Below are 54,911 nucleotides of genomic sequence, written 5' to 3' on the forward strand. Positions count from 1 at the left end.
CAGGAGGGTCCGGCGAAGGGAGTTGCCGAGGGTGTAGCCGAAGCCCGGCTCCAGCGGCTCGATCACGAACCGGGAGCGGAATTCGTCGACGACCTCTTCGGTCAACGAGGGACGCTGAGCAATCAGCATGTTGCGATCCTTCAGTCATGGGCGCCCGCTATTTGACGCCCTGCTGCTACTGCAAGGGTACGGGCGGCACGCCTCCGAAGAGACGTACCGCCCGCAACCTCAAGACAACCGAGCCTCAGACGCGGCGGCGCTTGGGCGGACGGCAGCCGTTGTGCGGGGTGGGGGTGACGTCCTGGATGGAGCCGACCTCGAGGCCAGTGGCCTGGAGGGAGCGGATCGCGGTCTCGCGACCGGAGCCCGGGCCCTTCACGAAGACGTCAACCTTGCGCATGCCGTGCTCCTGCGCGCGACGGGCGGCCGACTCGGCAGCCATCTGCGCGGCGAAGGGGGTGGACTTGCGCGAGCCCTTGAAGCCGACGTGGCCGGCGGAGGCCCAGGAGATCACGTTGCCCGAGGGGTCCGTGATCGAGACGATGGTGTTGTTGAACGTGCTCTTGATGTGAGCGTGCCCGTGAGCGACGTTCTTCTTTTCCTTGCGGCGCACCTTCTTGGCAGCGCCCTGACGACCCTTGGGGGGCATCTATTACTCCTACGGGAGGTGGTCGGTCCTACAGCGAAGACCGCTGATAAGCGTCCGCTGAGGACTACTTCTTGCCCGGCTTCTTCTTGCCGGCGATGGCGCGACGCGGGCCCTTGCGGGTACGAGCGTTCGTGCTGGTGCGCTGACCGTGGACGGGCAGGCCACGACGGTGGCGCAGACCCTGGTAGCAGCCGATCTCGACCTTGCGGCGGATGTCGGCCTGAATCTCGCGACGGAGGTCACCCTCGGTCTTGATGTTCGCGTCCACGTACTCGCGGATCTTGACCAGCTCTTCTTCGGAGAGGTCACGAACGCGGGTGTTCGGGTTCACGCCGGTCTCGGCCAGCGTCTGCTGGGAAAGGGTCCGGCCGATGCCGAACACGTAGGTCAGGGCGACCTCCACACGCTTTTCGCGAGGGATGTCAACACCGGAAACGCGTGCCATTCAATGGCTCCAGTTGTCGTTCGGAGGTCTTCCGCAGAACCGGATCCCGCCCGCCGTCCTCTCCTCTTGACGAAGATTCGGTACGAACCGGGTCCCCGGCCTCCGACCGGGGGTGTCAGGCCTGAAGAGACTCAGTCCTGGATTCTGCGTATGAACATGTACTGCTTGCGTCGCGCGAAGTATCTGCGGATGCAGAAGGTGCGGTCGTGCGTCAGCCCTGGCGCTGCTTGTGGCGCGGGTTTTCGCAGATGACCATGACCCGACCGTGACGGCGGATCACCCTGCACTTGTCGCAGATCTTCTTGACGCTCGGCTTGACCTTCATTGGTGAGGTTCTCCGGGTCAGTGCCACCCCCCGCGTCCCGGAACCGGGAACACGGAGTAAGGGCAAGATCTACTTGTACCGGTAGACGATGCGGCCACGCGTCAGGTCGTACGGAGACAACTCCACCACGACCCGGTCGTCAGGGAGGATGCGGATGTAGTGCATACGCATCTTGCCGCTGATGTGTGCCAGGACCTGGTGGCCGTTCTGGAGCTCGACCTTGAACATGGCGTTCGGAAGAGACTCGACGACAGTGCCCTCGATCTCGATGGCACCTTGCTTCTTGGCCACGCTTCGCCCTTCGAATCGACTACCTTGATCGACTTCGCACGAGCGCATGCAGACATGCGGGTGCACGAGAGCCGACGAGTCAGTCTACGTCAGGCCTCTCGGAAAGACGAATCGAGAAAGAATGCCCCACTACGGAGATCGTTAAGCAACGGGGGTCGTCCACACGTCACCACGGACCTCCCGGACCGGCACCACGAAGACGTACGGCGATCACATCGCCACCCGCCGTATCCGACCGGTACCCCCGCCCGACCACCGCGATCCCCCACACTCCACCGACCCCCGACCTGGCCCGCCCACATCAGGCCCACGGTTCCACCACCACCGGGCCACCGGGTCCGCCACCACCGGGCCACCGGGACCGGCGCCGCCAGACCACGGGTCGGGCGCCATCGACCACGCGGGTCCAGCGCCGCCAGACCAACGGGTCCGGCGCCGTCAGGCCACGCGGCTCCGGCGCCATCACACCAACGGGGCGGGCGCCGCCAGGCCACGCGGGTCCAGGGCCATCAAACCAACGGGGCGGGCGCCGCCAGGCCACGCGGGTCCAGGGCCATCGGACCAACAGGTCCGGCGCCGTCAGGCCAGCGGGTCCGGTGCCGCCGTGATGCCGTGTTCCGCCAGCTTGGCCTTGCCGCCGTCCGGGGCGGTGAGGACCAGCGGGCCCTCCTCCGTCAACGCCACCGAGTGCTCCCAGTGCGAGGACCACGTGCCGTCCGTCGTGATGACGGTCCAGTCGTCCTCCAGCACCTCGGTCCGCGGCGTGCCCAGGGACACCATCGGCTCGATGGCCAGGCAGAAGCCGGGGACCAGCTTCGGACCCTTGCCGCGCCGCTTCTCGACGTAGTTCAGCAGGTGCGGGTCCATGTGCATCTCGGTGCCGATGCCGTGACCGCCGTAGTCCTCGATGATTCCGTACTTGCCGCCGCCGGGCTTCGGCTGGCGGCGGATGTACGTCTCGATCGCACGCGAGACGTCGATGAGCCGGTTGCCCTGCTTCATCGCGGCGATGCCCGCCCACATCGACTCCTCGGTCACCCGGGAGAGCTCCAGCAGCTCCGGGGCGTGACCGGAACCCACGAACGCGGTGAACGCGGCGTCGCCATGCCAGCCGTCGATGATCGCTCCGGCGTCGATGGAGATGACGTCGCCGTCCTTGAGGACGACCTCGTCGGACGGGATGCCGTGGACCACGACCTCGTTCACCGAAGTGCAGATCGTCGCGGGGAAGCCGCCGTAGCCGAGGAAGTTCGGCTTCGCGTCGTGCTCGGCGAGCACCTTGCGCGCGGCCTGGTCCAGATCCATGGTCGTGGCCCCGGGCACCGCTGCCTCACGCGTCGCCGCGTGGATGGCGGCGACGACCAGCCCCGCCTCACGCATCTTGGCGATCTGCTCGGGGGTCTTGATCTGCACCATCAGCTCTGCCTTCTTACGGGTGCCGGTCCGGTTTTGTACACCACAACAGTACGGCCCCCGGCGATGTGGCAACACGTGGTCCCGCCGGTCACGGCCGCAGCCCGGTCAGCGCCGGGTGAATACCGGGAACCAGCGGCTCTCGTCCTGCGCCTTCGCCGACCGGAAGCCGGAAAGCGGAGTGACCTTGCCGTCCAGGCCGACCAGGAGCAGCTGGTTGCGGAACTCCCCCGTACCGGGCTTACAGCGCTCGGGATCGCACCGCCAGGCGATGAGGTGACTGTTGTCGGCCCACGCGAGAAGCTGCTGGCCGGGGACCACCGCGGCCCGCTTGCCGGTCTTCGCGTTCCGTACCTCGGAGACGATCTTGTCGCCCTCCCCCACGAAGGCGCCGGTCACCAGGTTTCCGTCGGGGGACCAGACCGCTCCCGGGTTGGACTGACGCGCTTCCTGATCCGGGGCAGGCATCGTCTTGCCGGTCACGTCGTAGTAGCTCACGCCCGCCTTGTCGTCGCCGGGTCCCCACACCAGCTTCCCGTCACGGCTCCACTGGAAGTCCTGACGCCCACCGGCGGGGATCCCCTGCTCGCCTTTCTTGGCCGGCAGCCCGACGAAGTCCGCCTTGCCGGAGGCGACATCGATCACATAGAAGCCGGTGCGGCTCTGCTTCGGCCCCGGCACGGTCTTGCCGTTCCACCGGTAGGACGCGTCCTTGAACAGACCGTCCGGGTTGAGGCCGTACGCCGTCGCCAACAGGCGTTTGCCGTCCGGTGAGAACTGCACACCGCCGACGCTCCTGTCGACCTTGATCCAGCGCTGCACCTTGCCCGTGGCCAGGTTCAGCAGTCCTATCCGGTCGACGGGCAGATCGCGCTCGAGCACCGCTGCGGTCCGCGTCCCGGGGGCGACGTCCAGCCAGGCCCAGTCGGTCTTCTCGTACCGCTCGGTGGTCGTGTTGAGCAACCGCCACTCGTAGGTGCCGATCGCGTTCCCGTTCGGCTGCTTCACGAGTTTCATCGTGTAGTACGCCGAGACGGCGGCCCTCCCCGCCGCGATCAGCTCTCGAGGCGGCGACTGGTCCGGGTGCGCCGCCACGCCCGTGACATCGGGCGCGCTCGCGGGCCGCCCATGCGCTTCACCGCCGCGCAGGGCGAGCGACACCGCGATCCCCGCGGCGGCGACCGCCGCGACGACGGCGACCACCACGAGACGTCGAGTCTTGCGACGGCGCAGCAGCGGTTGTGGCCGTTCGGCGGAGTCCGCGGCCGGTCGCGCCTCTGGAGAGGACGTTTTGAGCGCCGCGCGGGCATGCGGGTCGGGAGCCATGCTCGTACCTCCACGGGAGAGACGACTGGGACAGGAATCTGGCCGGCTGGTGTGAAAGACAACGAAGGAGTTCACCGCGTACGGGGCCTCTGCGCCACGGACAACGACCCCTGCGCCACGGACAACGAAGGGGCTGCTCCCGCAACACCGGAGCAGCCCCTCTGCAGTTGATCTCAGCCCACGAGCAGGTCAAGCGTCATGGGTCGAGAGCGAACTCATCCGCGGTTTACTCGTTGAACCAGCTCGGCGACCAGACGGCAGCGCCGCCACCGTGCCACCAGACCTCCATCTTGTAGACGGAGAGCTGGCCGATGTTCTCGCCCTTCTTGTCGCAGCCGGAGTCACCGCCGTCGTCAAGAGTCCACAGCTGCGACTCGATGCCGGCGGAGTTCCGGACCCACAGAGCACCGGTCACCCCGTAGCCGTCGGCCTTGGTGTCACAGACCGAGAACACGTCGCCGTCGTCGTGGAAGTGCATGTATCCACGGCTCGACGGAAGGTTGATCTGCTTGTCGCTGTCGGCCTGCGCCGAAGCGCTCACCCCGACGACCAGGGCAGCGGACGCGCCGACGACTGCGGCGGCTCGAGCGAGCTTTGACTTGATCATGATCCCTCTTTCCCCAATGAGGTTGCACAACACCGGTGTTGCCGATGTGATTGCAGTGATCCGAACACTAGTTCACCCGCGCGGGGCATGTCCACATCAAATCATTACTTGACGATCATGACAAAGGCTGCTCCGGACCAGCCGGAGCAGCCTTGTCGTCGTCCTCGCAACCCTGGTCAGGGCCGCGGCAGAGCCCCCATGGCGCGTCCCGTGACCTCTTCCACCTTGCCGAGGGCCGAGATCGTGACCACCAAGCCCTGGGACTTGTAGTAGTCGATGATCGGCTCGGTCTGGCTGTGGTAGACCTCCAGGCGCTTGCGCACCGTGTCCTCGGAGTCGTCGTCACGCTGGTACAGCTCGCCGCCGCAGACGTCGCAGACGCCTTCGCTCTTCGGCTGCTTGTACGTCACGTGGAAGACGTGCGCCGAGTCGTTGCGGCAGATGCGGCGGCCCGCGATGCGCTTGACCACCTCGTCCTCGGGGACCTCCAGGTCCAGCACCGCGTCCAGCTTCATGCCCTCGGTCTTGAGCATCTCGTCGAGCGCCTCGGCCTGCGAGACGTTACGAGGGAAGCCGTCCAGCAGGAAGCCGTTCACGGCGTCCGGCTGCTCCATGCGGTCCTTGGCCATCCCGATGGTGACCTCGTCGGGCACCAGGTTGCCGGCGTCCATGTACGCCTTGGCCTGCTTGCCCAGCTCCGTGCCCTGGCTGATGTTGGCGCGGAAGAGGTCGCCCGTGGAGATGTGCGGAATCCCCAGGTTCTTGGCGAGGAACGCGGCCTGCGTTCCCTTCCCGGCACCGGGCGGCCCGACGAGGACGATTCGCATCAGCGGAGGAACCCTTCGTAATTGCGCTGCTGAAGCTGGCTCTCGATCTGCTTCACCGTCTCGAGACCGACACCCACGATGATCAGGATGCTGGTACCACCGAACGGGAAGTTCTGGCTTGCCCCGAAGCCAACCAACGCCACCGTCGGTACGAGAGCGATCAGACCCAGATACAGCGAACCCGGCCAGGTGATCCTGTTGAGCACGTAACTGAGGTACTCAGCGGTCGGTCGGCCAGCCCGGATGCCCGGGATGAAGCCACCATACTTCTTCATGTTGTCGGCGACTTCTTCGGGGTTGAAGGAGATCGCCACGTAGAAGAACGCGAAGAACACGATCAGCAAAAAGTACATGGTGATGTAAATCGGGTGGTTGCCCTTGGTCAGATTCTGCTCAACCCAGGTTTTCCAGCCGGAAGTGTCCTTGGAGAACTGGGCGATCAGCGCCGGGATGTAGAGCAGCGACGACGCGAAGATGACGGGAATCACACCCGCCTGATTCACCTTCAACGGGATGTAGGTGGACGTACCGCCGTAGGACCGGCGGCCGATCATGCGCTTCGCGTACTGGACCGGAACGCGGCGCTGGGCCTGCTCGACGAAGACCACCAGGCCGACCATGACGAGGCCCACGAGGATGACCGTGCCGAACTCGATCCAGCCTCCGGCCAGCGTGCCCTGCGTCTTGATCGCCCACAGCGCGGACGGGAACGTCGCGGCGATCGAGATGAACATGAGGATCGACATACCGTTGCCGATGCCCCGGTCGGTGATGAGCTCGCCCAGCCACATGACGACGCCCGTACCGGCGGTCATGGTGACGACCATCACGACGGTCTGGAAGATCGACTGGTCAGGAACGATCTGGTTGGCCACCTGGCAGCCACTGAACAGGGCGCCGCTGCGGGCGGTCGCGACAAGGCCGGTGCCCTGAAGGATCGCCAGCGCCACTGTCAGGTAACGGGTGTACTGCGTGATCTTCGCGGTGCCGGCCGAACCCTCCTTCTTGAGGGCTTCGAGGCGCGGGATCACCACCGTCAGCAGCTGCAGGATGATGCTCGCCGTGATGTACGGCATGATGCCGAGCGCGAAGATCGTGATCTGCAGCAGTGCGCCACCACTGAACATGTTGACCAGCCCGAACAGACCCTGGTTGCCCTTGGCCACGTCGATGCAGGTCTGGACGTTCTTGTAGTCGACACCTGGGATCGGTACGTGGGTACCGACCCGGTAGACCACGATGATGGCGAGCGTGAAGAGCAGCTTCTTGCGCAGGTCGGGCGTCTTGAACGCCCGGGCGAACGCGGTGAGCACGGTGCCTCCTGCGACCCCCGCGCAACTGCGTCAGAGGTGACGGTCTTGAGGTTCGACGAATAGGTAGGTATCGGTCGACTGCCGTCCGATGGAACGCCGGACGAAAGTCGGCAGTGCAAGTCACCTTACCGGCGAGACTGCCCCCCTAGGAACGACCAACCGGGGATACCCCTTTTATAGGGGCACCCCCGGTCGGGATCGCTCATGTCATCGAGACGCCTGAAAAGGTCAGACGAGCTCGGTGACGGTACCGCCGGCGGCGGTGATCTTCTCCTTGGCGGAGCCGGAAACGGCGTCAACCGAAACCTGCAGCGCGACGGAGATCTCGCCCTGGCCGAGGACCTTGACGAGGCTGTTCTTGCGAACGGCACCCTTGGCGACGAGACCCTCGACGGTGACCTCGCCACCCTCCGGGTACAGCGCGCCCAGCTTGTCGAGGTTCACGACCTGGAACTCGGTCTTGAACGGGTTCTTGAAGCCCTTCAGCTTCGGGAGGCGCATGTGGAGGGGCATCTGCCCGCCCTCGAAGCGCTCCGGAACCTGGTAGCGGGCCTTCGTGCCCTTGGTACCACGACCGGCCGTCTTACCCTTCGACGCCTCACCACGACCCACACGGGTCTTGGCGGTCTTGGCGCCCGGGGCGGGACGGAGGTTGTGGATCTTGAGCGGGTTGTTCTCCGCCATGATCAGTCGACCTCCTCAACCGTCACGAGGTGGCGGACGGTGTGCACCATTCCGCGGAACTCGGGGCGGTCCTCCTTGACGACCACGTCGTTCAGGCGCTTGAGCCCGAGCGAACGCAGGGTGTCGCGGTGGTTCTGCTTGCTGCCGATGTACGACTTCGTCTGCGTGATCCTGAGCTGAGCCATGATTACGCACCCGCTCCCGCACGCGCACGAAGCAGAGCCGCGGGGGCGACGTCCTCGAGGGGCAGACCACGGCGGGCCGCGATCTCCTCGGGACGCTGCAGGCCCTTGAGGGCCGCCACGGTCGCGTGCACGATGTTGATCGCGTTGGACGAGCCGAGCGACTTCGACAGGATGTCGTGAACGCCGGCGCACTCGAGCACCGCACGCACCGGGCCACCGGCGATAACGCCGGTACCGGGGGAAGCAGGCTTGAGCAGGACGACGCCCGCAGCCTTCTCGCCCGTGATCGGGTGCGGGATGGTGCCCTGGATACGGGGGACCTTGAAGAAGTGCTTCTTGGCCTCCTCAACACCCTTGGCGATGGCGGCCGGCACCTCCTTGGCCTTGCCGTAGCCCACACCGACGGTGCCGTCACCATCGCCCACCACGACCAGCGCGGTGAAGCTGAAGCGACGACCACCCTTCACAACCTTGGCGACGCGGTTGATCGCGACAACGCGCTCAACGTACGCGGTCTTCTCGGCAGCAGCGCCGCCGTCACGGCCCTTCCGGTCCCGCCGCTCGCCGCCACCGGCACCGCTTCCGCGGCGCTGGGGTCCAGCCATTGGAATTACCTCTCTCTGTTTCCGCTAGCTACGGAACCGACTCAGAACTTGAGTCCGGCTTCGCGGGCGGCGTCCGCCAGAGCGGCAATGCGCCCGGCGTACTGGTTACCACCACGGTCGAATACGACAGCCTCGACACCGGCGGCCTTGGCGCGCTCGGCGACAAGGGCGCCGACCGACTTGGCCTGCGCGGACTTGTCGCCCTCGCCACCACGGACCGTGGTGTCCAGGGTCGACGCCGACGCGAGGGTGTGACCCTTAACGTCGTCGATGACCTGGGCCACGATGTGGCGGTTGGAGCGCGTCACGACCAGGCGCGGCCGCTCAGCCGTACCGGAGATGTGCTTCCGGATGCGGATGTGACGACGCTTGATGGCAGCACGCTTGTAAGCGTCGCCCTTAGCAATCTTGACACCGTATGCCATGGCTTACTTACCCGCCTTTCCGACCTTGCGGCGGATGACTTCGCCTTCGTACTTGACGCCCTTGGCCTTGTACGGGTCGGGCTTGCGCAGCTTGCGGATGTTGGCCGCAACCTCTCCGACCTTCTGCTTGTCGATGCCCTCGACCGAGAACCGCGTCGGGTTCTCGACCTTGAAGGTGATGCCTTCGGGGGCCTCGACGGTGATCGAGTGGCTGTAGCCGAGCGAGAACTCCAGGTTGGAGCCCTTCGCCAGGACGCGGTAACCGACACCGCTGATTTCGAGCTTCTTCACGTAACCCGTGGTCACGCCGGTGATCATGTTCGCCACCAGCGTGCGGGACAGGCCGTGCAGGGCCTTGTTCTGACGCTCGTCGTTCGGGCGGGTGACATTGAGAATGCCGTCCTCACCCTTGGCGACCTCGATCGGCGCCGCGACGGTGTGGGAGAGGGTGCCCTTGGGGCCCTTCACCTGGACCGTACGGCCGTCGATGGTGACGTCCACGCCGGCGGGAACCGTGATGGGGAGCTTGCCAATACGCGACATAGCTGTTTCCTCCGTTCCCTTCCGTTACCAGACGTAGGCGAGAACTTCTCCGCCTACGCCCTTCTTGCCGGCCTGCTTGTCGGTGAGGAGACCGTGCGACGTGGAGATGATCGCCACGCCGAGGCCACCGAGCACCTTGGGCAGGGAGGTGGACTTCGCGTACACACGCAGACCCGGCTTCGAAATCCGCTTGATGCCCGCGATGGAGCGCTCACGGTTCGGGCCGAACTTCAGCTCGAGGACGAGCTTCTTGCCGACCTCGGCGTCCTCGACCTTCCAGCCGGTGATGAAGCCCTCCTGCTGGAGGATCTCTGCGATGTGCGACTTGATCTTGCTGTGCGGCATCGCGACATCGTCGTGGTACGCCGAGTTCGCGTTACGCAGACGAGTAAGCATGTCTGCGATGGGATCAGTCATGGTCATGAATTGGCCTTCGGCCTCTCTCGCCGGGGTTTCCTGTATGCGCCATCCCTCTCCCCACTCAGTGGCGGGACGGGTGCGGTGCGGGGACCTACGGCGTAGTAAGTCGTACGGGCGTCAGGCGCCCAACCCTCCTAGCCTAAGCCATGGAGGGCAGGGCACCTGACCGAACCCTTTACTTACCGAGAGCCCTGGAATCCCTTGTTGGGGGGACTACCAGGAGCTCTTGGTCACGCCCGGCAGCTCGCCACGGTGAGCCATCTCACGAAGGCAGACGCGGCACAGGCCGAACTTGCGGTACACGGAGTGCGGACGACCGCAGCGCTGGCAGCGCGTGTAGCCACGTACGCCGAACTTGGGCTTACGAGCAGCCTTGGCAATCAGAGCCTTCTTCGCCATCTCGCTTACGCCTCCTTGAAGGGGAAGCCGAGGTGACGGAGAAGGGCACGGCCCTCAGCGTCGTTGGTCGCCGTGGTCACCACGGTGATGTCCATGCCCCGGGTACGGTCGATCTTGTCCTGGTCGATCTCGTGGAACATGACCTGCTCCGTGAGACCGAAGGTGTAGTTGCCACGGCCGTCGAACTGCTTGGGGGACAGACCACGGAAGTCGCGGATGCGCGGCAGCGCGAGCGACAGGGTGCGGTCCAGGAACTCCCACATGCGGTCGCCACGGAGCGTGACGTGGGCACCGATCGGCTGACCCTCACGCAGCTTGAACTGCGCGATGGACTTGCGGGCCTTGGTGACGGCCGGCTTCTGACCGGTGATCGTGGTCAGGTCACGGACGGCACCGTCCATGAGCTTCGAGTCACGGGCGGCGTCGCCGACACCCATGTTGACCACAATCTTGACGAGGCCGGGAACCTGCATGACGTTCTCGTAGGAGAACTCCTCAAGCAGCTTGCCCGCGATCTCCTCGCGGTACTTCGTCTTGAGACGCGGAGTCGTGGTGGTAGCCATCAGATGTCCTCACCCGTCCGCTTGGCAACGCGAACCTTGTTGCCCTCATCGTCGAAGCGGTAACCGACACGCGTGACGACCTTGTTGCCGTCCTTCTCCACGACGAGCTGAACGTTGCTCACGTGAATCGGGGCCTCGGTCGTGACGATGCCGCCGGCCTGGGAACCGCTGGCGGTCGGGCCGGCCTTGGTGTGCTTCTTGACCCGGTTGACACCCTCGACCAGGACGCGCTCGTCGCGCGGGTAAGCGGCAATGACCTTGCCCTGCTTGCCCTTGTCCTTGCCGGTGATGACCTGAACCGTGTCACCCTTCTTGATCTTCATGCTTACAGCACCTCCGGCGCGAGCGAGATGATCTTCATGAACTTCTTCTCGCGCAGCTCACGGCCGACGGGGCCGAAGATACGGGTGCCGCGAGGGTCGCCGTCGTTCTTCAGAATGACGGCGGCGTTCTCGTCGAAGCGGATGTACGAGCCGTCCGGACGGCGGCGCTCCTTGACGGTGCGAACGATGACGGCCTTGACGACGTCACCCTTCTTCACGTTGCCGCCGGGGATCGCGTCCTTGACGGTGGCGACGATGACGTCACCGATGCCCGCGTAGCGGCGACCGGAGCCACCGAGCACACGGATGCAAAGGATTTCCTTCGCCCCCGTGTTGTCGGCGACACGCAGTCGCGACTCCTGCTGGATCACGTCTATCTCCTGATTGTCTGCCGGTTCCCGCGGGGATCCCTTTCGGGTCGCCCCGCGAGCCTGGCGGAACCGTCCTGCGGGTAAGCCCCGCAGGAATTACTTGGCCTGTTGAGGGAGAAAACCTCCGCCGGGGGCCGGGCACCTGACGGTGCGGCAGGCCCCCGGCGGGGGGCAACGGGGGGAGCGGGCCCCCCGTTTGATTACTTCGCCTTCTCGAGGATCTCCACGATGCGCCAGCGCTTCGTCGCGGACAGCGGACGCGTCTCCATGAGGAGGACGCGGTCGCCGATACCCGCGGCGTTCTGCTCGTCGTGGGCCTTCAGCTTGCTCGTACGGCGGATGACCTTGCCGTACAGGGCGTGCTTGACGCGGTCCTCGACGGCGACGACGACGGTCTTGTCCATCTTGTCGCTGACGACGAGACCCTCACGGGTCTTGCGGAATCCGCGCGCCTCGGTCGTTTCAGTCACGTTGCTCTCGCTCATCAGGCGCTCTCCACCGTTTCGATGCCCAGCTCGCGCTCACGCATCAGGGTGTAGATCCGCGCGATGTCCTTGCGGACGGCCTTGAGCCGACCGTGGTTCTCGAGCTGACCGGTCGCCGCCTGGAAGCGGAGGTTGAACAGCTCTTCCTTGGCTTCGCGAAGCTTCGCGAGAAGCTCCTCGTCACCCAGTTCGCGCAGCTCGGACGCCTTGGTACCGGCCGACATCACGCTTCACCTGCCTCGCGCTTGACGATCCGGCACTTCATCGGCAGCTTGTGGGCTGCGCGAGTGAGGGCCTCACGGGCGATCTTCTCGTTGGGGTAGGACAGTTCGAACATGACCCGGCCCGGGTGCACGTTCGCGATCCACCACTCCGGCGAACCCTTACCGGAACCCATGCGGGTCTCGGCAGGCTTCTTCGTGAGCGGGCGGTCCGGGTAGATGTTGATCCAGACCTTGCCGCCACGCTTGATGTGGCGGGTCATCGCGATACGCGCGGCCTCGATCTGACGGTTCGTCACGTACGCCGGCGTGAGGGCCTGAATGCCGTACTCGCCGAACGAAACCTGCGTACCGCCCTTGGCCTGACCACGGCGCTTGGGGTGGTGCTGCTTGCGGTGCTTGACCCTACGGGGGATCAGCATGTCGGTCAGGCCTCCGTTCCGGTGCTCTCAGCCGGAGCGGCAGCCGCCGGAGCCTCGGCCTTGGGGGCCTCGGCAGCGGGAGCCTGCTGCGGCTTGCGGCCGCGGCCGCCACGCTCGCCACCACGGCCACCACGGCCGGCCGGGCGGTCGTTGCCGCCACCACGGGCCGGGCGGTTGCCGGCGCGGGCAGCGGCGTTCTCGGCGCGGACCTCGGCGATGTTCTTGACGTCGCCCTTGTAGATCCAGACCTTCACACCGATACGGCCGAAGGTCGTCTTGGCCTCGAAGAAGCCGTAGTCGACGTTCGCGCGGAGCGTGTGCAGGGGCACACGGCCCTCGCGGTAGAACTCCGAGCGGGACATCTCGGCGCCGCCGAGACGGCCACCACACTGGATCTTGATGCCCTTGGCGCCGGCCTTCATCGTGCCCTGCATGCTCTTACGCATGGCGCGACGGAAGGAGACGCGGGAGGACAGCTGCTCGGCAACGGCCTGAGCAACCAGCTGAGCGTCGGTCTCGGGGTTCTTGACCTCGAGGATGTTCAGCTGGACCTGCTTGCCCGTGAGCTTCTCGAGGTCACCGCGGATGCGGTCGGCCTCGGCGCCACGGCGGCCGATGACGATGCCGGGACGCGCGGTGTGGATGTCCACCCGCACGCGGTCACGGGTGCGCTCGATCTCAACCTTCGAGATACCGGCGCGCTCCATGCCGGACGTCATCATCCGACGGATGGCGACGTCTTCCTTGACGTAGTCCTTGTACAGCTTGTCGGCGTACCAACGGGACTTGAAGTCCGTGGTGATGCCGAGCCGGAACCCATGCGGGTTAACCTTCTGGCCCATTACCGGGTTCCTTCCTTGCTGCTGACGACCACGGTGATGTGGCTGGTCCGCTTGCGGATCCGGTAGGCACGACCCTGGGCGCGCGGACGGAACCGCTTCAGGGTCGGACCCTCGTCGACGTACGCCTCGGAGATGAAGAGGCTGTCGGCGTCGGTGTGGTCGTAGTTGTGCGCGGCGTTGGCAATGGCGCTGTCAAGCACCTTGCCGACCGGCACGCTCGCGGCCTGCGGGGCGAAACGCAGGACCGCCTGAGCCTCCGTGGCATCCATGCCACGGATAAGGTCCACCACGCGGCGGGCCTTCATGGGCGTAACGCGGATGTACCGCGCCTGGGCCCTGGCTTCCATGGTTGTCCTTCCAGTGTCTGTCATGGTCATTCCACCCCGCGTTAGCGGCGCTTCGACTTCCGGTCGTCCTTGACGTGACCCCGGAAGGTGCGCGTCGGCGAGAACTCGCCGAGCTTGTGGCCGACCATCGACTCGGTGACAAACACCGGAATGTGGGTCTTGCCGTTGTGCACCGCGATCGTGTGGCCGAGCATGGCCGGGATGATCATCGAGCGACGGGACCAGGTCTTGATGACGTTCTTGGTACCGGCTTCGTTCTGAGCGTCCACCTTCTTTACGAGGTGGCCGTCAACGAAGGGTCCCTTCTTGAGACTGCGCGGCATCTAAACCCGCTCCTAGCGCTTCTTGTTCGTCTTGCGGCGGCGGACGATGTACTTGTTCGAAGCCTTCTTCGGCGAACGAGTACGACCCTCCTTCTGACCCCACGGGGAGACCGGGTGGCGACCACCGGAGGTCTTGCCCTCACCACCACCGTGCGGGTGGTCAACCGGGTTCATCGCCACACCGCGGACGGTCGGGCGAACGCCCAGCCAGCGCTTACGGCCGGCCTTACCCCAGTTGATGTTGCTCTGCTCGGCGTTGCCGACCTCGCCGACCGTGGCGCGGCAGCGCTGGTCGACCAGGCGGATCTCACCGGAAGGCATACGAAGGTGGGCCATCGTGCCCTCCTTCGCGAGCAGCTGCACCGAGGCACCGGCGGAGCGGGCGAACTTGGCGCCGCCACCGGGACGGATCTCGATCGCGTGGATCGTGGTACCGACCGGGATGTTGCGGAGCGCCAGGTTGTTGCCCGGCTTGATGTCGGCCCCGGGACCGTTCTCGACGCGGTCACCCTGCGACAGGTTGCGGGGGGCGAGGATGTAGCGCTTCTCGCCGTCCGCGTAGTGAAGCAGCGCGATGCGCGCGGTGCGGTTGGGGTCGTACTCGATGTGCGCGACCTTCGCCGGCACGCCGTCCTTGTCGTGACGACGGAAGTCGATCACTCGGTAGGCGCGCTTGTGTCCGCCACCCTGGTGGCGAACGGTCACACGACCGGCGTTGTTACGGCCGCCCTTGCTGTGCAGCGGGCGGACCAGCGACTTCTCCGGCGTGGACCGCGTGACCTCGACGAAGTCGGCGACGGAGGAGCCACGGCGGCCCGGCGTCGTCGGCTTGTACTTGCGGATTCCCATTTCTCAGTCCTCGTCCGATATTCGGACCAGGGCGCTCCGTTAGGAGGCCTGGCCGAAGATGTCGATACGGTCGCCCTCAGCGAGGGTCACGATGGCGCGCTTGGTGTCAGCACGCTTACCGAAACCGCTCTTGGTGCGCTTGCGCTTACCCTGACGGTTGATCGTGTTGACGCCGGTGACCTTGACCGAGAAGACCGCCTGGACGGCCTGCTTGATCTGGGTCTTGTTGGCGCCCGGCGCGACGACGAAGGTGTACTTGCCCTCGTCGAGCAGCGCGTAGCTCTTCTCGGAGACGACCGGCTTGAGGAGGACGTCACGGGGGTCCGTGAAGCTCTTGCTCGCCGGCGTCTCGACGGTGTTCTTGCCCTCGGCCTCGTGGCGCTTCGCCTTGGCGACGCGCGCGGCCTTGGCGGCCTTGGCCGCCTTGGAGGCAATGCTCGGGTGACGCGTAGCCATCAGGCTTCGCTCCCTTCGGTGTCAGCGGCCTTGGGGCCAGACACGAAGGACTCGAAAGCGGCCTGGGTGAAGACCACGTCGTCCGAGACGAGAACGTCGTACGTGTTCAGCTGGCCCGGCTCCAGGATGTGGACCTGGGGCAGGTTGCGCGCGGAGAGCAGCGCGGCCTCGTCGGAGCGCTCGATGACCAGGAGCACGTTCTTGCGCTCGCTGACCTTGCCGAGGAAGCTCTTGGCGGCCTTGGTGGAGGGGGTCTCGCCCTCGATCACGCCGGTGATGACGTGGATGCGAGCGTTGCGGGCCCGGTCGGTGAGGGCGTGGCGCAGGGCCGCGGCCTTCATCTTCTTCGGGGTCCGCTGCGAGTAGTCACGCGGCGTGGGGCCGTGGACGACGCCACCGCCGGCGAACTGCGGCGCACGGGTCGAACCCTGGCGCGCGCGGCCGGTGCCCTTCTGGCGGTAAGGCTTCTTACCACCACCGCGGACCTCGCCACGACGCTTGACCTTGTGCGTGCCCTGACGGGCGGCGGCCAGCTGCGCGACGACGACCTGGTGAAGCAGCGGAATGCTGATCTTCTCTACGTCGAAGATCTCGGCCGGGAGCTCAACGGTCCCGGCGGTGTCGCCGGAGGGCGACAGAATGTCAATGGTGCTCATAGTCCTCAGGCCCCCTTGGCCGCGGTGCGGACCAGGACGAGGCCGCCGTTCGGACCAGGAACCGCGCCCTTGATAAGGAGCAGGCCCTTCTCCGCGTCAACGGCGTGAACGGTCAGGTTCTGGGTGGTGACCCGCTCGTTGCCCATGCGACCCGCCATGCGGAGGCCCTTGAACACACGACCCGGGGTGGCGCAGCCACCGATGGAGCCGGGAGAGCGGTGCTTGCGCTGGGTGCCGTGACCGGCGCCGAGGCCCTTGAAGTTGTGACGCTTCATGACACCGGCGAAGCCCTTGCCCTTGCTCTTGCCGGTGACGTCGACCTTCACGCCCGCCTCGAAGACCTCGGCGGAGATCTCCTGGCCGAGGGTGTACTCGGAGGCATCCGCGGTGCGGATCTCGACGAGGTGACGACGGGGGGTGACGTCGGCCTTGGCGAAGTGACCCTTGAGGGGCTTGTTCACCTTGCGCGGGTCGATCTCGCCGAAGGCGATCTGGACCGACTCGTAGCCGTCGCTGTCGTTGGTACGCACCTGGGTGACGACGTTGGGGCCGGCCTTGACGACGGTGACCGGAACAACACGGTTGTTCTCGTCCCACACCTGCGTCATGCCGAGCTTCTCGCCCAGGATGCCCTTGATCTGCTTAGCCATTCTCAGATCACCGATCCCTAGAGCTTGATCTCGATGTCGACACCGGCCGGGAGGTCGAGTCGCATCAGAGAGTCAACGGTCTTGGGCGTCGGGTCGAGAATGTCGATCAGGCGCTTGTGCGTGCGCATCTCGAAGTGCTCGCGCGAGTCCTTGTACTTGTGCGGCGACTTGATGACGCAGTACACGTTCTTCTCAGTGGGCAGCGGCACCGGGCCCGCGACCGACGCACCAGTGCGGGTCACCGTCTCGACGATCTTCTTCGCCGAGCTGTCGATGACCTCGTGGTCGTAGGCCTTGAGCCGGATGCGGATCTTCTGTCCCGCCATGGCTACTCAGTAGTCCTTTGTCTCGTGAAAACGCTCTGGTGCCCGGGGGCAGATGTCCCGCTCTCCGACCCACGCGGTCGGGTGTGTCGCGCTCCTGCTGACAGGGATATCCACAAGGGATTTCCCTACCAAGGGACGCGGCTCAGCCCAAAAGACAACCGCAGGACCGGGGGCAGGCTGCATTCGATATTCCAAATGCGTGACCACCGGGCGCCTGGTCTGCACCCCGCTGACACTTCCCGGAAGATTCCCGTACGTCCGCCCGAGCGCTGCCTGACGACAGATCGGGCGACGAGTACTGTGGGACTCGCTTCCAGTCCTCCCGGCGGGAGGCGCGCAGCATCGGCACTCGACCGAGCAACTCCGACAGTCTGCCATACGGGGTGGGGGGCTGGCCAATCGAGCCGAGGATCGTACCCCTTGAGTGACGCAGGTCAAACCCTTGCGGCCCGCACGCCTCGGCGAGGACCGCTCCGACCGACCTCGGGGTGATCGACTCGGGCACCGACTGACGGTGAGCAGTCGTCCATGCACAGTACGTGACGCCCATGAAGCCAGACGTACCGGTCGGCACCGGTACTGGAGGAAGTACCCCTTGCTCGGGGTCCCGGCAGCCTCACAGTTTGCCGGTGACGACTCCCCGCCAGGTCCACCCCGCGCCGAGGACGGCGTCCTGCAGGGGATTCTTGAGCTCAGAGCTGTCGAAGCTGAACGTCTCGGTCGCTTCGAGGCCGCCGCCTGTCCCCCCACCCAGCGTCCATTGCTTCGAGACCGTCTGCACCTGGCCGCGTTGGGCCCCGGCCGAGATGGCCAGCCTGGGGGTGTCGCCGACCCAGGTGACCTCGTACTGCTGGTCCAGGGAGCGGACCTCGTTCTTCTCCGGGACCAGGCGCATACGGACCTGGAACACCCGACTCACCCGGGTACGGGCGAAGAAGCTCTGCCAGGCCGGCTCCAGCATCCGCCACTCCCCCACCAGGTCGGCGCCCTCCGCGCGGCCGTCCCGGATGACGTACGGGACGTCGGAGCGGTTGAGGCCGAGCAGCGCCGCGCGGACCTCGGCGGCGGATCGCGGGGCGACACCGTCGGCCGGGCGCTTGGTTCCGGTCAGCTTGTCGAAGAGTCCCATGAGATCAACCTATGAGTGGTGGGATTGTCGGCGCAAAGATCTGCCGCTGCGTCGGGGCGCGCTTCGGCGCGGGTGCGCTTCCGCGGGACGCCCTATGAAGCTGCACCCGCGCCCGTGTCCGTGTCCGGCCGAACCGTGCGCACGAAGTCCCGGAAGTCGTCCAGGACGGTGGGGTGTTGGGACGCGGTGGCGGTCAGGACGAGGCGGATCACCGACCGTTTGCGCGGGTCGGCGACGTCCAGCATGGACAGGTAGACCTGCGACTGGACGAGGTCGCGCAGTAGGCCGCCGACGACAGCCGAGACGGCGAGCGTCTGCGTGAGGCCCGGCGCCTCCGCGGAGCCGATCTCGCGGCGTCCGGTGATCTCGACCGACATGGCGGTCTGACGCAGGCGCTCTACGGACTCCTGGGCGATCTCGGGCAGTGCCGCCGCGTCCGGACGGAACTCGCCGTCGATCGTGATGTTCGCGGTGAATCCGGCATCCGGGTGCGGATGCAGCGCCACGAACGCCGCACCTGGTGCGCCGGCTTCGTCCGGAGGTGCGGCGTGCCAGCCCTCCGGCAGTTCGAACTCGATCGGTACGGGCAGGGTCGTTGGCATCCAGGGCCCTCCTCTCTTACGGAAGTGTGCCTACGGCAGTCGGTCTGCGGGAGTGCGTATCAGAACAGGCTGCCGATCGCATGGGCCGTATCGCCAATGGCGTCGGCCGCATCGCCCGCGGTGTCGGCGATCTTCCCAGGATCAACGGTGAATTCGAAGCCCACCTCGCCTCCGAGCCCGACGGCGACGCCCACCGTCGCGCCGACCTTCCACTTGCCGTCCTCGCCTTTGCCGAGGGTGGCGTCGGCCTCGGCCCCGGCACCGGCCCAGCCCTCTAGCGTCCCGCCCGCTCCGATGCCGCCGATGTCCGCGCCCCCGGAGAGACCACCCTTCGCGCCTGCGAACGCCTCCGCTCCCGCGTTCAGCCCCTCAAGTCCGATCCCGGCGTTGACCCCTGCCTCGGCACCCGCCATGGTTTCCGGCCGACCGTACAACCCGACGAAACCGGCGTCGGCGCGGCCCTTGGCCGAGGCCTCGCCACCCGCGAAGACGCTGGCCTCCCCCTGGAGGCCCTCGTTGGTGATGCCGCCGGCCGCGGAGACCTTTGCGCCCGCATAGGCTTCGGCCTCCCCGGCGAGCTTGAACGGGCCGTTGGTGAGCGAGCCCTCCGCGCTCGCGCGGCCGAGGTCGGCATGCGCCTCGGCCTCGCCCAGCTTGCCGGCACCGGTATCGGGCCCGGAGACCTCTGTCCCGACGCCGGGGCCAGAGGCCTCGCTCTCGCCATCGGAGACCCACCCGTCGGTCTTCGTGGTGGTCTTGGGGTCCGGCTTACCGGCTTTCGCGAGGTCGCCCACGGCGTGCGCGTTGAAACCGCCGAACCCGAGACCGTCGGTCGAAACGTCGCTCGTCGCGCGGACCAGCGCTCGTTTCACGCTCTGGTCGGCGTCGTCGACGGCCTTGACCGCCTTCGCGATGTCGTCGGTCCAGCCCTGAGCCTTCACGCGTGCGTCGGACTGCAGTTGGGCGTAGTCGGGGTCGTGGTGAAGGGCGTACTTCTCCTGTTCGGAGAGGTTGTCGTACCCGACGTAAGTCGCCTTGCCGGAGCTGTCGACCTTGAAGTCCTTCGCCTCGGCATCGTGGACTAGGTCCTTGACCGCCTTTTGCAGGCGGGTCAGTTCGGCGTGCGCATCCGCGAGAAGACTGGCGATGGCCAGCGCCTCCGCCTTGGCCGCCCCGTACTCGAAGGTCGTGGCCGAGGCATTCTGCTGCTGCGCGCCGTAGGCGAGTCCCTGCCAGTTCCCGTTGCCCAGCACGCCCTGCACGTGCTTCTCATAGTCGGTCTTCAGTTCACCGAAGCGCTCGCCCATCTTCTTCCACGCCCCGGAAGCGTCCGCCAGCGAAGACAGATCGGCCGTCATCACGTCTTGGTAGTTCAGCGTCATGGCCGCCCCGTCACATGCCGTCGAAACTGCTGGGGGGCCGTACCCCGGCCGCCTGCGCGCCGACGGCGGTGTCCTGGTTGTGGAAGAGGTTCTTCGTGCCGTGCAGCGCGTTCACCTCCTGCTGCAGCCGCGCCATGAGCCGGTTCGCCTGCCCCTGCCAGGCGGTCAGCGCGTCGGAAACAGCCTGGTCCGAGGCCCAGCCGGAGAGCCCCTTCAGCCCGGTGTCCTGCTTGATCAGGGGGCTCGCGGGGGCCACCGGGCCCACGAACGGTGGCCGCACTGGGGCTCCACCGCCGTCCGCCATGCGGGCGGCTGCCTGAGTGTCCGGCATCAGGTGCTCTTCCATGAACTTCGCCGCGCGCGTCTTGTCGCTCGCCGAACTCGCAAGTCTCGGCTCGCCACCGACTCCGGACCCCATGGGCAACCCCCGTTGCATTCGCGCCTCGTCCGTTTCTCGCCCAACAGGCAGACCACGGAAGATCTTCGTGCACCCTATCGACCGTTCCTGAGCGCCGGCGCCTCCACCCTCGTCCTGAACAAGTTCCTGCACATGTCCTGAACATGCTCATGCGGAAGTGAGGACCGTTGAACGGACCGACCGGCGTCGTCCCACCCGGTCGGTGATCTTTCACTCGGATGCATCCGGCTGTCCGTCGACCGGGCCGGGCCTTGCTGGGGCAACCCGTCAGCGGGGGCGTGCGCACGGAGCCTGGCTGCGGAAGCGTCGACCATTCCGGCTCGGCCAGGTAGCCCCTCCAGCATGCCGACGCATCGCCGCCAAGTATGCTTCCTGACTCTTCTCGTCATGATCCCCCCACACCGGAGTCCACCATGACCACAAGCCGGTTGTCCGCGGCGACTTCGATCCTCTCGACCGTAGCCGTCGGCGCGCTGCTCGTCGGCTGCTCGGCCTCGGTCAACGTCGGAACGTCCACGCCAAAAATGTCTGCGGACAAGCTGGCCACCATCGTCGCCGAAAAGCTCGCCGCCACGATGAACCAGCCGAAGCCGAACATCACTTGTCCCGAGGACCTCGCCGGCAAGGTCGGTACCACCACCCGATGCAAACTCACGGCGAAAGACGGCAGCACCTTGGGTGTAACGGTCAAGGTGACGTCCGTCCAGGGGGAGCAGATCAACTTCGACATCAAGGCCGACGAGACGGCTTCCCCGGCCGCGAACTGACCATCGCGCCGTTCTGCACCAGGTCGGAGAAGTCCGTCTGGTGTGCAAATCCGGCGTTGACGGTCTGGACGCCGTCCCACTATCGCTCGGCAGCACAATCTCTCCCCCGTACAGCCAAAACAGCCGAAGCTTCACCAGCAACCCCAGCTATCGGCTGTGACAGTTCACAGACGGCCGCTGGCAGAGAGTGACCGGAATCGGGCCATTCCGAGGGGCGGCTCGGCCAGTCGCCGAGGCCGGTGAGGGAGAGCATGGCTCCACTCAACCCCGCTACAGGAGACGGCACATGAGTGTCCGTACTCATATGAGGGAGCGGGAGTATCCCGGCGTTCTCGCATCACCGGAGCGTGGCGGAGCGTGTTCCGGTGCGGCCGACGCTCTTCCCCAAGAAGCACGGGGAGAAAGGAACCCCACCAAGCCCCACCCCTCCCGCCCGCCGAAACGGTGACCGCCGCGCAAACTCACTCCCGCGAGTGAATATGCCCAACTCGGGTGGATTCGGGGCCGGTTGCCTGCCTTACGCTCAGCGCGACAGAACACGACCGCAGACATGCGGCAGACATGCGGCAGACAATGCGACGGCCCCCGCCGGGACTAGCGATCCCTGCGAGGGCCTGACCATCGAGGAAGTAGGAGCTTCCCGATGGACACCGAAAACCCTAGCGTGCCCACGCGCGCCCAGTCCGTATCGCGGGCAAAACCACCCCCACCAACACACGCGGCAGCCGCACGCCCGTCACGGCGGTGTCATCCACGACAACACCCGCTACACCACCCGCTTCACGGTGATCGGCAACCACCTCGCCCAGCACCCGGAGCTTTCAGGACTCGCGATCGGGCTGGCCGTCTACATCCAGTCGCTCCCCACCGGCGCCCGCGTCGACATCAAGACCCTCGCCGTCCGCTTCCCCGAAGGTCCCACCCGGATCGCCGCTGCCCTGCGCGAACTCGAAACCCACGGCTACCTCCGCCGCACCCGCGAACGCACCCCCGGCGGCCGCATCGTCACCCGCAAGGACTTCATCCACGGCGAGGACGTGACCATCGCCGAGTGGACGATCTCGACCGCGGACCTGCCCCGGTACCCGAACCAGTAAGCCGGACCGCGGCGACGAAGGCACGACGAAGGCATTCCGCTGCTCCGCCTGGAGCACTCCCGCGCGACACCTCACTCCCGCCCGATGATGCTGAACGCATGGCAGAAGAGACCGGCACACTCGCCGAGCGGCCCGAGCAGCCCCTTCCCCCTGTTCGGGACTGGCCCGCCGGTGAGCTGAGCGCCACCGAGTTCGAGCCGGTGCTCGCGGAGCTGATGCGGGAGGGGCCGCTGACGCGGATCCGGCTTCCGTACGGGGAGGGCTGGGCGTGGCTGGCGACGCGCTACGACGACGTGAAGATGATCACGAACGATCCCCGGTTCAGCCGGCGGGAGGCCTCCGTCCGGCAGGTCACGCGACTGGCGCCGCACTTCGCGCCGCGCCCCGGGGCCCTGGCCTGGGCCGATCAGCCCGACCACAACCGGCTCCGGAACGCCGTCTCGGCCGCCTACACCGTGAGCGCCGTGAAGCGCCTGCGCCCCCGTGCCCAGGAGATGGTCGACGCCCTGGTGGACGGGATGGTGGCGGACGGCCCCCCGGCGGACCTGGTCGAGCGGGTCCTCGAACCCTTCCCGATCAACGTCGTCTGCGAGGTCATGGGCGTACCCGTCGACGAGCGGCAGAAGTTGCACGACTGGACGCGGGAGATCATCAGCACGGCGGGCGGCGCCGAGGCCTCCGAGCAGGCCAAGAAGGGGCTCTTCGGGTGGATCGGAGAGGCCGTCCGCGATCGACGCGACAGCGAGAGCGAGAGCGAGTGCGAGAACGACAGCAACGGTGACCACGTGGACGTGCTGTCCCTGCTCGGTGGTGCCGTGCGGCGGGGCGAGCTCGGCCTGGAGGAGGCGATCAGTGTCGCCGGGCCGCTCCAGATCGGCGGCGAGGCCGTCACCAACAACAGTGGCCAGATGTTCTACCTCCTCCTCACCCGGCCCGACCTGCTGGAACGCTTCCGCGACGACCCCGCCTCCCGCCCGGCGGGCATCGAGGAACTCCTGCGCCACATCCCGCACCGCGCCGCCGTCGGTCTGCCCCGCATCGCCACGCAGGACGTCGACATCCACGGCACCCTCGTCAGCGCGGGCGACGCCGTCTACGTCTCCTACCTGGCCGCCAACCGCGACCCGGACGTCTTCCCCGACCCCGACCGGATCGACTTCGACCGGGACGCGGGCGCCCATGTGTCGTTCGGCAACGGGCCGCACTTCTGCACGGGCGCCGTCTTCTCCCGTATGCAGATCGAGCTGCTGATCGACACCCTGCTCGAACGCCTGCCCGGGCTGCGCCTCGCCGTGCCCGCCGATCAGGTCCCCTTCCGGCAGCGCACGATGATCCGCGGTCCGGTGGCCTTGCCGGTCACCTGGTGACACCCCGGTCCACGCGGTGGCTCTCCGGCGGGCCCAGGTACGTCGGCCCGAGCCCACCCGTGTCGATCACCAGCCGTTGCAGCACCACCGTCGGGTCGACCATCCAGAACTTCAGGCGGTGCACCCCGGGAGCGGCAACCTCATGCCTCGTCGACGTCACGTTCACGTTGTCCGAGGTGTTGCGGGCCCACTGGCTGTTCATCAGGCCGTCGTCGGCTCCCGTGGCCGCGTGGATGTCGACCGTCCGCGGCGGCGCGTCGTCGAAGGAGAGCGCGTAGCGCAGGCCGCCCGTCGGGAGGGCCGGGTTGCGCGGGGACAGGTACGCCCACACGGTCACCGTGCCGGCGCTCAACAGGCTCACCTCGTACTCCAGGCGAGGGGAGGCCGTGCCGCCCGGCGTCCGGCGCGGGGCCGTCACGGGGTACGGCGTCATGCCCGCCCCGGTGCGGCCGATCCGGTCGACCCGCCGCCAGGTGCCCACCGCCCGTACGCAGTGCTCCGCGTCCATCGCCACATACCCGCCCGCCTCGACGAATCCCCGCAGCCCACGGGCGGCCGGGTGCTCCGCGATCACCGGCACGACCACGGAGGCTCCCGCGCCGCTCACCGTGATCCGGGCCTGCGTACGGCCGTGCGGCGCCCGCGACCAGTCCGCCCTCACCACCGCCCGCACCTGGTCCCGGACTCTGCCGCGCGGACGGTCCACGGTGATCCACGGCTCCGAGGCCTCGATCCGGTAGTCGAAGGCGTCCCGGCCCCGGTTGAACACCTCGATGTACGGCGCCGGGCCCGTCCCGTACGGGCTCAGCACCACCTCCGCGCCCGGGGAACCGTCGACCGCCACCCCCAGCTCGGCGCCCGGCGGCAGTTCGATACGGCGCACCGCGGGGAACAGGACGTCCGGCAGTGCCACGTTGTTCAGCTCCGGCTGCTGCCAGCTCGCGTTCGGGCCGTAGCGCGCCACATCGCCGTAGTCGATGTGCGGCTGCGTCTGGAAGCCCGCCCATTTGCCGCCCGCGACGCCGTGGTTGAAGCGTTCGGCGAGCGCGAAGTCCCGTTCCAGGCCCGCCTCCGCCGCCGCGGCCAGGCCGTTCGTCGCCGCCCGGCCCTGGTCGGCGTAGCGCAGGTTCGTGAACTCGGCCTCCCTCAGCTCGTACAGGTTGGCCGTCGCCTCGACCTCGTAACCGACGAGCTCGAACCACGCGTCCCGCGCCGAGTCCGGCAGCCGTCGCGCGATCCGCCCGGCCCGTACCGCGAGCGTCCGCCACTCCTGCGTGACCTGCTCGAGTTCGCGGCCGTGGAAGGGAGTTGCCCGGTCGTCGTACGCCACCGCGCCCGATGCCGGGTCGAGGGTGATCCGGCGGTTGAGGAGTTCCGGCTTGCGGCGCGACTGGAGTTGTCCGTACGTCGCCAGTACGTCCGCGATCGCCGTCGCCTGCTCCGCGCCGAAGTTCTGCCGCGCGTACCGCCTCTCCCACTCGCCGAGCGCGGCAGGGTCGTCCCAACGGCCTGGATTCCAGGCGTAGTCGAGGAAGAACTCGGTGGGCAGCTCGTTGCCCTTGAGGTCGCCGACGTTCGTCACCCACAGCCCGTGGTTGCCGTACGCGTGCGCCTGGTGGAGCTGGTCCCAGAGGTTGGGCAGGTTGGTCGTGTCGACCCACTTGTAGTCGCGGCCCGCGCCCACGTAGTCGAAGTGGTAGTAGAGGCCGTAACCGCCGGGCCGCGCGGGCTCGGCCGGGTCGGGGTGCTTGCGGATGTTGCCCCAGTTGTCGTCCGTCAGTACGACGGTGACGTCGTCCGGAGCCCGCAGCCCGCGGTCCCAGTACCGCTGGACCTCCTTGTAGAGCGTCCACACCTGGGGGACCGAAGCCGGGTCTCGGCCCGTCACCTCGGCGATGATCGTCCGCTGCGCGTCGATGATCTCCCGCATCAGCTCGACGCCGTCGCCGTCCGGCAGGCTGGTGTCGCCGTTTCCGCGCATCCCGAGGGTGACGACGCCCTCGAAGTCCTGGTCGGCCATCCGGCGGATGCCGTCGCGCCAGTACGCCTTGAGCGCGTCGGCGTTGCGGCGGAACGACCACTCCCCCGTACCGCCGTACGGGTCATGGCCTGGCGTGACGACGGTTCCGGAGCTGTCGCGCACGGCGGGGACCGCGTGCCGGTTCCACTCCTCGATGCCCCGCATCATGGGCGCCTCGTGAGACGTGCCCATGACAATCCCATACTCCTTGGCGCGGGCGTGGTTGCGCGGATCGTCCTCGGCGAAGGCGCGGCCCCACACCGCCGGCCACAGGTAGTTCGCCTTCAGGCGCAGCAGTACCTCGAAGACCTTCGCGTAGAAGTCGGCGTTGAAGCCGCCGTCATGGCCGGGCGCCTTGCCGGGGCCGAAGTAGGCGGGGGCCCAGGTGCCGAGGGCCGGGTTCTCGTCGTTGATGAAGATCCCGCGGTACTTCACCGCGGGGGTGCCCTGTGTGTGCCGCCCCGGCAGCACGTGGAGCGCGTCGCGGTGGACCGGGCGTACGTCGTCCCACCAGTACCAGGGCGAGACGCCGATGCCGTACGAGACGTCGTACGCGCCGAAGATCGTGCCGCGGGGGTCGCTGCCCGCGAGGACGAAGGCCCGGTCGACGCCGGGCATCGGCCGCTCCACCACGGTCTGCAGGGAGGTCTCCCACCGTCCCCGCACGCCCGTGACATCCAGCTTGCCGGTGGCGATCAGGCCATCGATCAGCGGGCTGCGTCCGATCGTCCCGACCAGCACGACCTCCCGGGCCATCCCGTCACCGGGCAGTACGTCCGTCACCCGTTCGAGGTCGTCACGGAGGTCACCCGCCACCCGTACGACTCCGGGGTGGTCCTCCGGGGAGACCACGACCGGCGCGCCCACCAGCGAGAACGCTCCGCCGGTGAAGGAGATGTACGCGCCGGGGTCGGTGGGCCGCGGCCGCCCACCGTCCGCCCAGGCCACTCCCGACGACCCCGGCCACGCCGCGAGCCCCGCACCGAGAACGGCACCGAGAACGGTCCTGCGACTGACGTCTCCAGACATGCCTCACCCCTCGCCCGACGGCGTACGAATTTGCTCAGCGGCATGACAAATAGTGGAGGGAGGGTCACGCGGGGGGAATGGGTCGTCGGCGTCGAATACTTTCGGAGCCCGTGATCACGCTTACGTAGGTCGTGATCACGCTTGCGGAGACCGTCATCACGCTTGCGGAGGCCGTCATCGGCCAACGGAGACCTTCATCGGCTCGCCAAGGCCGTCATCGGCAAAGATCGTCAGGGGGTGCCGGCCACGGCCGGGCGGAGTCCCGCCGGAAGGTGGGCCACGACCAGGGCGACGGCCGCTTCCGCCGTGCCGGTCTCGCCCCGGAGAGTCCCCCCGCGTGCCACGAAGACCCGGAAGCGCCCGTCGTGCCGAGGCAAGACGCTCGGCGCCCGCAGCGCGTACGGATACCGCGTGCGGCTGCTCAGACGCACGGCGCAATGGCTGTTGTACGGATACAGCTGCCGCAGTGCCCGTTCCGCGCGGGCCACCTCGACGAGGTGCACGATGCCCGGGTAACCCACCCCCGGCCGGAGGACCTCCTGCCGCTCGCGACGCCACTGCCACACCAGCGCCGGCTGCCGCCACCGCGCCTCCACGGCATCGGCGGGTCCACGCCGATGTGCCGCCGCCACGTCCGCGTCCGGAAGAACCGGCTTCGCCGGCAGCGGCCGACGGCCCACCGCGCCCAGGTCCGGGGAATCCACGCACGCAGTGTGCGCGACGGGCACGGCAAAGGGGCCCGTACGACCGAAGTCGTACGGGCCCCTTCAAGGAGCTCGCTAGGAGCTACCAGGCTGTCAAGCCAACAAGGACTTACTTGTTGATCTTGATGACCTGGCCGGCGCCCACGGTCCGGCCACCCTCACGGATGGCGAACTTCAGGCCCTCCTCCATGGCGACGGGCTGGATGAGCGAAACGGTCATCTCAGTGTTGTCGCCCGGCATGACCATCTCGGTGCCCTCGGGGAGGGTCACAACGCCGGTCACGTCCGTCGTGCGGAAGTAGAACTGCGGACGGTAGTTGTTGAAGAACGGCGTGTGGCGGCCACCCTCGTCCTTGGACAGGATGTAGGCCTGGGCCTCGAACTCGGTGTGCGGCGTGACCGAACCGGGCTTGATGATGACCTGGCCGCGCTCGACGTCCTCGCGCTTGATGCCACGGAGGAGCAGACCGACGTTCTCACCGGCCTGGCCCTCGTCGAGCAGCTTGCGGAACATCTCGATGCCGGTGACCGTGGTGGTGGTCTTCTCCTGCTTGATGCCCACGATGTCGACGGTCTCGTTGACCTTGAGGACACCACGCTCGATACGACCGGTGACGACGGTGCCACGACCGGTGATCGTGAAGACGTCCTCGATCGGCATCAGGAACGGCTTGTCGACGTCACGCTCGGGCTGCGGGATGTTCTCGTCGACGGCCTTCATCAGGTCGAGGACGGTCTGGCCCCACTCCTTGTCGCCCTCAAGGGCCTTGAGCGCCGAGACCTTGACGACCGGAAGGTCGTCGCCCGGGAACTCGTACTCGGAGAGCAGCTCACGGACCTCGAGCTCGACGAGCTCCAGGATCTCCTCGTCGTCCACCATGTCGGCCTTGTTCAGGGCGACGACGATGTACGGAACGCCGACCTGGCGGGCCAGGAGCACGTGCTCCTTGGTCTGCGGCATCGGGCCGTCCGTCGCGGCGACAACGAGGATGGCGCCGTCCATCTGCGCCGCACCCGTGATCATGTTCTTGATGTAGTCCGCGTGACCGGGGCAGTCGACGTGGGCGTAGTGACGGGTCTCCGTCTGGTACTCGACGTGCGCGATCGAGATCGTGATACCGCGCTGGCGCTCCTCAGGAGCCTTGTCGATCTGGTCGAAGGCCGAGGCCTCGTTCAGGTCCGGAAACGCGTCGTGCAGCACCTTGGTAATGGCGGCCGTGAGGGTCGTCTTACCGTGGTCGATGTGACCGATGGTGCCGATGTTGACGTGCGGCTTAGTCCGCTCGAACTTTGCCTTCGCCACTGGGTCCTCCTGCGGAGTGGTTCTGGTACGCCTTACTCATCGGCGCCAGGTGATCTTTGCTGGGATGCCGCCCGCCGGGGTTTTCCCTTCCGGGTGAGCCCCGGCGGTCGGTGTCAAGCCTAAAGCGTGTAAACGGGGTGTGTTACTCGCCCTTGGCCTTCGCGATGATCTCCTCGGCGACGTTCCTGGGAACCTCGGCGTAGGAGTCGAACTGCATCGAGTAGCTTGCGCGACCCGAGGTCTTGCTGCGGAGGTCTCCGACGTAGCCGAACATCTCCGAGAGGGGCACGAGGCCCTTCACGACGCGAGCGCCGCTGCGCTCCTCCATGGCCTGGATCTGGCCACGGCGGGAGTTGAGGTCGCCGATGACATCACCCATCGACTCCTCGGGCGTGGTGACCTCGACGGCCATCATCGGCTCGAGCAGCACGGGGCTGGCCTTGCGCGCGGCCTCCTTGAAGGCCTGCGAACCGGCGATCTTGAACGCGAGCTCGGAGGAGTCGACCTCGTGGTAGCCACCGTCGAGAAGAATGACGCGGACGCCCGTCATCTCGTAGCCGGCCAGGATGCCGAACTGCATGGCCTCCTGCGCACCGGCGTCCACCGACGGGATGTACTCCCGCGGGATACGGCCACCGGTGACCTTGTTCACGAACTCGTACGCCGGACCATCGGTCTCGGTGATGGGCTCGATCGCGATCTGCACCTTGGCGAACTGACCGGTACCACCGGTCTGCTTCTTGTGGGTGTAGTCGTGACGCTCGACGGTCTTGCGGATCGTCTCGCGGTACGCGACCTGCGGCTTGCCGACGTTGGCCTCGACCTTGAACTCACGGCGCATACGGTCGACCAGCACCTCGAGGTGCAGCTCGCCCATGCCACCGATGATGGTCTGGCCGGTCTCCTCGTCCGAGTGAACCTGGAAGGAGGGGTCCTCCTCCGCGAGACGCTGGATGGCGACACCCAGCTTCTCCTGGTCACCCTTGGACTTGGGCTCGATGGCGACCTGAATGACCGGCGCCGGGAAGTCCATGGACTCCAGGATGACCGGGTTCTTGTCGTCGGACAGCGTCTCACCGGTGGTGGTCTGCTTCAGGCCCATGACGGCGACGATGTCACCGGCGCCCACCGACTCGATCTCCTCACGCTTGTTCGCGTGCATACGGTAGATCTTGCCGATGCGCTCCTTCTTGCCCTTGACGGAGTTCAGCACAGCGCTGCCGGACTCCAGGCGGCCCGAGTACACCCGGACGAAGGTGAGCTTGCCCAGGTGCGGGTCGCTCATGATCTTGAACGCGAGGGCGGAGAGCGGCTCGTCGTCGGACGGCTTGCGCTTGACGACCAGCTCCGGGTCCTTCACGTCGTGGCCCTCGATGGCCTCGACGTCGATCGGAGTCGGCAGGTAGCGCACGACCGCGTCGAGCAGGGGCTGAACGCCCTTGTTCTTGAACGCGGTACCGCAGAACACCGGGGTGACCGTGACGTCGCTGGACTTGCCGGAGGCGATGGTGACACGACGGATCGCGGCGTACAGCTGCTCCTCGGTGGGCTCCTGGCCCTCAAGGAACAGCTCCATGATCTCGTCGTCGTGCTCCGCGACGGTCTCGACCAGCCTGCCGCGGTACTCCTCGGCAGCCTCGGTGTGCGTGGCCGGGATGTCGACGACGTCGTACATCTCGCCCTTGGCGGCCTCGGCGGACCACACGAGCGCCTTCATGCGGACCAGGTCCACAACGCCCTTGAAGTCCATCTCGGCACCGATCGGCAGCTGCATGATGATCGGAACGGCGCCAAGCCGGTCCTTGATCATGTCCACGCAGCGGTGGAACTCGGCGCCGGTGCGGTCAAGCTTGTTCACGAAGCAGATGCGCGGCACGCCGTAACGGTCGGCCTGACGCCACACCGTCTCGGACTGCGGCTCCACACCGGCGACACCGTCGAACACCGTGACGGCACCGTCGAGGACGCGGAGCGAACGCTCCACCTCGACCGTGAAGTCGACGTGCCCCGGGGTGTCGATGATGTTGATCGTGTAGTCGTTGTCCTCGAGCGGCCAGTGACAGGTGGTGGCAGCAGAGGTGATCGTGATGCCACGCTCCTGCTCCTGCTCCATCCAGTCCATGGTGGCAGCGCCGTCGTGGACCTCACCGATCTTGTAGCTGACGCCGGTGTAGAAGAGGATCCGCTCGGTGGTGGTCGTCTTGCCCGCGTCGATGTGGGCCATGATCCCGATGTTGCGGACCCTGGCCAGGTCAAGTGAAGTGGTAGCCATAAGGCTTCGGTCTTCTCTCGGTCTCGATGGGGGTAGCGACTACCAGCGGTAGTGCGCGAAGGCCTTGTTGGACTCGGCCATCTTGTGGGTGTCCTCGCGCTTCTTCACAGCGGCACCAAGGCCGTTGGAGGCGTCGAGAAGCTCGTTGAGCAGACGCTCGGTCATGGTCTTCTCGCGACGGGCGCGGGAGTAACCGACGAGCCAGCGCAGCGCGAGCGTGTTGGCACGACCGGGCTTGACCTCGATCGGAACCTGGTACGTCGCACCACCGACACGGCGGGACTTGACCTCGAGGGTCGGCTTGATGTTCTCCAGCGCGCGCTTCAGCGTGATGATCGGGTCGTTGCCCGTCTTCTCACGCAGACCCTCCATGGCGCCGTAGACGATGCGCTCGGCGGTGGAGCGCTTGCCGTTCAGCAGCACCTTGTTGATGAGGGAGGTCACCAGAGGGGAACCGTAGACCGGGTCGATGATGACCGGGCGCTTCGGGGCGGGGCCCTTACGAGGCATTTCTACTTCTCCTTCTTGGCGCCGTAGCGGCTGCGGGCCTGCTTGCGGTTCTTGACACCCTGGGTGTCAAGCGAACCACGGATGATCTTGTAGCGAACACCCGGCAGGTCCTTCACACGGCCGCCGCGCACGAGCACGATGGAGTGCTCCTGCAGGTTGTGTCCCTCACCCGGAATGTAAGCGGTGACCTCGATCCCGCTGGTCAGACGCACACGCGCGACCTTACGCAGGGCCGAGTTCGGCTTCTTCGGGGTGGTCGTGAACACACGCGTGCAGACGCCGCGACGCTGGGGCGAACCCTCGAGTGCGGGCGTCTTGTTCTTCTCGACCTTGTCCTGCCGGCCCTTCCGGACCAGCTGCTGGATCGTAGGCACTACTTCTCCGGTTTCTGTGTGCCGAATGGTGAAGCTAACCTGGAACATCTCCGACCCACGCGGTCGGGTGTGTCGAATGCTGCAGACTCCCGCCGCGAGGCGAAAAGGGCGCAGATTACGGTGGCCGGTTACGGCTCGCCTTGCGGTTTGAAGGCACGCACGCGAGCCAGGGCACACCCCAGGCACAAGGTCTGAGCGTACCTACCTCAAGGACTCCGGTCAAAACAAATGCTGTCCAGGGCGACACGCCGGACTTCTTGCCACGTCAGCGCGGTGCTCCCGCAGGTCGGACGCGAGTCCGGGACGGGGCGGTCGTGAGGCGGTCGCTGCGGCGGTCGTGGGGCCGTCGCGGGGTGATGGTCGGGCCGGCCTTAGCGCATTCCCGGGGCGCTCGTCCCCAAAAGTTTCCGATCCCCGACGGTACTGCGCAATCTCTGTCCACCGCCACGCGCCCTTCAGTACCTTGATCGGTCGGCTGCGGCGATCGGGGGGACCATGACGGCAGCACACGCACCGGACTCATCCGGGTCATCCGGGTCATCCGGGTCATCGGACTTACCGGGTTCGTGGGATTCGTCGGGCTTACCCGGCGACGGGGGGCTCGACGACCGGGTGCCGTTCCTGGCCCGGCTGGAGAGCGAGGACCGCTCGGCGCTGCTCGATCTCGGGCACGAGCTCTCGTACGCGCCCCGGATGGTGCTCCTGCACCAGAGCGAGCCGTCCTCACACGTCCTGTTCGTCACGCACGGCTGGACGAAGGTGACCGCGGCCGCCTCCAACGGCTACGAGGCGCTGCTCGCGCTGCGCGGCCCCGGCGACATCATCGGGGAGTCCGCGGCGCTCACCGGGCGCCCGCGATCGGCCACCGTGACGGCCCTGGAGCCGGTCCGTACGGTCGCGGTCGAACGCGGCCGGTTCACCGAGTTCCTCGCCCGCTCCCCCGCCGTCTCCTTCGCCCTCCTCGGCCTCACCTCCGATCGGACCCGGGCGGCCGATCGGCGCCGCCTGGAATTCGCCTCCCTCAGCGTGCGGGAGCGCTTCGCGATCCTGTTGCTGGACCTCGCCCGCACCCACGGGCGGCGCACCGACCAGGGCATCGAACTCTCCGTCCCCCTGAGCAAACAGGAACTCGCCGGGTCGGTGGGGGCCTCCCGGGAGATGGTCCAACGCCTGCTGAAGGACCTGCGGGAACGGGGGGTCGTGATGACGGGGCGCCGGGCGCTGGTGATCGTGCGGCCGGATGTGCTGCGACGGATCGCGCGGGGGTGACGTGAGTCTTGTGGATCACTTCGGCCGCGGGCCGGTGGGGGCTGGTCGCGCAGTTGCCCGCGCCCCTGGGGGGCCGGGGCCGCGCCCCGGGTCCCCCGCCCGCCGGCGGTTCTCCGGCTGCCGGCCGGTGGGGGTCGGTCGCGCAGTTCCCCGCGCCCCCAAGAGCCTCGGGGGTCCGGCGTTCGAGGGCAGGGGCCGTGGGCCGGTTCCCACCCCACCCCACCGCGCACCTCCAGCCCACCCGCCGGTCGAGCACGAGGTCGTTCGGGCCGAAGCGGGGCCCGGGGTCGAAGGGGCGGAGCCCCTGGGGATGGGACGGGTAGGGGCGGCGGGGGCGAGGGACCGGGGGTTCTGTGCACGCCGTCACACTCCGACTGCGTCATCCGCCCTCACGGCACCACAACCCCGCCCGCCACTCTTCTGCCACTGCCGCACCACCTGCGAGAGGCGACCATGACCGACCCCGTGAGCCGGACGATCCTGTTGCTCGACATCGAGAAGTACAGCGACCGGGACGACATCGAGCAGGCGTACCTGCGGCGCATGCTGTACGACGTCGCCGACCGCACCCTGGAGCGCGCCGGCATCGACGAACGCCTGCGCCTGCGCGCCGACCGGGGCGACTCCGTGATGGAGCTGATCGACGCCAACGCCTCCGTCACCGCACTGCTGCGCGCCCTGCTCACCGAGGTCCCCACCCAGTTGCACGCGGTCAACCGGATGGCGTCCAGCTCGGCGCAGATCCGGCTGCGCGGCGTCGTCGCCACGGGCTACGTCGCCGTGGACGAGCACGACGGCTGGGTCGGCTCCGACCTCAACCACGCCTGCCGCCTCCTCGACGCCCAGCTGCTGCGCGCGGCCCTGCGGGAGCGGAGAGACGACTTCGCCCTGTGCGTCTCGGAGAGCGTGCACACGGGGATCGTGCGGCACGGTCACGCGGGCATCCCCGCGGACGACTTCCACGCCGTGACCGTGGACAGCAAGAACGGCCCGCTGCGCGCCTGGCTGCACGGCCCGGTGCCGGGGACCGGCGACGACCACAGTGAGAAGGGGGGAACCTCGGTGCCGGGCGCCAGCTCGGGGGAGCGTCCGGCACCGAGGCGGGACCAGCCAGAGGCCCGGGCGTCCGGAGCCCAGGCGTCCGGAGCCCAGATGTCCGGAGCCCAGGCCCCCGAGGCCCGCGCGGCCCGGCCCGCCGCCCCTCCCGCGGGCGCCGTCTTCCACTTCGACGGAGGCGCCCCCACCTTCGGCGGCAGCCTCGTCGGCGGCGACCAGCACGGCGTGTCGGGCGGCCAGGTCACCGGAGACGTCCACCTCGGCGGGTCCGGGGGTGAGTCGGCGTGACGGTGCCTCCACCCACGTCGTCGGCCCCCGACGACGTACCCCCGAAGGACATGGACCCGGCCCCCGAGCCGGACGCCCGGCGCCAGGACGCGGAGGGGGAAGGAGAGGGGGAACAGGAGCGGACGCAGGAGGCACGCGCGGCTCAGCGCGAGCTCTTCGCGCACACCCCGGGGTTCATCCTCGGCTCGGCCGCGTCCTTCGGCGGGAGTCTGGTCGGCGGCGCCCAGCACGGCGTGTCCGGCGGCGAGGTCGCCGGTGACGTGTTCATGGGCGGCAAGACGGAGATCCACCACCACGGCTCGGCGGCCTCGGCCGCGTACGCCTCCGGAGAGATCCCGCGGCGCCACCTCGAAGACCTGGACGCCGTCTTCGTCGAGAGCCCCGCCTTCGCCGCCGCCCTGGACCGGCTCCGCGAAGAACGCGTCCTCGTCCTCGCCGGCGCCCACGCCACCGGCCGCCACGCCGCCGCGCTGATGCTCCTGCACCGTCTGGGCGTGCCCGCCGTGCACGCGCTCTCTCCGGAGACGAGCCCGGCGACCCTGAGCGCCCCGCTCACCGCACCCGGCGGGCACGTGCTGCGCGATCTGCCGCTGAGCCGCAACCGGCCGCTGCGCGACACCCATCTCCACGCGGCCCGCGACCAGCTCAAGAAGGTCGACGGGTATCTGGTGGTGACGGTCGAGAACTCGCCCTTCCTGCTCGGCGCCACCGCCTGCGTCTGGCAGCCGCCGGAGGCGTCGGCCGTCGTCCGCGCGTATGTGAGCAGGCACCGCGCGCAGGACACCGACGGCCTCCTCGCCCTCACCCCGGTGCGCGACTTCCTCACCCGGGGACATCATCAGCCCGCCGAGGCGGCCGAGTTCGCGAAGGAGGTGGCGGGTTACGACGGCGGCGAGGCGGCCGCGGCCCGGCTCGCGGAGTTCGGGCAGGCGGCCGTGGAGCAGCAGTGCCGGGAGTGGCTGAGCGACCCCGAGTCCACGCTGCGCGACAAGGCCTTCCTCATCTCGCTCGCCGTCTTCGACCGGGCGCCGTACGTCCTGGCCGCCGAGCTCGCGGACAAGCTGTTCGTGCACTTCCAGCGCTTGCAGCACCCCGAGGAGCCGCCGGAGATCCCGGTGTTCGGGCTCGATGCGGAGACCCGGCTCGCGCGGGCCCGTGCCGAGGGGGAGGTGCGGGACGAGGCGACCGAATGGGGCCCGGTGCCGCAGTTCACCGCGTTCTTCCGGAAGGAGAACACCCCGCGCGCCCTGCTCACCGAGGTGTGGACGGGACATCCCTCGGCCCGGCCCGCGCTGATCGCCTGGCTGAGGGAGCTGGCCCGCGACGGGCGTCCCGTCGTACGGACCCGGGCCGCCGCGGCCACCGCCATGCTCGCGCTCGCCGACCTGCCCTCCGCGGTCGCGCTGCTGATCGACGGCTGGGCGGTGTCGAAGACGTTCGGCCCCCGTGTCACCGCCGCGAACACCCTCACGCTCGCCCAGCTCCTCGACGCGCCCGTCGTCCTGCGCCTGCTCACCCAGTGGTGCACGGACTCCCACCCGGCCCGCCGCTGGACCGCGATCCGCGCCTTCGGGCTGCTCGCGCCGTTGCGTCCGGACCTGGTGGCCCCGGCCCTGAGCGCCCTGGCGACCCTGGCCCGCGCCGACCACAGCGGCCCGGCCGAGGCGGCCAACCTGATCGAGTCCACGGCCCTGCTGCTCTCCGTGGGCCTCAGGCGCGGCGAGATGCTCTCCGAGCTGGTGCGGCTGCTTCACCACGACACCCCCGCGGTCCGCGCGCTGGCGCTGGGCGCCTTCGTACTGGCGTGCGACAACGCCGAGGAGGGCGCGCTCGTCGAGTGGTACGCCGGCGACGGCATGTACCAGGCGGACTCGGCCCGCGACCTCGCCACCCTCTGGCGCACCGCCCTCGGCGACCGCGCCCACACCCGGGGCGCCCTGAACGCCCTGCACACCTGGGTGTACGTGGCCGAGCGCCGCCCGGACGCGGCCCAGGCCCTGGAGCTGCTGCTGCCCGCGCTGGTCGTCACCGCGGACGACCACAAACGCCTCAGCCACGAACTGCGGACCCTGCGCGGCCGGGACGGCGGCCCGCGCCCGCCCCTCGCCGACCGCCTGCTCGCCGCACTGCGTCCCCCCGTCCCGACAGCCTGACACAGAGTCACGAGGAGTTGACCCATGGCGGAATTCCGCCGCCCGCCGGAGTGGCAGCAACAGGCCGACCGGCACACCCTGCTGATCGACCCGGTGCTCACCGTGCGACCGATCTCCCGTTTCGACTACACGGCCCGGCGGCCGGTCTCCGCGATCGACCACGCACTGGTGTTCGCCACCGCGGGCGGCGGCTACGACGCGTACATGCCCCCGCACCGGCCGAGCCGCACGGACGCCGCGACCCGCCGCTACACCTCGGTCTACGAGGTCGACATGGGCAGCCACCCGGTCCAGCTGGAACTCGAACTGCCCAGCGACGACGACGCGTTCTCGTTCGGCGCCACCGCCGATCTGACGTGGCGCGTCTCGGACCCGATCGCGTACGTGGCCGGCGGCGAACGCGATGTGCCCACACGCCTCGCCCGAGAACTCCACCAGCTGGCGCGACCGGTCAGCCGCCGGTTCTCCATCGAGGACAGCCGGGACGCCGAGGCCGAGGTCCAGTACGCGGTCGAGAGCGGCGTCTTCGCCGACGGCATCGGGCTCGCGGTCACGTGCGCGGTGCGGCTGCGCCTGGACGACGACGCGATCGCGCACAGACGGCGCAAACGGGCGCTGCGCTACGAGGCCGACATGCTCGACCCCGAGCACGAGTACCGGCTGCGCCAGGCCCAGCAGCTGCACGAGCTGGAGGTGCTGCGCCAGCACCAGTCCCAGGAGCTGATGGCCCAGAAGATCGCCTTCTACCAGCACCACCTGCAACACGGGGGTGTCGCCCAGTGGGCCTTCCACCTCGCCGCGCACCCCGAGGACACCCGGATGGTCATCAACGCCCTCCAGAAGGACCAGCTCTCCGCCATCGAGAGCCAGCTGGAGCTGATCGCCGGAGACACCCTGGAGGACTACCAGAAGGCCGAGTCGGCCCGCTCCACCCTGCGCGTCGTCAAGGAACTCAACAGCCGCCAGGAGCCCCCGCCACAGCCCCCGGTGCCCGGCCGACCGGCGCCGCCGCCGGGGGGCGTACCGCAGCCGCCGTACGACCCCTCACGGCCGTACGACCCCGCGCAGCCGCAGCCGTACACCCCGTCACCGCCGTACGGGGCCGCCGCCCAGCCCTACGGCGGCTCTCCGGCCCCCGGAGGCGTACCGGGCGCTCCCTACACCCCGCCGGGGCCGCCCGTGTCCCACCAGCCGTACGTCCCGCCCGCGCCCGGAACCGTGCCGCCGGGGCCGTACCAGGCACCCCCGGCCGCGCCCGCCGCCGGGGGCCCGTACGACCAGGCCCCGCCGCTCCCGGCCGTGGCTCCCACGCCCGTCATTCCGCCCGCGCCCTCCGCCTGTCCCCCGCCCCCGCTCCCAGCGCCGGAGTCCTCCGAGACGGGACCGGAGTGACCACCACCGCTCCCGGCACCAGAACCGCCGAACGACTGCTGGAGGAACTGCGGGGCGAGATCGCCCGGGCCGACAGCAAGGCGTCCGTGCTCGTGGCGGCGCTCGGGATGACGGCGGGGGTGTTCAGCGGGCTGCTGGCCGGGCGGAACTGGTCACCGAGCTCGCTCTCCGCGCCCGGTACGGCCGTCTGGTGGACCGGCGCCCTGGCCCTCGCCTCCGCCCTGTTCGCGCTGCTGCTCGCGGTGCTCCCCCGGTACCGCGCCAGTTCATGGGCCCCGGGCCGGCCCCTCTGTTTCTTCGGCGACATCCAACAAGCCGTACGTGAAGGTCAGTTGGCGACCGCTCTCGCCGACACCGACCGCGACCCCGCCGCCGGACTCACCGCGGCGCTCACCGAGACCAGCCGTATCGCCGCCCGCAAGCACCAGTGGATCCGCACCGGACTGATCGCCTTCTGCGCGGGCACGGTGCTGCTTCCCGCCGGGCTGCTCATCGGCTGACGTCCCCATCCTGAAGGAGCCCCACCTTGTCCTACCCACCAGACCCGGCCGCCCCGGAGCCCGGCCCCGTCTACCCGGACCCCCCGTACCCGGGCACGCCCGCGCCGCCGTACCCCGGGGCCGCCTCGACCCCACCTCCGTATCCCGGGGCCGCCGCTCCCCCGCCCCCGTACCCCGGGACCGCCGCTCCCTCGCCTCCGTACCCTGGAGCCGCCGTTCCCCCGCCCCCGTACCCCGGGGCCGCCGCTCCCCCGCCCCCGTATCCCGGGGCCGCCGTTCCCCCGCCCCCGTACCCTGGGGCCGCCGCTCCGCCCCTGTACCCGGAGACTCCCGCGCCCCCGTCCTATCCGGGCGCCGCGCCCCAGTACCCGGGGGCCGGGGCCGCGCCCTCGTACCCCGCGGCGCCGTCCGCCCACCCGGGGGCCACGCCCACGTACCCGAGCGGCCCGCAGCCCACCGCCACCACACCGCCGTACATCCCGCCCCAGACGCCCCCCGCCCCCACACCCGCGGCACCGCCGGAGGCCCCCGCACCCGACGACCTCGACTACCGTCACGCGGGCTCCCGAATCCACGTGGCCGCGCACCAGCGTGGTGCCGACGCCACCGCGATCGGGCAGCTGGCGGTCCAGGTGCCGGGCTTCCTGGTGAGCCTCGCCGTGGTCGCCTCGTTCGCCGTGGGAATCCTCGGCACGGCCATCGGCTGGCTGGTCATCCTCGCCTGGCTGGCTTCCGGGGCGCTCGTCTTCCACCGGCCCACCGAGCTGGCCTTCGCCCGGCACGTGATGAAGCTCAGGGTGCCGCTCGCCGAGGAGCGGGCCCGTCTGGAGCCGATCTGGCGCGAGGTCACCGCCCGAGCGGGCATCGAGCCCCACACGTACGAGCTGATGGTGGAGAACAGCACGGACCTGAACGCCGTGGCGGCCGCCGGCCATGTCGTCGGCGTCACGACGTACGCGCTGAACGAGATCCCCAGCAGCAACCTCGCCGCCGTACTCGCCCATGAACTCGGCCACCACACCGGCGGTCACGCCTGGACGGGCCTGCTCGGCTACTGGTACTCCCTGCCCGGCCGGATCGCCTGGGCCTTCATGCGGGGCATCGCCAGGATCGCGATCCGGGTCGCGAGCGTCTTCTCACTCGCCGCGACCGGGATGGTCTACCTCTTCATCGGGATGTTCGTGATCGGCGGGTTCGTCGCCGCCTGGTACATCACCGTGCCGCTCGTCGCCGCCCCCTATCTGCTCGCCTACGTGGGTCGCCAGGGCGAGCTGCGTGCCGACCGGCAGGCGGCGGACCTGGGCTTCGCGCCCCACCTGGCGCAGGTCCTGCACCACTTCCAGGCCCAGGAGGACGCCGTCAAGGCGCAGGCCGCGGCGCAGGGCAGGCAGCTCAAGGAACCGGGCGGCCTGGCCAGGCTGCTGACCACCCACCCGGACAACTACACCCGCCTCCAGGCCCTGGAGCCCTACCTCCAGCTCAGCCGCTGACCACGGACGACCGGCACCGGACAACGCCGAAGGGCGGCCACCCCGTACGAAACGGAGTGGCCGCCCTTCAGTACTTCAGACGTACGCCTTACTGGTTGTACGGACCGTAGTCGTAGTCCTCCAGCGGGACGGCCTGGCCGGAGCCGGTGCCGAACGGCGAGTAGTCGATGTCGTCGTAACCGACGGCCGAGTACATCGCGGCCTTGGCCTCTTCGGTCGGCTCGACCCGGATGTTGCGGTAGCGGGACAGACCCGTACCGGCCGGGATGAGCTTACCGATGATGACGTTCTCCTTGAGGCCGATCAGGGAGTCGGACTTGGCGTTGATCGCCGCGTCCGTCAGAACCCTGGTCGTCTCCTGGAAGGACGCCGCCGACAGCCACGACTCGGTCGCCAGCGAGGCCTTGGTGATACCCATCAGCTGCGGACGGCCGGAGGCCGGGTGGCCGCCTTCCTGGACCACACGACGGTTCTCGGTCTCGAACTTCGAGCGCTCGACCAGCTCGCCGGGCAGCAGCTCCGCGTCGCCCGACTCGATGATCGTCACCCGGCGCAGCATCTGCCGGATGATGATCTCGATGTGCTTGTCGTGGATCGACACACCCTGCGAGTTGTAGACCTTCTGGACCTCGCCGACCAGGTGGACCTGGACGGCACGCTGACCCAGGATGCGCAGCACGTCGTGCGGGTTGGTGGCACCCACGGTGAGCTTCTGGCCCACCTCGACGTGCTCGCCCTCGGACACCAGGAGCCGGGCACGCTTCGAGATCGGGAACGCCGTCTCGTCGCTGCCGTCGTCCGGGGTGACCACGAGCTTCTTGGTCTTCTCGGTCTCCTCGATCCGCACGCGGCCGGAGGCCTCGGAGATCGGGGCGACACCCTTCGGCGTACGAGCCTCGAAGAGCTCGACGACACGGGGCAGACCCTGGGTGATGTCGTCACCGGCCACACCACCGGTGTGGAAGGTACGCATCGTCAGCTGGGTACCGGGCTCACCGATGGACTGGGCGGCGATGATGCCGACCGCCTCACCGATGTCGACCAGCTTGCCGGTGGCCAGCGAACGGCCGTAGCACATGGCGCAGGTGCCGACGGCGGACTCGCAGGTCAGGACCGAACGGGTCTTGACCTCCTCGATGCCGTGCTTGACCAGCTCGTCGATGAGGACGTCGCCGAGGTCGGTGTTGGCCGGGGCCAGCACCCTGCCGTCGACGGTGATGTCCTCGGCCAGCGCACGTGCGTACACGCTGGTCTCGACGTTCTCCGTCTTGCGCAGCACGCCGTCCTCGCCGCGCTCGGCGATGGCCAGACGCAGACCACGGTCGGTGCCGCAGTCCTCCTCGCGGATGATGACGTCCTGCGAGACGTCCACCAGACGACGGGTGAGGTAACCCGAGTCGGCGGTACGCAGGGCGGTGTCGGCCAGACCCTTACGAGCACCGTGAGTCGAGATGAAGTACTCGAGCACCGACAGGCCTTCACGGAAGGAGGCCTTGATGGGGCGCGGGATCGTCTCGTTCTTGGCGTTCGACACCAGACCGCGCATACCGGCGATCTGACGCATCTGCATCATGTTTCCTCGGGCACCCGAGTCGACCATCATGAAGATGGGGTTCGTCTTCGGGAAGTTCGCGTTCATCGCCTCGGCAACCTCGTTGGTCGCCTTGGTCCAGATCGCGATGAGCTCCTGAGTGCGCTCTTCCTTGGTGATCAGACCGCGCTCGTACTGCTTCTGGACCTTCTCGTCCTGCGCCTCGTAGCCCTTGACGATCTCCTTCTTCGCCTCGGGAACGACGATGTCGGAGATGGCCACGGTGACGCCGGAGCGGGTGCCCCAGTAGAAGCCGGCCGCCTTCAGGTTGTCGAGCGTCGCCGCCACGATGACCTTGGGGTAGCGCTCGGCCAGGTCGTTGACGATCTCGCCGAGCTGCTTCTTGCCCACCGAGTAGTCGACGAACGGGTAGTCCTCGGGCAGCAGCTCGTTGAAGAGCGCGCGGCCCAGGGTCGTACGGAGGCGGAAGGTGTCACCCTGCTGCCACTCGGGCTCGCCCTCCTCCTGCGCCGGCGGGGTCCAGCCGCGCGGCGGGATGGTGCCCACCGGGAAGCGGATGTCGACGGCCGACTGGAGCGCGAGCTCCCCGGCGTCGAACGCCATCGTCGCCTCGGCGGTCGAGCCGAAGGCACGGCCCTCGCCCTTGACGTCGCGCAGCTCGCCGTCCGTGGTCAGGAAGAACAGACCGAGGACCATGTCCTGGGTCGGCATCGTGACCGGGCGGCCGTCGGCGGGCTTGAGGATGTTGTTCGAGGACAGCATCAGGATGCGGGCCTCGGCCTGCGCCTCTGCGGACAGGGGCAGGTGGACGGCCATCTGGTCACCGTCGAAGTCCGCGTTGAACGCGGTGCAGACGAGCGGGTGGATCTGGATGGCCTTGCCCTCGACCAGCTGCGGCTCGAAGGCCTGGATGCCGAGGCGGTGCAGCGTGGGCGCACGGTTCAGCAGAACCGGGTGCTCCGCGATGACCTCTTCCAGGACGTCGTACACGACCGTGCGGCCGCGCTCGACCATCCGCTTGGCGCTCTTGATGTTCTGCGCGTGGTTCAGGTCGACCAGGCGCTTCATCACGAACGGCTTGAAGAGCTCCAGCGCCATGGCCTTGGGCAGACCACACTGGTGCAGCTTCAGCTGCGGACCGACGACGATCACGGAACGCGCGGAGTAGTCCACACGCTTGCCGAGCAGGTTCTGACGGAATCGACCCTGCTTACCCTTCAGCATGTCGCTGAGGGACTTCAGCGGACGGTTGCCGGGGCCCGTGACCGGGCGACCACGACGGCCGTTGTCGAAGAGCGCGTCGACGGCCTCCTGAAGCATGCGCTTCTCGTTGTTCACGATGATCTCGGGGGCACCGAGGTCAAGGAGTCGCTTCAGACGGTTGTTGCGGTTGATCACGCGGCGGTACAGGTCGTTCAGGTCGGAGGTCGCGAAGCGGCCACCGTCCAGCTGCACCATCGGACGCAGGTCCGGCGGGATGACCGGCACGCAGTCGAGCACCATGCCCTTGGGGCTGTTGCTGGTCTGCAGGAACGCGGAGACGACCTTGAGGCGCTTGAGCGCACGGGTCTTCTTCTGGCCCTTGCCGGTGCGGATGATCTCGCGGAGGCGCTCGGCCTCCTCGTCGAGGTCGAAGGACTCCAGGCGCTTCTGCAGCGCCGCGGCACCCATCGAACCGTCGAAGTACGTGCCGAAGCGGTCACGCAGCTCGCGGTAGAGGAGCTCGTCACCCTCAAGGTCCTGGACCTTCAGGTTCTTGAAGCGGGTCCACACCTCGTCGAGACGGTCGATCTCGCGCTGCGAACGGTCACGCAGCTGCTTCATCTCACGCTCGGCACCCTCGCGCACCTTGCGGCGCACGTCGGCCTTGGCACCCTCGGCCTCGAGCTCGGCCAGGTCGGTCTCGAGCTTCTTGGCGCGGGCCTCGAGGTCGGCGTCGCGACGGTTCTCGACCTGCTGACGCTCGACGGAGACGTGCGCCTCCAGCGAGGGCAGGTCGCGGGTGCGGCGCTCCTCGTCGACGAACGTGATCATGTACGCCGCGAAGTAGATGACCTTCTCGAGGTCCTTCGGGGCGAGGTCGAGCAGGTAGCCCAGACGCGACGGAACGCCCTTGAAGTACCAGATGTGGGTGACGGGAGCGGCCAGCTCGATGTGGCCCATCCGCTCACGACGCACCTTGGCGCGAGTGACCTCGACGCCGCAGCGCTCACAGATGATGCCCTTGAAGCGGACACGCTTGTACTTACCGCAGTAGCACTCCCAGTCCCGGGTCGGACCGAAGATCTTCTCGCAGAAGAGTCCGTCCTTTTCGGGCTTGAGGGTGCGGTAGTTGATGGTCTCGGGCTTCTTGACCTCGCCGTGGCTCCACTGACGGATGTCGTCAGCGGTGGCCAGACCGATCCGGAGCTCATCGAAGAAGTTGACGTCGAGCACTATGCGTCAATCCCTCTCAGGGTTGTAAGTCTTGGGGTCTGAAACGGGGGTCCTGGGGCCGGCGGGCCTTATGCACCTTTTCCAAGGGCGTTCAAAGGCCCGCCGAACTCCCGTCAGACCTCTTCGACGCTGCTCGGCTCGCGCCGGGACAGGTCGATGCCGAGCTCCTCCGCCGCGCGGAAGACGTCCTCGTCGGTGTCACGCATTTCGATGGACATACCGTCGCTGGACAGCACCTCCACGTTGAGGCAGAGAGACTGCATCTCCTTGATGAGCACCTTGAAGGACTCGGGGATGCCGGGCTCGGGGATGTTCTCGCCCTTGACGATGGCCTCGTAGACCTTCACGCGGCCGGTCACGTCGTCGGACTTGATGGTCAGCAGCTCCTGGAGGGCGTAAGCGGCGCCGTATGCCTCCAGCGCCCACACCTCCATCTCACCGAAGCGCTGGCCACCGAACTGGGCCTTACCACCCAGCGGCTGCTGGGTGATCATCGAGTACGGACCGGTCGAGCGGGCGTGCAGCTTGTCGTCGACCAGGTGGTGGAGCTTGAGGATGTACATGTAGCCGACCGAGATCGGCTCCGGGAACGGCTCGCCGGAGCGGCCGTCGAACAGCGGCGCCTTACCGGTCGGGAGCACCATGCGCTCGCCGTCGCGGTTCGGGATCGTGTGCTGCAGCAGACCCGCGAGCTCGTCCTCACGCGCACCGTCGAAGACGGGGGTGGCGACGTTGGTGCCCGGGGCGACCACGTCGGCCTCGATGGCCTGCAGTCGCTGCGCCCAGTCGTCGGCGAGACCGGAGACGTCCCAGCCGCGGCTGGCGAGCCAGCCGAGGTGGATCTCCAGGACCTGTCCCGGGTTCATTCGGGACGGGACACCGAGCGGGTTGAGGATGATGTCGACCGGGGTGCCGTCCTCCAGGAACGGCATGTCCTCGATCGGCAGGATCTTGGAGATGACACCCTTGTTGCCGTGACGGCCGGCGAGCTTGTCACCGTCCGTGATCTTGCGCTTCTGCGCCACGTAGACACGAACCAGCTGGTTCACGCCCGGCGGCAGCTCGTCGCCCTCTTCACGGTCGAAGACGCGGACGCCGATGACCTTGCCGATCTCGCCGTGCGGCACCTTCAGCGAGGTGTCGCGCACCTCGCGCGCCTTCTCACCGAAGATCGCGCGGAGCAGGCGCTCCTCCGGGGTCAGCTCGGTCTCACCCTTGGGCGTGACCTTGCCGACCAGGATGTCGCCGGCGACGACCTCGGCACCGATGCGGATGATGCCGCGCTCGTCGAGGTCGGCGAGGACCTCCTCGGAGACGTTCGGGATGTCCCGGGTGATCTCCTCGGGGCCGAGCTTGGTGTCACGGGCGTCGACCTCGTGCTCCTCGATGTGGATCGAGGAGAGGACGTCGTCCTGCACGAGGCGCTGCGAAAGGATGATCGCGTCCTCGTAGTTGTGACCCTCCCACGGCATGAACGCCACGAGCAGGTTCTTGCCGAGCGCCATCTCGCCGTTCTCGGTCGCCGGGCCGTCGGCCAGAACCTGACCGGCGATGACCCGGGCGCCCTCGTCCACGACAACCTTCTGGTTGACGGAGGTGCCCTGGTTCGAGCGGGAGAACTTGTGCAGGCGGTACGTGGTGTACGTGCCGTCGTCGTTGGCGGTGGTGACGTAGTCCGCGGAGACCTCCTGGACCACACCGTCCTTCTCCGACTTCAGTACGTCACCGGCGTCGACCGCACAGCGGTACTCCATGCCGGTGCCGACGAGCGGCGCCTCGGACTTGATCAGCGGCACGGCCTGGCGCATCATGTTCGCGCCCATGAGGGCACGGTTGGCGTCGTCGTGCTCGAGGAACGGGATCATGGCGGTCGCGACCGACACCATCTGGCGCGGCGAGACGTCCATGTAGTCGACGTCCTCACCGGGGACGTAGTCGACCTCTCCGCCACGACGGCGGACCAGGACACGGGACTCCTCGAAGCGGAGCTCGTCCGTCAGCGGCGCGTTGGCCTGCGCGATGACGAATCGGTCCTCTTCGTCGGCCGTGAGGTAGTCGACCTCGTCGGTGACGACACCGCCGGTGACCTTGCGGTACGGGGTCTCGACGAAACCGAACGCGTTGACCCGGCCGTAGGAGGCGAGCGAGCCGATCAGACCGATGTTCGGGCCTTCAGGCGTCTCGATCGGGCACATGCGGCCGTAGTGCGAGGGGTGCACGTCACGGACCTCGAAGCCGGCCCGCTCACGGGAGAGACCACCCGGGCCAAGAGCCGACAGACGGCGCTTGTGGGTGAGACCCGACAGCGGGTTGTTCTGGTCCATGAACTGCGACAGCTGGCTGGTGCCGAAGAACTCCTTGATGGAGGCGACGACGGGCCGGATGTTGATCAGGGTCTGCGGCGTGATCGCCTCGACGTCCTGGGTCGTCATGCGCTCGCGGACGACGCGCTCCATACGAGCCAGACCCGTGCGGACCTGGTTCTGGATGAGCTCGCCGACGTTGCGCAGACGACGGTTGCCGAAGTGGTCGATGTCGTCGGTCTCGACGACGATCGTGGTGCCGTTGTCACCAACGGTCTCGGTCTCACCGGCGTGCAGCTTCACCAGGTACTTGATCGACGAGATGATGTCCTCGACGGTCAGGATCCCGGCGTCCAGCGGGGCCTCGCCGCCCAGCTTCTTGTTGACCTTGTAACGGCCGACCTTCGCGAGGTCGTAGCGCTTCGGGTTGAAGTAGAGGTTCTCAAGAAGCGTCTGCGCGGCCTCGCGGGTCGGGGGCTCGCCCGGACGCAGCTTGCGGTAGATGTCGAGCAGCGCGTCGTCCTGGCCCTGGGTGTGGTCCTTCTCCAGGGTGGCGCGCATGGACTCGTACTCGCCGAACTCCTCGAGGATCTGCTCGGTCGTCCAACCGAGAGCCTTCAGGAGAACGGTGACGGACTGCTTGCGCTTGCGGTCGATGCGGACACCGACCATGTCGCGCTTGTCGATCTCCATCTCCAGCCAGGCACCCCGGGACGGGATGACCTTCGCGGAGAAGATGTCCTTGTCGGACGTCTTGTCGATGGAGGAGTCGAAGTAGACGCCCGGCGAGCGGACGAGCTGCGACACCACGACACGCTCGGTGCCGTTGATGACGAAGGTGCCCTTGTTGGTCATGAGCGGGAAGTCGCCCATGAAGACCGTCTGGGACTTGATCTCGCCGGTCTCGTTGTTGGTGAACTCGGCGGTGACGAAGAGCGGGGCCGCGTACGTGAAGTCGCGGTCCTTGCACTCGTCGATGGAATTCTTCGGAGGCTCGAAGCGGTGGTCCCGGAACGTCAGGGACATCGACCCGGAGAAGTCCTCGATCGGGGAGATCTCCTCGAAGATCTCCTCCAGACCGGACTTGGTGGGGACGTCCTGTCCGTTGTCCAGAGCCGCCTCGACACGAGCCTTCCACGCGTCGTTGCCGAGCAGCCAGTCGAAGCTCTCGGTTTGCAGCGCAAGAAGGTTCGGAACCTCGAGGGGCTCCTTGATCTTTGCAAAGGAGATGCGCAGCGGGGCGGTGCTGGCGCCGTTGTTCGTATTCGCGGTCGAGGCAGTGCGCGAGGCGGCCAAGAGGGGGTCCTTCCGAGGGCTCGGACTCACTACGCGCGTACCGGCCCCCCACTGTGGGCACAGAGACAGTCCGTTCCCGATTCAGCCAAAAGGCCAGGTCAGGGATGATCTAGTCATCGGTGCTCACGCGAGGGCATGCCCCTGGTGACGGGCAGGAGGCAGCTAACAGGCAGCGCAAAGGGTCAGTGTAGCCACTAGGCCCACTGATGTCCAGTCCCGGTTTTTTGAGACCATCGTTGTTCTCAACACCTGCGGCAAGCCACGCCCTCAATGCACATCGATACTGCCCTCTTCGTCACCGATCCATGCCTCGGATCCGGATCGTTGTGACGACGCGTCCTGAGAATTGCGCGCTGCGTGCGGTTCGTCAAGGCCCCCCATGCCCTAAGCAAGTGCCGCGATCGTCACGTGCAACCTGTCTTGCAGCCCGTCTTGCAGCCCGTCACGGGCTCGGCCGGAGGCACAACGAAGATCACCATACTCGTCGCCACCGACAGTGCAAGGCAGCCGCCACCGGACCCCAGGAACGCCGAAGAGCGACCACCCAGTTGGGTGATCGCTCTTCAGTGCGTCAGCGTTACAGGCGCACTAGCGGACCTGTATCAGCTCGCGAGGGGCCCTCAGCGGGCCCGTGGGACTACTTGACCTCGACGGAGGCGCCGGCGCCCTTGAGGGACTCGGCAGCCTTCTCGGCGGCCTCCTTGGCGACCTTCTCGAGAACGGGCTTCGGGGCGCCGTCCACGAGGTCCTTGGCCTCCTTCAGGCCCAGCGAGGTCAGCTCACGCACGACCTTGATGACCTGGATCTTCTTCTCGCCGGCACCCGTGAGGATGACGTCGAACTCGTCCTGCTCCTCGACGGCCTCGGCGGCGGCGGCGGGGCCGGCCGGACCGGCAACGGCGACCGCGGCGGCGGCGGTGACGTCGAACTTCTCCTCGAACGCCTTCACGAACTCGGAGAGCTCGATGAGGGTCATGTCCTCGAACTGCGCGAGCAGGTCTTCCTGGCTGAGCTTCGCCATGAGGGGCGATCCTTCCACTTATTCGGCTGGTGCCGGATGTACATGTGAGGCGGGCGTACTTTCGGCCCGCTGCGACCACTGCCTAGGCGGAACTGCTCAGGCGGCGGTCAATGCGCGAGCCGAATTACTCGGCACCGCCCTGCTCGGCCTGCTTGGCACGAAGAGCGTCCACGGTGCGGACGAGCTTCGAGGGGAGCGCCTGGAAGAGCTGGGCAGCCTGAGTCTGCTTGCCCTTGAAGGCACCCGCCAGCTTGGCGAGCAGAACCTCGCGGGACTCGAGGTCCGCAAGCTTCTTGATCTCGTCGGCGGACAGCGCCTTGCCGTCAAGGACACCGCCCTTGATGACGAGGTTGGGGTTGTCCTTGGCGAAGTCACGAAGACCCTTCGCGGACACCACCGGGTCACCGGTGATGAACGCGACCGCCGTCGGACCGTTGAACAGGTCGTCGAGCGTGGAGATCCCGGCCTCGTTGGCCGCAATCTTGGTCAGCGTGTTCTTCACCACGGCGTACTGGGCGTCTTCACCGAGCGAACGACGCAGCGTCTTGAGCTGCGCCACGGTGAGACCCCGGTACTCGGTCAGCACGGCGGCGTTCGAGCTGCGGAACTGGTCCGCGAGCTCGGCTACCGCGGCAGCCTTGTCGGGCCTTGCCATAGAGCGTCGGCCTCCTTCCGGGTGATGAGGACCGCTCAGAAGGGGCTGGGCAAAACGAAACGCCCCGGCGCAGGCGCACGGGGCGTAGCTCGACCGGCACGTCCGCAAGCTGGGCAAGCGAACTCCGGGAGCACATCCACGGTCACCTACGCGGGTCGTCCGCAGTTTCAGCGGATCCTTCGGCCGCCCTGCCCTCTTGCGAGCGCAAGGCAACGACCAGCGGTCTTTGGCTTCTGGGGAACAGTACGTGACGGGGTCGCTGTCAAGCAAATCCGCTCGACAGCGCCTCGTCCCGGCACTCGACGGCGCCTGGGCTCAGCGCCTCACGGCGCCTCGGCTCAGCGGCGGTTCAGTGCCGGATCATCCCTTCTGGGCGTCCTTCATCAGCTGCGCGAGGTCGACAGTGTCCTTGGCGGGCGGGGCCTTCACCGTCACCGGCTTGTTGTAGTCGAGGAAGACCATGGTCATGTCGAGCGGGCCCTTGTCGGAGGCGGCGCGCACCCGGACCTGCTTGGTGTGGTCGTCCGGCCCGACCCACATGTCCATCGTGAGCTTGTCGGCGCCCAGTTCCTCGTACTGCTTCAGGCTCTTCTCCCGCTTGTCCCGCGTCGCCTTGTCCTTCTTCTTGAGCTCGGCGCGGAGTTCGTCGAGGGTGACCGTGCCGTAGTAGTGGGTGGTCTGCACGCCGTCGATCTTCTCGGTGCCGACCTTCTTCACGTCCTTGGAGCCGGTCAGGTAGGTGGACTCCTGGGACGGGTCCTGGTCGGCCTGGTCGGAGAGCTTGCCCGCGTCGATGCCCGCGGAGCCGTCGGCGCCCTTGGCCATCCCGGAGATGTCGAACTTCATCCAGCTCTTGCCGTCCATCTCCTTGGCGGCGGCCGCACCCCCGCCCAGGTACATCGCCCCGTCGACGACCCGGATCTCCATCTTGCCGTCGGCGCCCTGGTCGAGAGCGGTCATCTTCATGCTCATGGCCAGCGGCTTCATGCTCATCGACGCCTGGGCCTCGACGCGGCCCGTCTCCGGGACCTTGCCGGTCATCCGGTAGCTGAGCGAGGTGATGGCCTCGCTGTTCTTCGCCGCCTTGGCCACGGCCGCCGCGGGCGTCATCTTCGGCGACTCGTCACCCTTCCCACAGGCGACGGCGCCCCCGCCGAGGACCAGGGCCGCGAGCGCGGCCCCCGCCGCTCCATGCCGTACGGAGTCACGCACAGAAAACATCAGGATCCCCCCAGGGAACACATGAGCGATACACAGACTTCGCCCGCAGCGTAGCCCAGGGAGGTTCCAGAGGTCTCGTGAATTCTTTTGAGTTTCTTGGTACTCGAGTTCTTGGTACTCGAGTTCTCGGTACTTGAGCTTCTTGGCGCCTGGCCCTCCAGGCGCCCGGAGCCTCAGCTCGTGGTGTCCGACGACCCGCTCGAAGTGTCGGCGCTGCCCGGCGTCAGGCCCTGTGTTTTCAGGAGGTCCTTGAAATCGGTCGTGTCGCTCGCCGGGGGCGCCACGGCGGCGACCTTCACTCCGTAGTCGCTGTAGTACGTCGTGGAGGACATCGTGCCGCTCGACAGCTCGCCCTTGGAGACCGCCTTGACGAGCAGGTCCTTGCCGTTGACCCAGATGTCGACGTCCTCCGTCGTGATGCCGGCCTGGGTGAACTGCTTCTTGAGGTCGGCGAGTTGGCTCGCGGTGAGGTGGGAGCTCTTGGCCGCGAGGTCCGAGACGTTCACCGTGCCCGCGTAGTGCGTGGTCTTCTCGCCGCGGACCGTCTCGTCGCCGACCTTCTTCACATCGCCGGAGGCCAGCAGGAGCTTCACCGACTGGTTCGGCGAGCTGTTCTGCATCTGGTCCTTCAGGAACGCGCCGGAGCCGCCGGCGAGCTTCGCCAGGTCGTCGTACGCGTACCTGACCCAGTGCTTGCCGCCCAACTGCTTGGCGAACGCCTCGCCCATCTTGGCGTAGTAGGCGTCGGACAGGTAGCGGGCCTGCATGGAGGTGCTGCCCGTCTTGCGCATCGTCTCGGCCAACGTGCCGCCGGTGTACGTGATCGTCATGTCGCCGGTGAGGCCGTCGCTCCAGCCCATGACGCCGTCCGACTTCATGGACATCAGCGTGCCCAGGCTCGTCGTGGACTCGATCTTGGCGGTGTCGGCGCCGTCGGTGGACTTCTCGGCGGACTGGAGGGCCGCTATGGGGCTGACGCGGGTCGTGCCCTTGTCGGCCGCCTTGTCGTCCTTCCCGGAGCCTCCGGAGGAGCCCGAGGAACAGGCGGCCACCCCCGCCAGCGCGCTCACCAGCGCGATCGAAAGGGTCACTCGGCGCACGCTCGTGCTCTTCATTCGTCCCACCCCTATGCGAATCCTGAGAGCTGCACGCTAACGCAGCCCACTGACACACGTATCCGGGAATGGGGACGGGCCCCGCACCTCGAAAGGTTGCGGGGCCCGTGCCAAGAACGCGTATGCGACGCGGTCACCGTGGTGAGCGGAAGGCTCAGACGGCGGCCGGGTCCTCCTCGACGAGGAGGTTGCGGGTGCGGTTCGGGTCGACCGGAACGCCGGGGCCGATCGTGGTGCTGATCGCGGCCTTCTTGATGTAGCGACCCTTGGCGGCGGACGGCTTCAGACGAAGGATCTCGTCCAGCGCGGCGCCGTAGTTCTCCACCAGCTTGGCCTCCTCGAAGGAGGTCTTGCCGATGATGAAGTGCAGGTTCGAGTGCTTGTCGACGCGGAACTCGATCTTGCCGCCCTTGATCTCGGTCACGGCCTTGGCCACGTCCGGGGTCACGGTGCCGGTCTTCGGGTTCGGCATCAGACCACGCGGGCCAAGGACACGGCCCAGACGGCCGACCTTGCCCATGAGGTCCGGGGTGGCGACGACGGCGTCGAAGTCCAGACGGCCCTTCGATACCTCGTCGATGAGCTCGTCGGAGCCGACGATGTCGGCGCCCGCGGCGAGTGCGGCCTCGGCACGGTCACCGGTCGCGAAGACCAGGACCCGGGCGGTCTTACCGGTGCCGTGCGGGAGGTTCACGGTGCCGCGGACCATCTGGTCGGCCTTGCGCGGGTCTACACCCAGGCGGAAGGCGACCTCGACGGTGCCGTCGAACTTGCTCGTGGAGGTCTCCTTGGCGAGACGGACGGCCTCGAGCGGGGCGTAGAGCTTCTCCCGGTCGATCTTGGCGTCCGCAGCGCGGAGAGACTTGCTGCGCTTGCTCACTACTGCTCCTGTTGTGTTCTGAGGAGTCGTGGTACGGACCGAGCAGGCCCTGCCACGTGCGGCTCGCGCCGCATGGTTCCTACGAAGGTGGGTGTCAGCCCTCGACCGTGATGCCCATGGAACGGGCGGTGCCGGCGATGATCTTCGACGCGGCGTCCAGGTCGTTGGCGTTGAGGTCGGGCATCTTCGTGGTGGCGATCTCGCGGACCTGCGCCTGGGTGATCTTGGCGACCTTGGTCTTGTGCGGCTCGCCGGAGCCCTTCTCGACACCCGCGGCCTTGAGGATCATCTTGGCGGCCGGCGGAGTCTTGGTGATGAAGGTGAAGGAGCGGTCTTCGTAGACCGTGATCTCCACCGGGATGACCCAACCGCGCTGCGACTCGGTCGCGGCGTTGTAGGCCTTGCAGAACTCCATGATGTTGACGCCGTGCTGGCCCAGCGCGGGGCCGACCGGCGGAGCCGGGTTGGCCGCGCCGGCCTGGATCTGGAGCTTGATAAGCCCCGTGACCTTCTTCTTCTTGGGAGGCATGTGCTCTCTCCGGGTCCTAGTGAGAGTTTTCAGCTTCCGCCCGGTTCATCCGGATGGAGGCATACCGCACAACGATAACGGGTATCCATGCGCGGCCAAAAACCGAGCAGGTCAGACGGGCTGCGTGAGCCCGTCTGACCTGTTCGGAAGACGTACGTCCAGAAGCTGCTAGTTCTTCTGGATCTGGTCGAACGAAAGCTCGACCGGGGTCTCGCGACCGAAGATCTCCACCAGGCCCTTGACCTTCTTGGAGTCGGCGTTGATCTCGTTGATGGTCGCCTGCAGCGTGGCGAACGGGCCGTCCGTGACGGTGACCGAGTCGCCGACCTCGAAGTCCAGCACCTGGACCTCAAGCTTGCGCTGCGGAGCAGGCTTGCCCTCGGCCTCGGCGGCCTCACGGGCGGCCTTCTCCTCGGCCTCCGGGGCGAGCATCTTGACGATCTCGTCCAGCGTCAGCGGGTACGGGTCGTAGGCGTTGCCCACGAAGCCGGTGACACCGGGAGTGTTGCGAACGACACCCCAGGACTCGTTCGTCAGGTCCATGCGGACCAGGACGTAGCCCGGGAGCTTGTTCTGCTTGATCGTCTTGCGCTCGCCGTTCTTGATCTGCGCGACCTCTTCCTGCGGCACTTCGGCCTGGAAGATGAAGTCCTCGACGTTCAGCGAGACGGCGCGCTGCTCGAGGTTGGTCTTCACGCGGTTCTCGTAACCGGCGTAGGTGTGGATGACGTACCACTCGCCGGGGAGCGTGCGCAGCTCCTCGCGCAGTGCGGTGACGGGGTCGACGGGCTCGGCCTCTTCTTCGGCCTCTTCCTCGGCGCCCTCTTCGGCGTCTTCAGCGAGGGCCTCGTCGGGAACGTCCTCGTCCTCGACGTCCTCACCGGACTCGTCCTCGACGTGCAGGGCCGCTTCCTCGGCGGGCTCGCCGGTGGCGGCATCGGCAGCCTCGAACTCGTCCACGACGTCCGCGCCCTCGACGATGTCGAGCTCGTCGTCAACGGACTCGACCGACTCGCTGGCATCGTTCAGGTTCGGGTCAGACACGGTGGCTGCTTCTTCCTGGATACATGGGGGTGGAACGCGCGAAAGGGGCGCCGGTGACGGCGCCCTTCGCTCTCGGCTCAGCCGAAGACGTACTTGGCGGCGTGGTTGAGCCCATAGTCAATCACGGTCACCAGGCCAATCATGATGACGACGAAGACAATCACCACTGTGGTGTACGTCGTCAGCTGATTGCGAGTCGGCCAGACGACCTTGCGGAGTTCCGCGACGATCTGGCGGTAGAAAGTGGCAAGGCGCTTCAGCGGGCCCTTCTTGGCACGCTTACCGCCCTTGCGGGCCTTCTTCTGAGACTCGGGCGCCTCGGCATCAGGCATGTCGATGGAGCCCACGGCGTCCGTCACTCGTCCTCACCTGATTCCGGGTCGTGGCCGTGCCGCGCCCGGTTGAGCCGCACGGCGGTGCATTGCGGTACGTACATGCGCACACAT

The 54,911-nt window shown here is 67.7% G+C and carries 59 protein-coding genes and 1 pseudogene; 9 read left to right on the plus strand and 51 right to left on the minus strand.

The features are described from left to right. From AQJ27_RS54675 to AQJ27_RS13890, 35 genes and pseudogenes are all read right to left on the minus strand, one after another. Positions 1-129: pseudogene (locus AQJ27_RS54675) on the minus strand (DNA-directed RNA polymerase subunit alpha); the annotation flags it as partial. A gap of 115 nt (positions 130-244) precedes the next feature. Next, on the minus strand, positions 245-649 hold the full coding sequence (gene rpsK / locus AQJ27_RS13725) for a 30S ribosomal protein S11 (RefSeq protein ID WP_003956432.1): 405 nt from the start codon (positions 647-649) through the stop codon (positions 245-247). Between the two features lie 64 nt (positions 650-713). Further along, a complete protein-coding gene (rpsM, locus tag AQJ27_RS13730; protein ID WP_060901485.1) occupies positions 714-1,094 on the minus strand; it encodes a 30S ribosomal protein S13 in 381 nt (126 codons plus the stop codon). Between the two features lie 211 nt (positions 1,095-1,305). Continuing rightward, positions 1,306-1,419 (minus strand): 50S ribosomal protein L36, encoded by a 114-nt coding sequence (gene rpmJ, locus AQJ27_RS13735; protein ID WP_003998809.1) that lies wholly within the window; start codon positions 1,417-1,419, stop codon positions 1,306-1,308. A 69-nt stretch (positions 1,420-1,488) separates the two neighbouring features. Continuing rightward, positions 1,489-1,710, minus strand: coding sequence for a translation initiation factor IF-1 (infA, locus tag AQJ27_RS13740; RefSeq protein ID WP_003948620.1), 222 nt, complete (start codon positions 1,708-1,710; stop codon positions 1,489-1,491). Positions 1,711-2,289: 579 nt separating this feature from the next. Continuing rightward, positions 2,290-3,126 (minus strand): type I methionyl aminopeptidase, encoded by an 837-nt coding sequence (gene map / locus AQJ27_RS13745; protein WP_067367076.1) that lies wholly within the window; start codon positions 3,124-3,126, stop codon positions 2,290-2,292. 105 nt (positions 3,127-3,231) lie between these two features. Then, complete coding sequence (locus AQJ27_RS13750) at positions 3,232-4,449, minus strand: hypothetical protein (protein ID WP_067367079.1); 1,218 nt, start codon at positions 4,447-4,449, stop codon at positions 3,232-3,234. 226 nt (positions 4,450-4,675) lie between these two features. Then, the gene (locus AQJ27_RS13755) at positions 4,676-5,056 is read right to left on the minus strand and encodes a hypothetical protein (protein WP_067367082.1); all 381 of its coding nucleotides are present in this window, start codon (positions 5,054-5,056) and stop codon (positions 4,676-4,678) included. A gap of 176 nt (positions 5,057-5,232) precedes the next feature. Further along, the gene (locus AQJ27_RS13760; protein ID WP_067367086.1) at positions 5,233-5,883 is read right to left on the minus strand and encodes an adenylate kinase; all 651 of its coding nucleotides are present in this window, start codon (positions 5,881-5,883) and stop codon (positions 5,233-5,235) included. Then, positions 5,883-7,196: a preprotein translocase subunit SecY gene (secY, locus tag AQJ27_RS13765; protein ID WP_067367088.1), complete on the minus strand. Its 1,314-nt coding sequence runs from the start codon at positions 7,194-7,196 to the stop codon at positions 5,883-5,885. Before secY ends, AQJ27_RS13760 begins: the two co-directional genes overlap by 1 nt. Positions 7,197-7,424: 228 nt before the next feature. Continuing rightward, on the minus strand, positions 7,425-7,880 hold the full coding sequence (gene rplO / locus AQJ27_RS13770; protein ID WP_067367091.1) for a 50S ribosomal protein L15: 456 nt from the start codon (positions 7,878-7,880) through the stop codon (positions 7,425-7,427). A 2-nt stretch (positions 7,881-7,882) separates the two neighbouring features. Continuing rightward, entirely contained in the window at positions 7,883-8,065 is a 183-nt protein-coding gene (gene rpmD / locus AQJ27_RS13775) for a 50S ribosomal protein L30 (RefSeq protein WP_060901490.1), read from the minus strand. Positions 8,066-8,067: 2 nt separating this feature from the next. Further along, complete coding sequence (gene rpsE / locus AQJ27_RS13780; RefSeq protein WP_055513610.1) at positions 8,068-8,670, minus strand: 30S ribosomal protein S5; 603 nt, start codon at positions 8,668-8,670, stop codon at positions 8,068-8,070. Positions 8,671-8,711: 41 nt separating this feature from the next. Then, positions 8,712-9,095: a 50S ribosomal protein L18 gene (gene rplR / locus AQJ27_RS13785; protein WP_067367094.1), complete on the minus strand. Its 384-nt coding sequence runs from the start codon at positions 9,093-9,095 to the stop codon at positions 8,712-8,714. 3 nt (positions 9,096-9,098) lie between these two features. Continuing rightward, positions 9,099-9,638 carry a 50S ribosomal protein L6 gene (gene rplF, locus AQJ27_RS13790; RefSeq protein WP_067367096.1) on the minus strand — a complete coding sequence of 180 codons (540 nt, stop codon included), beginning with the start codon at positions 9,636-9,638 and terminating at the stop codon, positions 9,099-9,101. 24 nt (positions 9,639-9,662) lie between these two features. Then, positions 9,663-10,061, minus strand: coding sequence for a 30S ribosomal protein S8 (gene rpsH / locus AQJ27_RS13795; protein ID WP_055614920.1), 399 nt, complete (start codon positions 10,059-10,061; stop codon positions 9,663-9,665). A 210-nt stretch (positions 10,062-10,271) separates the two neighbouring features. Next, on the minus strand, positions 10,272-10,457 hold the full coding sequence (locus AQJ27_RS13800) for a type Z 30S ribosomal protein S14 (RefSeq protein ID WP_003948630.1): 186 nt from the start codon (positions 10,455-10,457) through the stop codon (positions 10,272-10,274). Between the two features lie 5 nt (positions 10,458-10,462). Next, a complete protein-coding gene (gene rplE / locus AQJ27_RS13805) occupies positions 10,463-11,020 on the minus strand; it encodes a 50S ribosomal protein L5 (RefSeq protein WP_067367099.1) in 558 nt (185 codons plus the stop codon). After that, positions 11,020-11,343, minus strand: coding sequence for a 50S ribosomal protein L24 (gene rplX / locus AQJ27_RS13810; protein WP_067367101.1), 324 nt, complete (start codon positions 11,341-11,343; stop codon positions 11,020-11,022). Before rplX ends, rplE begins: the two co-directional genes overlap by 1 nt. Before the next feature lie 2 nt (positions 11,344-11,345). Next, positions 11,346-11,714 carry a 50S ribosomal protein L14 gene (rplN, locus tag AQJ27_RS13815; RefSeq protein ID WP_003998823.1) on the minus strand — a complete coding sequence of 123 codons (369 nt, stop codon included), beginning with the start codon at positions 11,712-11,714 and terminating at the stop codon, positions 11,346-11,348. A gap of 200 nt (positions 11,715-11,914) precedes the next feature. Then, positions 11,915-12,199, minus strand: coding sequence for a 30S ribosomal protein S17 (gene rpsQ, locus AQJ27_RS13820; protein WP_067367104.1), 285 nt, complete (start codon positions 12,197-12,199; stop codon positions 11,915-11,917). Further along, positions 12,199-12,423: a 50S ribosomal protein L29 gene (gene rpmC, locus AQJ27_RS13825; protein ID WP_003998824.1), complete on the minus strand. Its 225-nt coding sequence runs from the start codon at positions 12,421-12,423 to the stop codon at positions 12,199-12,201. Before rpmC ends, rpsQ begins: the two co-directional genes overlap by 1 nt. Beyond that, complete coding sequence (gene rplP / locus AQJ27_RS13830; RefSeq protein WP_010986348.1) at positions 12,423-12,842, minus strand: 50S ribosomal protein L16; 420 nt, start codon at positions 12,840-12,842, stop codon at positions 12,423-12,425. Before rplP ends, rpmC begins: the two co-directional genes overlap by 1 nt. 5 nt (positions 12,843-12,847) lie before the next feature. Then, a complete protein-coding gene (gene rpsC / locus AQJ27_RS13835; protein WP_067367107.1) occupies positions 12,848-13,684 on the minus strand; it encodes a 30S ribosomal protein S3 in 837 nt (278 codons plus the stop codon). After that, positions 13,684-14,031, minus strand: a complete 348-nt coding sequence (rplV, locus tag AQJ27_RS13840; protein WP_003974262.1) for a 50S ribosomal protein L22 — start codon at positions 14,029-14,031, stop codon at positions 13,684-13,686. Before rplV ends, rpsC begins: the two co-directional genes overlap by 1 nt. A gap of 41 nt (positions 14,032-14,072) precedes the next feature. After that, positions 14,073-14,354, minus strand: a complete 282-nt coding sequence (gene rpsS / locus AQJ27_RS13845) for a 30S ribosomal protein S19 (RefSeq protein ID WP_015035577.1) — start codon at positions 14,352-14,354, stop codon at positions 14,073-14,075. A gap of 12 nt (positions 14,355-14,366) precedes the next feature. Next, positions 14,367-15,203: a 50S ribosomal protein L2 gene (gene rplB, locus AQJ27_RS13850; RefSeq protein ID WP_020132633.1), complete on the minus strand. Its 837-nt coding sequence runs from the start codon at positions 15,201-15,203 to the stop codon at positions 14,367-14,369. Between the two features lie 39 nt (positions 15,204-15,242). Continuing rightward, positions 15,243-15,659 (minus strand): 50S ribosomal protein L23, encoded by a 417-nt coding sequence (gene rplW, locus AQJ27_RS13855; protein ID WP_067367110.1) that lies wholly within the window; start codon positions 15,657-15,659, stop codon positions 15,243-15,245. Beyond that, positions 15,659-16,315 (minus strand): 50S ribosomal protein L4, encoded by a 657-nt coding sequence (gene rplD, locus AQJ27_RS13860; protein ID WP_060900353.1) that lies wholly within the window; start codon positions 16,313-16,315, stop codon positions 15,659-15,661. Before rplD ends, rplW begins: the two co-directional genes overlap by 1 nt. A gap of 5 nt (positions 16,316-16,320) precedes the next feature. Then, the gene (rplC, locus tag AQJ27_RS13865; RefSeq protein WP_030619125.1) at positions 16,321-16,965 is read right to left on the minus strand and encodes a 50S ribosomal protein L3; all 645 of its coding nucleotides are present in this window, start codon (positions 16,963-16,965) and stop codon (positions 16,321-16,323) included. Positions 16,966-16,982: 17 nt separating this feature from the next. After that, positions 16,983-17,291 (minus strand): 30S ribosomal protein S10, encoded by a 309-nt coding sequence (rpsJ, locus tag AQJ27_RS13870; protein ID WP_003948644.1) that lies wholly within the window; start codon positions 17,289-17,291, stop codon positions 16,983-16,985. A gap of 616 nt (positions 17,292-17,907) precedes the next feature. Beyond that, the gene (locus tag AQJ27_RS13875) at positions 17,908-18,420 is read right to left on the minus strand and encodes a hypothetical protein (RefSeq protein ID WP_067367113.1); all 513 of its coding nucleotides are present in this window, start codon (positions 18,418-18,420) and stop codon (positions 17,908-17,910) included. Between the two features lie 92 nt (positions 18,421-18,512). Next, a complete protein-coding gene (locus AQJ27_RS13880) occupies positions 18,513-19,022 on the minus strand; it encodes a hypothetical protein (RefSeq protein WP_067367116.1) in 510 nt (169 codons plus the stop codon). 59 nt (positions 19,023-19,081) lie between these two features. Continuing rightward, positions 19,082-20,404 (minus strand): hypothetical protein, encoded by a 1,323-nt coding sequence (locus AQJ27_RS13885; RefSeq protein ID WP_067367118.1) that lies wholly within the window; start codon positions 20,402-20,404, stop codon positions 19,082-19,084. A 10-nt stretch (positions 20,405-20,414) separates the two neighbouring features. Then, positions 20,415-20,822, minus strand: coding sequence for a hypothetical protein (locus tag AQJ27_RS13890; RefSeq protein ID WP_067367121.1), 408 nt, complete (start codon positions 20,820-20,822; stop codon positions 20,415-20,417). A gap of 413 nt (positions 20,823-21,235) precedes the next feature. Here AQJ27_RS13890 and AQJ27_RS13895 point away from each other — a divergent pair, with 413 nt between their 5' ends. From AQJ27_RS13895 to AQJ27_RS13905, 3 genes are all read left to right on the plus strand, one after another. Then, the gene (locus AQJ27_RS13895; protein ID WP_067367124.1) at positions 21,236-21,589 is read left to right on the plus strand and encodes a DUF4333 domain-containing protein; all 354 of its coding nucleotides are present in this window, start codon (positions 21,236-21,238) and stop codon (positions 21,587-21,589) included. 785 nt (positions 21,590-22,374) lie between these two features. Next, positions 22,375-22,686, plus strand: coding sequence for a hypothetical protein (locus tag AQJ27_RS60785; RefSeq protein ID WP_425275205.1), 312 nt, complete (start codon positions 22,375-22,377; stop codon positions 22,684-22,686). Between the two features lie 98 nt (positions 22,687-22,784). Further along, on the plus strand, positions 22,785-24,053 hold the full coding sequence (locus AQJ27_RS13905) for a cytochrome P450 (protein WP_067367127.1): 1,269 nt from the start codon (positions 22,785-22,787) through the stop codon (positions 24,051-24,053). Here the strand turns inward: AQJ27_RS13905 and AQJ27_RS13910 are convergent. From AQJ27_RS13910 to rpsL, 6 genes are all read right to left on the minus strand, one after another. Beyond that, positions 24,043-27,102 carry a glycosyl hydrolase 115 family protein gene (locus tag AQJ27_RS13910; protein WP_067367130.1) on the minus strand — a complete coding sequence of 1,020 codons (3,060 nt, stop codon included), beginning with the start codon at positions 27,100-27,102 and terminating at the stop codon, positions 24,043-24,045. The two genes, AQJ27_RS13905 and AQJ27_RS13910, sit on opposite strands and share 11 nt — an antisense overlap. A gap of 230 nt (positions 27,103-27,332) precedes the next feature. Then, positions 27,333-27,806 (minus strand): DUF6193 family natural product biosynthesis protein, encoded by a 474-nt coding sequence (locus AQJ27_RS54680; protein ID WP_159064353.1) that lies wholly within the window; start codon positions 27,804-27,806, stop codon positions 27,333-27,335. 109 nt (positions 27,807-27,915) lie between these two features. Then, a complete protein-coding gene (tuf, locus tag AQJ27_RS13920) occupies positions 27,916-29,109 on the minus strand; it encodes an elongation factor Tu (RefSeq protein ID WP_067367134.1) in 1,194 nt (397 codons plus the stop codon). Between the two features lie 142 nt (positions 29,110-29,251). Continuing rightward, positions 29,252-31,381 (minus strand): elongation factor G, encoded by a 2,130-nt coding sequence (fusA, locus tag AQJ27_RS13925; protein WP_067367135.1) that lies wholly within the window; start codon positions 31,379-31,381, stop codon positions 29,252-29,254. Between the two features lie 39 nt (positions 31,382-31,420). Further along, complete coding sequence (gene rpsG, locus AQJ27_RS13930; RefSeq protein WP_003992340.1) at positions 31,421-31,891, minus strand: 30S ribosomal protein S7; 471 nt, start codon at positions 31,889-31,891, stop codon at positions 31,421-31,423. Positions 31,892-31,893: 2 nt separating this feature from the next. Next, on the minus strand, positions 31,894-32,265 hold the full coding sequence (gene rpsL, locus AQJ27_RS13935; RefSeq protein ID WP_003948652.1) for a 30S ribosomal protein S12: 372 nt from the start codon (positions 32,263-32,265) through the stop codon (positions 31,894-31,896). Between the two features lie 612 nt (positions 32,266-32,877). Here rpsL and AQJ27_RS13940 point away from each other — a divergent pair. The 6 genes from AQJ27_RS13940 to AQJ27_RS13965 all read left to right on the plus strand — a co-directional run bounded on the left by AQJ27_RS13940 (position 32,878) and on the right by AQJ27_RS13965 (position 40,413). Beyond that, on the plus strand, positions 32,878-33,534 hold the full coding sequence (locus AQJ27_RS13940) for a Crp/Fnr family transcriptional regulator (protein WP_067367136.1): 657 nt from the start codon (positions 32,878-32,880) through the stop codon (positions 33,532-33,534). 453 nt (positions 33,535-33,987) lie between these two features. Next, on the plus strand, positions 33,988-34,878 hold the full coding sequence (locus AQJ27_RS13945; RefSeq protein ID WP_067367138.1) for a hypothetical protein: 891 nt from the start codon (positions 33,988-33,990) through the stop codon (positions 34,876-34,878). After that, positions 34,875-37,031: a hypothetical protein gene (locus AQJ27_RS13950; protein WP_067367140.1), complete on the plus strand. Its 2,157-nt coding sequence runs from the start codon at positions 34,875-34,877 to the stop codon at positions 37,029-37,031. The genes AQJ27_RS13945 and AQJ27_RS13950 overlap by 4 nt, the downstream gene beginning before the upstream one ends. Before the next feature lie 24 nt (positions 37,032-37,055). Further along, positions 37,056-38,423 (plus strand): hypothetical protein, encoded by a 1,368-nt coding sequence (locus AQJ27_RS13955; RefSeq protein ID WP_067367145.1) that lies wholly within the window; start codon positions 37,056-37,058, stop codon positions 38,421-38,423. Next, positions 38,420-38,923, plus strand: coding sequence for a Pycsar system effector family protein (locus tag AQJ27_RS13960; RefSeq protein ID WP_067367148.1), 504 nt, complete (start codon positions 38,420-38,422; stop codon positions 38,921-38,923). The genes AQJ27_RS13955 and AQJ27_RS13960 overlap by 4 nt, the downstream gene beginning before the upstream one ends. A gap of 26 nt (positions 38,924-38,949) precedes the next feature. Further along, positions 38,950-40,413, plus strand: a complete 1,464-nt coding sequence (locus AQJ27_RS13965) for a M48 family metalloprotease (protein WP_235613587.1) — start codon at positions 38,950-38,952, stop codon at positions 40,411-40,413. A gap of 88 nt (positions 40,414-40,501) precedes the next feature. Here AQJ27_RS13965 and AQJ27_RS13970 read toward each other — a convergent pair whose 3' ends face one another. The 10 genes from AQJ27_RS13970 to secE all read right to left on the minus strand — a co-directional run bounded on the left by AQJ27_RS13970 (position 40,502) and on the right by secE (position 54,824). Then, complete coding sequence (locus tag AQJ27_RS13970; RefSeq protein ID WP_067367151.1) at positions 40,502-44,401, minus strand: DNA-directed RNA polymerase subunit beta'; 3,900 nt, start codon at positions 44,399-44,401, stop codon at positions 40,502-40,504. A gap of 113 nt (positions 44,402-44,514) precedes the next feature. Beyond that, the gene (gene rpoB, locus AQJ27_RS13975; protein ID WP_067367154.1) at positions 44,515-48,000 is read right to left on the minus strand and encodes a DNA-directed RNA polymerase subunit beta; all 3,486 of its coding nucleotides are present in this window, start codon (positions 47,998-48,000) and stop codon (positions 44,515-44,517) included. Between the two features lie 637 nt (positions 48,001-48,637). Continuing rightward, positions 48,638-49,021 (minus strand): 50S ribosomal protein L7/L12, encoded by a 384-nt coding sequence (gene rplL / locus AQJ27_RS13980; protein ID WP_067367157.1) that lies wholly within the window; start codon positions 49,019-49,021, stop codon positions 48,638-48,640. A 124-nt stretch (positions 49,022-49,145) separates the two neighbouring features. Beyond that, positions 49,146-49,676, minus strand: a complete 531-nt coding sequence (gene rplJ, locus AQJ27_RS13985; protein ID WP_060901499.1) for a 50S ribosomal protein L10 — start codon at positions 49,674-49,676, stop codon at positions 49,146-49,148. 360 nt (positions 49,677-50,036) lie between these two features. Continuing rightward, positions 50,037-50,888 carry an SCO4651 family lipoprotein gene (locus AQJ27_RS13990; protein ID WP_067367160.1) on the minus strand — a complete coding sequence of 284 codons (852 nt, stop codon included), beginning with the start codon at positions 50,886-50,888 and terminating at the stop codon, positions 50,037-50,039. 182 nt (positions 50,889-51,070) lie between these two features. Next, positions 51,071-52,012, minus strand: a complete 942-nt coding sequence (locus tag AQJ27_RS13995; RefSeq protein WP_067367162.1) for an SCO4651 family lipoprotein — start codon at positions 52,010-52,012, stop codon at positions 51,071-51,073. A gap of 154 nt (positions 52,013-52,166) precedes the next feature. Further along, on the minus strand, positions 52,167-52,892 hold the full coding sequence (gene rplA, locus AQJ27_RS14000) for a 50S ribosomal protein L1 (protein WP_067367164.1): 726 nt from the start codon (positions 52,890-52,892) through the stop codon (positions 52,167-52,169). Between the two features lie 94 nt (positions 52,893-52,986). After that, positions 52,987-53,421, minus strand: coding sequence for a 50S ribosomal protein L11 (rplK, locus tag AQJ27_RS14005; RefSeq protein WP_030359033.1), 435 nt, complete (start codon positions 53,419-53,421; stop codon positions 52,987-52,989). Between the two features lie 168 nt (positions 53,422-53,589). Further along, a complete protein-coding gene (gene nusG, locus AQJ27_RS14010; protein WP_067367167.1) occupies positions 53,590-54,465 on the minus strand; it encodes a transcription termination/antitermination protein NusG in 876 nt (291 codons plus the stop codon). A 77-nt stretch (positions 54,466-54,542) separates the two neighbouring features. Beyond that, positions 54,543-54,824, minus strand: a complete 282-nt coding sequence (secE, locus tag AQJ27_RS14015) for a preprotein translocase subunit SecE (RefSeq protein WP_067367170.1) — start codon at positions 54,822-54,824, stop codon at positions 54,543-54,545. Positions 54,825-54,911 lie beyond the last annotated feature (87 nt).

Origin of the sequence: Streptomyces olivochromogenes, from assembly GCF_001514115.1 — a bacterium.
Lineage (GTDB): Bacteria > Actinomycetota > Actinomycetes > Streptomycetales > Streptomycetaceae > Streptomyces > Streptomyces olivochromogenes.

What these genes read in the sequence shown, in the direction of transcription:
- rpsK (WP_003956432.1), bottom strand. Translation starts at nt 649, where the DNA reads ATGCCCCCCAAGGGTCGTCAGGGCGCTGCCAAGAAGGTGCGCCGCAAG.
- rpsM (WP_060901485.1), bottom strand. Translation starts at nt 1,094, where the DNA reads ATGGCACGCGTTTCCGGTGTTGACATCCCTCGCGAAAAGCGTGTGGAG.
- rpmJ (WP_003998809.1), bottom strand. Translation starts at nt 1,419, where the DNA reads ATGAAGGTCAAGCCGAGCGTCAAGAAGATCTGCGACAAGTGCAGGGTG.
- map (WP_067367076.1), bottom strand. Translation starts at nt 3,126, where the DNA reads ATGGTGCAGATCAAGACCCCCGAGCAGATCGCCAAGATGCGTGAGGCG.
- AQJ27_RS13750 (WP_067367079.1), bottom strand. Translation starts at nt 4,449, where the DNA reads ATGGCTCCCGACCCGCATGCCCGCGCGGCGCTCAAAACGTCCTCTCCA.
- AQJ27_RS13755 (WP_067367082.1), bottom strand. Translation starts at nt 5,056, where the DNA reads ATGATCAAGTCAAAGCTCGCTCGAGCCGCCGCAGTCGTCGGCGCGTCC.
- AQJ27_RS13760 (WP_067367086.1), bottom strand. Translation starts at nt 5,883, where the DNA reads ATGCGAATCGTCCTCGTCGGGCCGCCCGGTGCCGGGAAGGGAACGCAG.
- rplO (WP_067367091.1), bottom strand. Translation starts at nt 7,880, where the DNA reads ATGGCGGAGAACAACCCGCTCAAGATCCACAACCTCCGTCCCGCCCCG.
- rpmD (WP_060901490.1), bottom strand. Translation starts at nt 8,065, where the DNA reads ATGGCTCAGCTCAGGATCACGCAGACGAAGTCGTACATCGGCAGCAAG.
- rpsE (WP_055513610.1), bottom strand. Translation starts at nt 8,670, where the DNA reads ATGGCTGGACCCCAGCGCCGCGGAAGCGGTGCCGGTGGCGGCGAGCGG.
- rplR (WP_067367094.1), bottom strand. Translation starts at nt 9,095, where the DNA reads ATGGCATACGGTGTCAAGATTGCTAAGGGCGACGCTTACAAGCGTGCT.
- rplF (WP_067367096.1), bottom strand. Translation starts at nt 9,638, where the DNA reads ATGTCGCGTATTGGCAAGCTCCCCATCACGGTTCCCGCCGGCGTGGAC.
- rpsH (WP_055614920.1), bottom strand. Translation starts at nt 10,061, where the DNA reads ATGACCATGACTGATCCCATCGCAGACATGCTTACTCGTCTGCGTAAC.
- AQJ27_RS13800 (WP_003948630.1), bottom strand. Translation starts at nt 10,457, where the DNA reads ATGGCGAAGAAGGCTCTGATTGCCAAGGCTGCTCGTAAGCCCAAGTTC.
- rplE (WP_067367099.1), bottom strand. Translation starts at nt 11,020, where the DNA reads ATGGCTACCACCACGACTCCGCGTCTCAAGACGAAGTACCGCGAGGAG.
- rplX (WP_067367101.1), bottom strand. Translation starts at nt 11,343, where the DNA reads ATGAAGATCAAGAAGGGTGACACGGTTCAGGTCATCACCGGCAAGGAC.
- rpsQ (WP_067367104.1), bottom strand. Translation starts at nt 12,199, where the DNA reads ATGAGCGAGAGCAACGTGACTGAAACGACCGAGGCGCGCGGATTCCGC.
- rpmC (WP_003998824.1), bottom strand. Translation starts at nt 12,423, where the DNA reads ATGTCGGCCGGTACCAAGGCGTCCGAGCTGCGCGAACTGGGTGACGAG.
- rplP (WP_010986348.1), bottom strand. Translation starts at nt 12,842, where the DNA reads ATGCTGATCCCCCGTAGGGTCAAGCACCGCAAGCAGCACCACCCCAAG.
- rpsC (WP_067367107.1), bottom strand. Translation starts at nt 13,684, where the DNA reads ATGGGCCAGAAGGTTAACCCGCATGGGTTCCGGCTCGGCATCACCACG.
- rplV (WP_003974262.1), bottom strand. Translation starts at nt 14,031, where the DNA reads ATGGAAGCCAGGGCCCAGGCGCGGTACATCCGCGTTACGCCCATGAAG.
- rpsS (WP_015035577.1), bottom strand. Translation starts at nt 14,354, where the DNA reads ATGCCGCGCAGTCTCAAGAAGGGACCCTTCGTTGACGGCCACCTCGTA.
- rplB (WP_020132633.1), bottom strand. Translation starts at nt 15,203, where the DNA reads ATGGGAATCCGCAAGTACAAGCCGACGACGCCGGGCCGCCGTGGCTCC.
- rplW (WP_067367110.1), bottom strand. Translation starts at nt 15,659, where the DNA reads ATGGCTACGCGTCACCCGAGCATTGCCTCCAAGGCGGCCAAGGCCGCC.
- rplD (WP_060900353.1), bottom strand. Translation starts at nt 16,315, where the DNA reads ATGAGCACCATTGACATTCTGTCGCCCTCCGGCGACACCGCCGGGACC.
- rplC (WP_030619125.1), bottom strand. Translation starts at nt 16,965, where the DNA reads ATGGCTAAGCAGATCAAGGGCATCCTGGGCGAGAAGCTCGGCATGACG.
- rpsJ (WP_003948644.1), bottom strand. Translation starts at nt 17,291, where the DNA reads ATGGCGGGACAGAAGATCCGCATCCGGCTCAAGGCCTACGACCACGAG.
- AQJ27_RS13875 (WP_067367113.1), bottom strand. Translation starts at nt 18,420, where the DNA reads ATGGGACTCTTCGACAAGCTGACCGGAACCAAGCGCCCGGCCGACGGT.
- AQJ27_RS13880 (WP_067367116.1), bottom strand. Translation starts at nt 19,022, where the DNA reads ATGCCAACGACCCTGCCCGTACCGATCGAGTTCGAACTGCCGGAGGGC.
- AQJ27_RS13885 (WP_067367118.1), bottom strand. Translation starts at nt 20,404, where the DNA reads ATGACGCTGAACTACCAAGACGTGATGACGGCCGATCTGTCTTCGCTG.
- AQJ27_RS13890 (WP_067367121.1), bottom strand. Translation starts at nt 20,822, where the DNA reads ATGGGGTCCGGAGTCGGTGGCGAGCCGAGACTTGCGAGTTCGGCGAGC.
- AQJ27_RS13895 (WP_067367124.1), top strand. Translation starts at nt 21,236, where the DNA reads ATGACCACAAGCCGGTTGTCCGCGGCGACTTCGATCCTCTCGACCGTA.
- AQJ27_RS13905 (WP_067367127.1), top strand. Translation starts at nt 22,785, where the DNA reads ATGGCAGAAGAGACCGGCACACTCGCCGAGCGGCCCGAGCAGCCCCTT.
- AQJ27_RS13910 (WP_067367130.1), bottom strand. Translation starts at nt 27,102, where the DNA reads ATGTCTGGAGACGTCAGTCGCAGGACCGTTCTCGGTGCCGTTCTCGGT.
- fusA (WP_067367135.1), bottom strand. Translation starts at nt 31,381, where the DNA reads ATGGCTACCACTTCACTTGACCTGGCCAGGGTCCGCAACATCGGGATC.
- rpsG (WP_003992340.1), bottom strand. Translation starts at nt 31,891, where the DNA reads ATGCCTCGTAAGGGCCCCGCCCCGAAGCGCCCGGTCATCATCGACCCG.
- AQJ27_RS13945 (WP_067367138.1), top strand. Translation starts at nt 33,988, where the DNA reads ATGACCGACCCCGTGAGCCGGACGATCCTGTTGCTCGACATCGAGAAG.
- AQJ27_RS13955 (WP_067367145.1), top strand. Translation starts at nt 37,056, where the DNA reads ATGGCGGAATTCCGCCGCCCGCCGGAGTGGCAGCAACAGGCCGACCGG.
- rplL (WP_067367157.1), bottom strand. Translation starts at nt 49,021, where the DNA reads ATGGCGAAGCTCAGCCAGGAAGACCTGCTCGCGCAGTTCGAGGACATG.
- rplJ (WP_060901499.1), bottom strand. Translation starts at nt 49,676, where the DNA reads ATGGCAAGGCCCGACAAGGCTGCCGCGGTAGCCGAGCTCGCGGACCAG.
- AQJ27_RS13995 (WP_067367162.1), bottom strand. Translation starts at nt 52,012, where the DNA reads ATGAAGAGCACGAGCGTGCGCCGAGTGACCCTTTCGATCGCGCTGGTG.
- rplK (WP_030359033.1), bottom strand. Translation starts at nt 53,421, where the DNA reads ATGCCTCCCAAGAAGAAGAAGGTCACGGGGCTTATCAAGCTCCAGATC.